The 55,516-nt window shown below is 62.4% G+C and carries 55 protein-coding genes, 2 tRNA genes and 1 riboswitch (2 of these 58 running past the window's edge); of the genes, 24 read left to right on the top strand and 33 right to left on the bottom strand.

Annotation, left to right across the window (positions count from 1 at the left end; genetic code table 11):
• The 4 genes from NKT35_RS02850 to flgA all read right to left on the bottom strand — a co-directional run.
• Positions 1–615, bottom strand: partial view of a CobD/CbiB family protein gene (locus NKT35_RS02850; RefSeq protein WP_254298671.1) — the 5' portion only. It extends 306 nt beyond the left edge of the window; 615 of the gene's 921 nt are visible here — the first part of the coding sequence; its start codon is at positions 613–615; the stop codon falls past the left edge of the window.
• Positions 616–753: 138 nt separating this feature from the next.
• On the bottom strand, positions 754–1,218 hold the full coding sequence (locus tag NKT35_RS02855; protein WP_254298672.1) for a flagella synthesis protein FlgN: 465 nt from the start codon (positions 1,216–1,218) through the stop codon (positions 754–756).
• 37 nt (positions 1,219–1,255) lie between these two features.
• Positions 1,256–1,552, bottom strand: coding sequence for a flagellar biosynthesis anti-sigma factor FlgM (gene flgM, locus NKT35_RS02860; protein WP_254298674.1), 297 nt, complete (start codon positions 1,550–1,552; stop codon positions 1,256–1,258).
• A gap of 86 nt (positions 1,553–1,638) precedes the next feature.
• The gene (gene flgA, locus NKT35_RS02865) at positions 1,639–2,304 is read right to left on the bottom strand and encodes a flagellar basal body P-ring formation chaperone FlgA (RefSeq protein ID WP_254298678.1); all 666 of its coding nucleotides are present in this window, start codon (positions 2,302–2,304) and stop codon (positions 1,639–1,641) included.
• Positions 2,305–2,458: 154 nt separating this feature from the next.
• On the opposite strand from flgA, the gene NKT35_RS02870 reads away from it, so the two are divergent.
• Entirely contained in the window at positions 2,459–4,606 is a 2,148-nt protein-coding gene (locus NKT35_RS02870; protein ID WP_254298680.1) for an autotransporter outer membrane beta-barrel domain-containing protein, read from the top strand.
• Between the two features lie 96 nt (positions 4,607–4,702).
• On the opposite strand, the gene thrC is transcribed toward NKT35_RS02870, so the two are convergent.
• The 4 genes from thrC to NKT35_RS02890 form a co-directional block, all read right to left on the bottom strand.
• Positions 4,703–6,112, bottom strand: a complete 1,410-nt coding sequence (thrC, locus tag NKT35_RS02875) for a threonine synthase (protein WP_254298681.1) — start codon at positions 6,110–6,112, stop codon at positions 4,703–4,705.
• Positions 6,109–6,444, bottom strand: a complete 336-nt coding sequence (locus NKT35_RS02880) for a hypothetical protein (RefSeq protein ID WP_254298682.1) — start codon at positions 6,442–6,444, stop codon at positions 6,109–6,111. Before NKT35_RS02880 ends, thrC begins: the two co-directional genes overlap by 4 nt.
• Entirely contained in the window at positions 6,437–7,747 is a 1,311-nt protein-coding gene (locus tag NKT35_RS02885) for a homoserine dehydrogenase (protein WP_254298683.1), read from the bottom strand. Before NKT35_RS02885 ends, NKT35_RS02880 begins: the two co-directional genes overlap by 8 nt.
• A 126-nt stretch (positions 7,748–7,873) precedes the next feature.
• On the bottom strand, positions 7,874–9,106 hold the full coding sequence (locus NKT35_RS02890) for a pyridoxal phosphate-dependent aminotransferase (protein ID WP_254301336.1): 1,233 nt from the start codon (positions 9,104–9,106) through the stop codon (positions 7,874–7,876).
• 237 nt (positions 9,107–9,343) lie between these two features.
• Between NKT35_RS02890 and NKT35_RS02895 the strand changes: the two genes are divergently transcribed.
• Positions 9,344–9,712: an Mth938-like domain-containing protein gene (locus NKT35_RS02895; protein WP_254298686.1), complete on the top strand. Its 369-nt coding sequence runs from the start codon at positions 9,344–9,346 to the stop codon at positions 9,710–9,712.
• Here NKT35_RS02895 and NKT35_RS02900 read toward each other — a convergent pair.
• The 9 genes from NKT35_RS02900 to queA all read right to left on the bottom strand — a co-directional run bounded on the left by NKT35_RS02900 (position 9,709) and on the right by queA (position 17,959).
• A complete protein-coding gene (locus NKT35_RS02900; protein WP_254298688.1) occupies positions 9,709–11,016 on the bottom strand; it encodes an MFS transporter in 1,308 nt (435 codons plus the stop codon). The genes NKT35_RS02895 and NKT35_RS02900 overlap by 4 nt on opposite strands.
• A gap of 172 nt (positions 11,017–11,188) precedes the next feature.
• Positions 11,189–12,505: an NAD(P)/FAD-dependent oxidoreductase gene (locus NKT35_RS02905; protein WP_254298690.1), complete on the bottom strand. Its 1,317-nt coding sequence runs from the start codon at positions 12,503–12,505 to the stop codon at positions 11,189–11,191.
• A 392-nt stretch (positions 12,506–12,897) separates the two neighbouring features.
• The gene (gene ubiB / locus NKT35_RS02910; RefSeq protein WP_254298692.1) at positions 12,898–14,424 is read right to left on the bottom strand and encodes a ubiquinone biosynthesis regulatory protein kinase UbiB; all 1,527 of its coding nucleotides are present in this window, start codon (positions 14,422–14,424) and stop codon (positions 12,898–12,900) included.
• 13 nt (positions 14,425–14,437) lie between these two features.
• Positions 14,438–15,019: a ubiquinone biosynthesis accessory factor UbiJ gene (locus NKT35_RS02915; RefSeq protein WP_254298693.1), complete on the bottom strand. Its 582-nt coding sequence runs from the start codon at positions 15,017–15,019 to the stop codon at positions 14,438–14,440.
• Between the two features lie 13 nt (positions 15,020–15,032).
• Positions 15,033–15,548 carry a M15 family metallopeptidase gene (locus NKT35_RS02920; RefSeq protein ID WP_254298695.1) on the bottom strand — a complete coding sequence of 172 codons (516 nt, stop codon included), beginning with the start codon at positions 15,546–15,548 and terminating at the stop codon, positions 15,033–15,035.
• Positions 15,548–16,282, bottom strand: a complete 735-nt coding sequence (gene ubiE / locus NKT35_RS02925; RefSeq protein ID WP_254298697.1) for a bifunctional demethylmenaquinone methyltransferase/2-methoxy-6-polyprenyl-1,4-benzoquinol methylase UbiE — start codon at positions 16,280–16,282, stop codon at positions 15,548–15,550. The genes NKT35_RS02920 and ubiE overlap by 1 nt, the downstream gene beginning before the upstream one ends.
• Positions 16,283–16,284: 2 nt before the next feature.
• The gene (locus NKT35_RS02930; protein WP_254298699.1) at positions 16,285–16,656 is read right to left on the bottom strand and encodes a gamma-butyrobetaine hydroxylase family protein; all 372 of its coding nucleotides are present in this window, start codon (positions 16,654–16,656) and stop codon (positions 16,285–16,287) included.
• Between the two features lie 35 nt (positions 16,657–16,691).
• The gene (locus tag NKT35_RS02935) at positions 16,692–16,931 is read right to left on the bottom strand and encodes a hypothetical protein (protein ID WP_254298701.1); all 240 of its coding nucleotides are present in this window, start codon (positions 16,929–16,931) and stop codon (positions 16,692–16,694) included.
• 5 nt (positions 16,932–16,936) lie between these two features.
• Positions 16,937–17,959 carry a tRNA preQ1(34) S-adenosylmethionine ribosyltransferase-isomerase QueA gene (gene queA / locus NKT35_RS02940; protein WP_254301337.1) on the bottom strand — a complete coding sequence of 341 codons (1,023 nt, stop codon included), beginning with the start codon at positions 17,957–17,959 and terminating at the stop codon, positions 16,937–16,939.
• 272 nt (positions 17,960–18,231) lie between these two features.
• Between queA and aroQ the strand changes: the two genes are divergently transcribed.
• From aroQ to NKT35_RS02965, 5 genes are all read left to right on the top strand, one after another.
• Positions 18,232–18,702: a type II 3-dehydroquinate dehydratase gene (aroQ, locus tag NKT35_RS02945; RefSeq protein WP_254301338.1), complete on the top strand. Its 471-nt coding sequence runs from the start codon at positions 18,232–18,234 to the stop codon at positions 18,700–18,702.
• Between the two features lie 34 nt (positions 18,703–18,736).
• Positions 18,737–19,195, top strand: coding sequence for an acetyl-CoA carboxylase biotin carboxyl carrier protein (gene accB / locus NKT35_RS02950; RefSeq protein ID WP_254298703.1), 459 nt, complete (start codon positions 18,737–18,739; stop codon positions 19,193–19,195).
• Positions 19,196–19,319: 124 nt separating this feature from the next.
• Positions 19,320–20,678: an acetyl-CoA carboxylase biotin carboxylase subunit gene (gene accC, locus NKT35_RS02955; protein ID WP_254298705.1), complete on the top strand. Its 1,359-nt coding sequence runs from the start codon at positions 19,320–19,322 to the stop codon at positions 20,676–20,678.
• Positions 20,678–21,574, top strand: coding sequence for a 50S ribosomal protein L11 methyltransferase (prmA, locus tag NKT35_RS02960; RefSeq protein ID WP_254298707.1), 897 nt, complete (start codon positions 20,678–20,680; stop codon positions 21,572–21,574). The genes accC and prmA overlap by 1 nt, the downstream gene beginning before the upstream one ends.
• On the top strand, positions 21,571–22,698 hold the full coding sequence (locus NKT35_RS02965; RefSeq protein WP_254298710.1) for a DUF3426 domain-containing protein: 1,128 nt from the start codon (positions 21,571–21,573) through the stop codon (positions 22,696–22,698). Before prmA ends, NKT35_RS02965 begins: the two co-directional genes overlap by 4 nt.
• A gap of 45 nt (positions 22,699–22,743) precedes the next feature.
• Here NKT35_RS02965 and NKT35_RS02970 read toward each other — a convergent pair whose 3' ends face one another.
• Both NKT35_RS02970 and NKT35_RS02975 read right to left on the bottom strand, forming a co-directional pair.
• Positions 22,744–23,067 (bottom strand): hypothetical protein, encoded by a 324-nt coding sequence (locus NKT35_RS02970; RefSeq protein WP_254298713.1) that lies wholly within the window; start codon positions 23,065–23,067, stop codon positions 22,744–22,746.
• A gap of 108 nt (positions 23,068–23,175) precedes the next feature.
• Positions 23,176–24,084 (bottom strand): LysR family transcriptional regulator, encoded by a 909-nt coding sequence (locus tag NKT35_RS02975; RefSeq protein ID WP_254298715.1) that lies wholly within the window; start codon positions 24,082–24,084, stop codon positions 23,176–23,178.
• 104 nt (positions 24,085–24,188) lie between these two features.
• Between NKT35_RS02975 and NKT35_RS02980 the strand changes: the two genes are divergently transcribed.
• The 4 genes from NKT35_RS02980 (at position 24,189) to ptsG (ending at position 29,632) form a co-directional block, all read left to right on the top strand.
• A complete protein-coding gene (locus NKT35_RS02980; RefSeq protein ID WP_254298716.1) occupies positions 24,189–24,581 on the top strand; it encodes a DoxX family protein in 393 nt (130 codons plus the stop codon).
• Positions 24,581–24,955: a hypothetical protein gene (locus NKT35_RS02985; protein WP_254298717.1), complete on the top strand. Its 375-nt coding sequence runs from the start codon at positions 24,581–24,583 to the stop codon at positions 24,953–24,955. The genes NKT35_RS02980 and NKT35_RS02985 overlap by 1 nt, the downstream gene beginning before the upstream one ends.
• Positions 24,956–25,170: 215 nt before the next feature.
• Positions 25,171–27,684 (top strand): phosphoenolpyruvate--protein phosphotransferase, encoded by a 2,514-nt coding sequence (gene ptsP / locus NKT35_RS02990; protein ID WP_256493435.1) that lies wholly within the window; start codon positions 25,171–25,173, stop codon positions 27,682–27,684.
• 175 nt (positions 27,685–27,859) lie between these two features.
• The gene (gene ptsG / locus NKT35_RS02995; protein ID WP_254298719.1) at positions 27,860–29,632 is read left to right on the top strand and encodes a PTS glucose transporter subunit IIBC; all 1,773 of its coding nucleotides are present in this window, start codon (positions 27,860–27,862) and stop codon (positions 29,630–29,632) included.
• Between the two features lie 65 nt (positions 29,633–29,697).
• Here the strand turns inward: ptsG and NKT35_RS03000 are convergent, their stop codons facing one another.
• Entirely contained in the window at positions 29,698–30,501 is an 804-nt protein-coding gene (locus NKT35_RS03000; protein ID WP_254298720.1) for a Cof-type HAD-IIB family hydrolase, read from the bottom strand.
• A 158-nt stretch (positions 30,502–30,659) separates the two neighbouring features.
• Here NKT35_RS03000 and NKT35_RS03005 point away from each other — a divergent pair, with 158 nt between their 5' ends.
• Positions 30,660–31,874 carry an MFS transporter gene (locus NKT35_RS03005; RefSeq protein WP_254298723.1) on the top strand — a complete coding sequence of 405 codons (1,215 nt, stop codon included), beginning with the start codon at positions 30,660–30,662 and terminating at the stop codon, positions 31,872–31,874.
• Between the two features lie 197 nt (positions 31,875–32,071).
• Entirely contained in the window at positions 32,072–32,266 is a 195-nt protein-coding gene (locus tag NKT35_RS03010; protein WP_254298725.1) for a hypothetical protein, read from the top strand.
• A 73-nt stretch (positions 32,267–32,339) separates the two neighbouring features.
• Here the strand turns inward: NKT35_RS03010 and NKT35_RS03015 are convergent.
• The 6 genes from NKT35_RS03015 to hppD form a co-directional block, all read right to left on the bottom strand.
• Positions 32,340–32,415, bottom strand: a tRNA-Phe gene (locus tag NKT35_RS03015).
• Between the two features lie 9 nt (positions 32,416–32,424).
• Positions 32,425–32,500 (bottom strand) — tRNA-Phe (locus NKT35_RS03020).
• A gap of 136 nt (positions 32,501–32,636) precedes the next feature.
• Positions 32,637–33,281 (bottom strand): maleylacetoacetate isomerase, encoded by a 645-nt coding sequence (gene maiA / locus NKT35_RS03025; RefSeq protein ID WP_254298726.1) that lies wholly within the window; start codon positions 33,279–33,281, stop codon positions 32,637–32,639.
• Positions 33,274–34,251 (bottom strand): fumarylacetoacetate hydrolase family protein, encoded by a 978-nt coding sequence (locus tag NKT35_RS03030; protein ID WP_254298728.1) that lies wholly within the window; start codon positions 34,249–34,251, stop codon positions 33,274–33,276. The genes maiA and NKT35_RS03030 overlap by 8 nt, the downstream gene beginning before the upstream one ends.
• Before the next feature lie 170 nt (positions 34,252–34,421).
• Positions 34,422–35,555, bottom strand: a complete 1,134-nt coding sequence (locus NKT35_RS03035; RefSeq protein ID WP_254298730.1) for a homogentisate 1,2-dioxygenase — start codon at positions 35,553–35,555, stop codon at positions 34,422–34,424.
• Between the two features lie 109 nt (positions 35,556–35,664).
• Positions 35,665–36,741, bottom strand: a complete 1,077-nt coding sequence (gene hppD, locus NKT35_RS03040; protein WP_254298732.1) for a 4-hydroxyphenylpyruvate dioxygenase — start codon at positions 36,739–36,741, stop codon at positions 35,665–35,667.
• Between the two features lie 419 nt (positions 36,742–37,160).
• On the opposite strand from hppD, the gene NKT35_RS03045 reads away from it, so the two are divergent.
• Together NKT35_RS03045 and NKT35_RS03050 are read left to right on the top strand one after the other, a co-directional pair.
• Complete coding sequence (locus NKT35_RS03045; RefSeq protein ID WP_254298734.1) at positions 37,161–37,646, top strand: Lrp/AsnC family transcriptional regulator; 486 nt, start codon at positions 37,161–37,163, stop codon at positions 37,644–37,646.
• A gap of 291 nt (positions 37,647–37,937) precedes the next feature.
• Complete coding sequence (locus NKT35_RS03050) at positions 37,938–40,658, top strand: ferritin-like domain-containing protein (RefSeq protein WP_254298736.1); 2,721 nt, start codon at positions 37,938–37,940, stop codon at positions 40,656–40,658.
• A 44-nt stretch (positions 40,659–40,702) separates the two neighbouring features.
• Here the strand turns inward: NKT35_RS03050 and NKT35_RS03055 are convergent, their stop codons facing one another.
• From NKT35_RS03055 to ahcY, 3 genes are all read right to left on the bottom strand, one after another.
• Positions 40,703–41,248 carry a TIGR00645 family protein gene (locus NKT35_RS03055; protein WP_254298738.1) on the bottom strand — a complete coding sequence of 182 codons (546 nt, stop codon included), beginning with the start codon at positions 41,246–41,248 and terminating at the stop codon, positions 40,703–40,705.
• Positions 41,249–41,299: 51 nt separating this feature from the next.
• Complete coding sequence (gene metF, locus NKT35_RS03060; RefSeq protein WP_254298740.1) at positions 41,300–42,136, bottom strand: methylenetetrahydrofolate reductase [NAD(P)H]; 837 nt, start codon at positions 42,134–42,136, stop codon at positions 41,300–41,302.
• A 125-nt stretch (positions 42,137–42,261) separates the two neighbouring features.
• Entirely contained in the window at positions 42,262–43,662 is a 1,401-nt protein-coding gene (gene ahcY, locus NKT35_RS03065; protein ID WP_254298742.1) for an adenosylhomocysteinase, read from the bottom strand.
• A 73-nt stretch (positions 43,663–43,735) separates the two neighbouring features.
• Positions 43,736–43,822: riboswitch (S-adenosyl-L-homocysteine riboswitch) on the bottom strand.
• A gap of 90 nt (positions 43,823–43,912) precedes the next feature.
• On the opposite strand from ahcY, the gene NKT35_RS03070 reads away from it, so the two are divergent.
• From NKT35_RS03070 to NKT35_RS03085, 4 genes are all read left to right on the top strand, one after another.
• On the top strand, positions 43,913–45,517 hold the full coding sequence (locus NKT35_RS03070; protein ID WP_254298744.1) for a histidine kinase N-terminal 7TM domain-containing diguanylate cyclase: 1,605 nt from the start codon (positions 43,913–43,915) through the stop codon (positions 45,515–45,517).
• Between the two features lie 66 nt (positions 45,518–45,583).
• Entirely contained in the window at positions 45,584–46,999 is a 1,416-nt protein-coding gene (locus tag NKT35_RS03075) for an alpha/beta hydrolase (RefSeq protein ID WP_254298746.1), read from the top strand.
• Positions 46,996–47,766 carry an ABC transporter ATP-binding protein gene (locus NKT35_RS03080; protein ID WP_254298748.1) on the top strand — a complete coding sequence of 257 codons (771 nt, stop codon included), beginning with the start codon at positions 46,996–46,998 and terminating at the stop codon, positions 47,764–47,766. Before NKT35_RS03075 ends, NKT35_RS03080 begins: the two co-directional genes overlap by 4 nt.
• Positions 47,763–48,917: an ABC transporter permease gene (locus NKT35_RS03085; protein ID WP_254298750.1), complete on the top strand. Its 1,155-nt coding sequence runs from the start codon at positions 47,763–47,765 to the stop codon at positions 48,915–48,917. Before NKT35_RS03080 ends, NKT35_RS03085 begins: the two co-directional genes overlap by 4 nt.
• 71 nt (positions 48,918–48,988) lie before the next feature.
• On the opposite strand, the gene metK is transcribed toward NKT35_RS03085, so the two are convergent.
• Positions 48,989–50,158, bottom strand: coding sequence for a methionine adenosyltransferase (gene metK / locus NKT35_RS03090; protein ID WP_254298752.1), 1,170 nt, complete (start codon positions 50,156–50,158; stop codon positions 48,989–48,991).
• A gap of 78 nt (positions 50,159–50,236) precedes the next feature.
• On the opposite strand from metK, the gene NKT35_RS03095 reads away from it, so the two are divergent.
• The 5 genes from NKT35_RS03095 to NKT35_RS03115 all read left to right on the top strand — a co-directional run bounded on the left by NKT35_RS03095 (position 50,237) and on the right by NKT35_RS03115 (position 53,838).
• Positions 50,237–51,133: a lysophospholipid acyltransferase family protein gene (locus tag NKT35_RS03095; RefSeq protein WP_254298754.1), complete on the top strand. Its 897-nt coding sequence runs from the start codon at positions 50,237–50,239 to the stop codon at positions 51,131–51,133.
• Positions 51,130–51,996, top strand: a complete 867-nt coding sequence (locus tag NKT35_RS03100) for a lipid A biosynthesis lauroyl acyltransferase (protein WP_254298756.1) — start codon at positions 51,130–51,132, stop codon at positions 51,994–51,996. Before NKT35_RS03095 ends, NKT35_RS03100 begins: the two co-directional genes overlap by 4 nt.
• A 106-nt stretch (positions 51,997–52,102) precedes the next feature.
• A complete protein-coding gene (locus tag NKT35_RS03105) occupies positions 52,103–52,780 on the top strand; it encodes a CsgG/HfaB family protein (RefSeq protein ID WP_254298758.1) in 678 nt (225 codons plus the stop codon).
• Positions 52,781–52,805: 25 nt separating this feature from the next.
• Positions 52,806–53,171 (top strand): DUF4810 domain-containing protein, encoded by a 366-nt coding sequence (locus NKT35_RS03110; protein WP_254298760.1) that lies wholly within the window; start codon positions 52,806–52,808, stop codon positions 53,169–53,171.
• Positions 53,172–53,181: 10 nt separating this feature from the next.
• Positions 53,182–53,838, top strand: a complete 657-nt coding sequence (locus NKT35_RS03115; protein WP_254298762.1) for a DUF799 domain-containing protein — start codon at positions 53,182–53,184, stop codon at positions 53,836–53,838.
• A 58-nt stretch (positions 53,839–53,896) separates the two neighbouring features.
• On the opposite strand, the gene NKT35_RS03120 is transcribed toward NKT35_RS03115, so the two are convergent.
• The 3 genes from NKT35_RS03120 to nuoN all read right to left on the bottom strand — a co-directional run.
• Entirely contained in the window at positions 53,897–54,634 is a 738-nt protein-coding gene (locus tag NKT35_RS03120; RefSeq protein WP_254298764.1) for a ribonuclease T2 family protein, read from the bottom strand.
• A 202-nt stretch (positions 54,635–54,836) separates the two neighbouring features.
• Positions 54,837–55,130: a DUF2818 family protein gene (locus tag NKT35_RS03125; protein ID WP_254298766.1), complete on the bottom strand. Its 294-nt coding sequence runs from the start codon at positions 55,128–55,130 to the stop codon at positions 54,837–54,839.
• Positions 55,131–55,153: 23 nt separating this feature from the next.
• Positions 55,154–55,516, bottom strand: partial view of an NADH-quinone oxidoreductase subunit NuoN gene (gene nuoN, locus NKT35_RS03130; RefSeq protein WP_254298768.1) — the 3' end only. It continues 1,092 nt past the right edge of the window; only the last 363 of its 1,455 coding nucleotides appear in the window; its start codon lies off the right edge, out of view; it ends in the stop codon at positions 55,154–55,156.

Below are 55,516 nucleotides of genomic sequence, written 5' to 3' on the forward strand. Positions count from 1 at the left end.
GCGCACCGGAATCCAATCCAGCCAGGCAGCCATTCTGGAGGCGAACAAGCCAAAGGGATCCTCCTCCCCGCTTCTATTGCCCCACTTCTGGTTGAGCATGCTGCCCAGGCGATAGAGCAAGGCGCCCGAAGGGCCCGGCAACACGGCGAACCAGAACATGGTTCCGAATACATGGCGATAGCTGTCCAGAATGCCTTGCTCGATCGCCAGCCGGGAAATCTCCCCTACCGACAATTCCGCCGTCGGCTGTCCAGTCCAGTTCGCCAGCGCGATCCGGGCATCCAGATCGCGGCCTTCGGCCAAGGCTTGCGAAATCTCGGAATAGGCGCTGGAAAAATGGCGGAAGCCCATCGTCAGATACAACACCAACACATTCAGCGCCAAAGCCAACACCGGGCTCGCCGCCTTCAGCGAGTAAAACAGCAGCAGGCTGAGCAGCAGCACCGGGGCAATCGCCGCGAACCAAGCCAACACGCCATGGCGCTCGGCGCCGGCGTTCAGATTGCGTTCCAACTGATTGGCATAGCGGGTGAACAGCAGCCACACCCGGTTGCGATTGCCAAGCGGCCGCAATTGTTCCAACGCCAAGGCTAAGATCAAGGAAATCAGGGTCATGGATTCTGGATGCGTTTTTCGGGAATCGCAGGGGAAGATACCATAAAGGCAGGTCCGCGCCCACTTGTGCCGCAGCCCTGCCCAGAGAAAAGACCACACCGCCCCCGCCGTTTCACGGGAACAAACCCGAACGGCGGGTCAGGCCGAGCCCAGAAAACGCCGCCCGGTCACCAGCTCCGGACGCTCGCCGTCGCGCCCATAGCCCAGCGTGGCGGAGGCCGCCTCGCGCAGCACCGTCAGCGACTCTTCGACGCGCTCCAGCTTCTGATGGACGAACTGGCCATTGAGCAGATTGATGCTCTGGGCGCGGCTGACCTGATCCTCCAACTGCATCCAGGCCTCGCAAGCCGCCGGCTTGTCGGCAAGCCAGATATACAGCGTATCGCGGTCTTGCACGCCGAAAGATCGCATCAGTTCGCCGCGCTTGGCCGACTGCGCGGCCAGCAGATCCAGCACTTCGCTCTTGCTGTCCGCCAAAGGCGCGAGTTTGAGGTCATCGCCCTGGATCAAGAACTGTTGTTCCTGCTCCAGAAGCGCAATCAGCCGAGACACGAGTTCGGACTCGGCCCGGCATAGGGAGGAAAATTCTTCTACGACTGGCATGGGCTCACTTCTACCTGCCCGGCGCCAAGCGCCGCGCTCAACTGTTCAGCAATTCCTGGGCCGATGAGATCAGCCCGTCCGCTATCTTATCCGCATTGATGCTGAAAGTGCCATTGGCGATGGCCGACTTGATCGACTCCACCTTGGCCGCATCGAACGACGGTTGCTGGTTGCCCGGATCATTTCCGATGGCGCTGAGCTTGCTGGCCAGGGAATTGATCTGGACGCTGTCGCTGGAGGCGGCGCTGCTGGACGAGCTGGACGGCGCACGGGCGGAGGTCTTGCTTGGCGCGCTGTAGGTTCCCGACAGCTTGCCCGAATTGTCAATTTTCATGGCCTGACTTCCCGTTGCTTAACTCGACTGATCCTATTATCGGTCGAAAAAACAGTCCCTTGAATATTTTTTATCGCTGATGCGAACTAAAAAACCACGACTACGCTGCCATCGGCTTGCACGGTGCCGCGCACCACCCGGCCATTGGCCAATCTGACGGTGATTTGGTCGCCCAATACGCCATTGCCCAGAGCCTGCCCCTCGGCCTCGGCAGAAAAACCGTCTCCTTGAGCCAACACCTTCACTTGCTGGTTGCTGCGCACCAGATAGGGCGCGCGCACCATGAAGTTGCGCACCCAGGCGCCGGCCGGCGCGCCGGTGCGCATCACCTGCCCCACCGCTTGGCTGGCGTCGGCTAGCACATTGCCCGCCAAGGCGGGATTGGCGATATCGACCATGCGGACATCGCCCGCGCCGACGGTTTCGCCCGGCGCCATGGCGCGGCTCAGCACAACCCCCATCCTCTTCTCATTGATGGTTGCGGCAATCCGCAACGACCACCCCAGCGCGGGGCAGGAGAGCGCCACAGCCGTCGTTCCCGTCGTCACCGCCGGGTTGGCCCAGTCGGCTTTGGGCGCGTCGCAGCTGGGCACCGCCAGCCGTCTGTCTAGCTTGCCTAGTTTCCAGGTGGCGGAGCGCATCGACAGCTCGCGCTGCAGAAACTGGCTCGCCAGCGTTTCCAGCTGCGACAAATCCTGCACGCCCCCTGCCCAGGCAGGCAACGCCAGCATGGCGCATAACAAATACGTCACTCGCGTCTTCATCGCTTCATTTTAACGCAAGCGCGCGCGGATGAGGCATGGATTGACAAGGAGGAACAATATTCGAATAATCGTTTGAATAGAGCTTAGACTCTGAAACCTAAATAATACATTAACATACTCGTAATCAAACGAGGAGGAATCGATGCGCAACCGCTTCAAAGCCCTTGCCCTGGCCACCGCTCTGGCCCTGCCCGCAGCAGCCCATGCCTATAGCAATATCTACTACTTTGGCGACAGTCTGTCCGATATCGGCGCCTTTGGCGGCCTGAACTCGCAATACGGCACACTGCCGAAAGGCGCCCATTGGACCAGCGGCTATGCGCCCAACTGGACCTCCATCCTCTCCACCCACTATGGTTTGACTTCGGTAGCCAATAATCCGAGCAATCCGAACAACACTTCCAGCAATGGCAACAACTTCGCCCAAGGCGGCGCCATCGCGCTCCCCTACGCACAGGCCATCGGGCTGATGAGCCAGCTGGGCATTTCATCGCCGTCGATTGAGCAATACGGCGTGGATGCCAGCTCGAACACCCAGATTCTGGAATCCAGCGATCAAGTCGCCAACTATCTGAAGGCAACCGGCGGCAAAGCCGATCCGAACGCGGTGTACTCCGTCTGGATAGGCGGCAATGATATCGCCGCCGCCGCCGCCACCGCTTCCGTGGATAAAACCAATACGGCCGCCATCACCTTCACCACCGCGTCAGCCAATGCGGCGGCCGCGCAAGTGCAGGCGCTGGTCAATGCCGGCGCGAAAACCGTCATTGTGCCCAATGTGCCGAATCTGAGCAGCACCTCGGCGCTGTTGTACCAAATCGTAGCCACAACCGCTCAGACCCTGGCGACAGCCAATCCTGCCCTGTTGAACGGCTTGACGCCCACCCAATACATCCAGAAGGCCGTCGGCGCGGCTTGGTTGACGATTAGCAACGCGAATCTGAATCAAAGCAACCAGACCACCGTCGTCGCAGCCGCCATCCAGCAAGCCAATGCAGCCATGGGCGTAAGCGACGCCATCAGTTCGCTGAGCAGCAACTACAGCGCCTCGACTAGCGGCGCCCAACAGCTGACCACGCTATTCAATAGCCAGGTTGATAACCTATTGGTCAGCAATGGTTCGCAGCATAATATCGTCCGCGCGAATGTAGCTGGGCTCTTGACGGAAATCGCCGCCAATCCAGGCAAGTACGGCTTCAGCAATATCTTCGGCTCCATCTGCGCCGACAGCGCCATCAATCCGCAGTGCGTGCCCTCCGCCTACAACAATGGCCAGACCTATATCTTCAGCGATGGCCTGCACCCCTCGCCTCAAGCCAGCCAGATCATCGGCGACTACGTCTACGGCCTGCTGCAAGCCCCCTACTACGCCGCCGCCATGCCGGATTCGGCGCTGAACAACGCCCGCCAGCTGGGCGGCGCGCTGGATGCCCGCTACCAGGCCATCCGCTCCCAACAGCGCGCGGTCGGCACGGTCAGCGCCTTTGTCGATGGCGCCTTCAATCAGGACAAGGTCGGCTTCAACGGCCTGGCCGCCAAACCCAAGGGCCAGCTCTACACGGTCGGCATCGACTTCCAGGCCACGCCGGCGCTGAGCATCGGCGTATCCATGTCCCAACAGCAGGGCAAGACCGATGTCGCCAGCTCCGGCACCCCGGGCACGCTGAACGACCGCTCCACCCTGATGGCCGGCCTGATCAGCTACAACCAGGACAAATTCTGGGTGGATGGCGACTTCCACGTCGGCTCCGGCGATGTGGACACCAGCCGCGTCACCACGCTGGGTCCGACCACGGTCAGCAATAACGGCACCACCCGCCAGACCCAGTATGGCCTGCGCATCGGCGCCGGCTACAAGCTGCAATACGGCAACATCACCACCGGTCCGGTGGCTGGCCTGGATCTGGCCCACGTGCGCGTGAACGGTTTCGCCGAACAAAGCGGCAACAGCAGCAGCATGATCTTCGGCAGCCAGAACCTGAGCTCCATGGTCGGCCGCGTCGGCTGGCAGCTGGATGCCACCGTCGGCCAATACAGCCCCTACGCCAAGGTGAGCTACGCGCACGAGTTCGACCAGAACGACCGCACCGTGACCGCTGGCCTGACCAGCACCGTAGGCGACTGGACCACCAATCTGGGCAAGCCGGGCAGCAACTGGATGGAATGGACTGCCGGCGTCAGCGCCAACTTCAGCAAAAGCGTGACCGCCTACGGCCAGCTGACCGCCACCAGCGGCCGCAATGGCGGCAATCAGACCGGCGGCAATATCGGCGTCGCCGTGTCGTTCTGATCCGCTTGCGTCAAATGAAACAGGCTCCGCATGCGGAGCCTGTTTTCTTTCACTCTATCCAAACGCCATCAGCGCGGCCGTCACCGCAACTCAGGCTCAAGCCAGCGCCTTCTCCACCAGCGCCTTGACCTGCTCGACATCGGCCGGCAAAGTCACCACGCGCTGCGGCAACGATTCCAGCGCCTCAAAACCGGCCGGCCGCGGCGGATCGCGGTCCAGCGCCTCGCGTATGGTTTCGGCGAACTTGGCCGGCAGCGCAGTTTCCAGACACACCAGGTTTTCGCCTTCGCGGCGCAGCTCGCGCGCCACCTTGATGCCGTCGGCGGTGTGGGTGTCCACCACCACGCCGTCCTCGGCGTCCACCCGTCGTATCGTCGCGATGCGATCCGCGTGCGCGCTGGCGCCGGAGACAAAGCCGAACTCCTCGCTCACCCGCCGCATCGTCTCCTCGCCCAGCTCAAAGCCCCAGCCGGCATCCACCGCCGACCACAGGCGCTTCACCTCTTCGGCGTCGCGTCCGATCAGATCGAACACGAAGCGCTCGAAATTGGACGCTTTGGAAATATCCATCGACGGACTGGAGGTGACATAGGTGCGATCGCTGCCGCGCGGCGCGTAACGGCCGGTGCGGAAGAATTCGTCCAGCACGTCGTTTTCATTGGTGGCGACGATCAGGCGCTCGATCGGCAAGCCCATCTGCCGCGCCACGTGGCCGGCGCAGACATTGCCGAAGTTGCCGGACGGCACGCAGAAGCTGACGGTTTCGTCATTGCTTTGCGTCGCGCGGAAATAGCCGTTGAAGTAGTACACCACCTGGGCGACGACGCGCGCCCAGTTGATCGAGTTGACCGTGCCTATCTTGTGGCGGGCCTTGAAGCCATGATCGTTCTGCACCGCCTTCACGATGTCCTGGCAATCGTCGAACATGCCCTGGATGGCGATGTTATGGATGTTTTCGTCTTGCAGGCTGTACATCTGCGCGCGCTGGAAGGCGCTCATCTTGCCGTCCGGGCTCAGCATGAATACATTGATGCTGCGTTTGCCGCGCATCGCGTATTCGGCGGCGGAGCCGGTATCGCCGGAGGTGGCGCCCAGGATATTCAGCGTCTCGCCGCGCTGGTCCAGCACATACTCGAACAACTGGCCGAGAAACTGCATCGCCATGTCCTTGAAGGCCAGCGTCGGGCCGTTGGACAGCTCCAGAATGGCCAAGCCGTCGCGCAGGCGCTTGATCGGCGTGATGGCCTCGCTGCCGAACACTTCGGCGCGATAGGCCCGCTCGACGATGCCCTTGAGGTCGGCCTCCGGAATATCGTCGGCGAACAGGCGGATGATCTCGAAAGCCAGCTCGGCATAGCTCAGGCCGCGCCAGGCGTCCAGGGCGGCGCGGTCTATCCTGGGATAGCTGGCCGGCAGCAGCAAGCCGCCGTCGGGGGCCAAGCCCATCAATACGGTTTCGCAAAACGGCAGCGGCGCCATGCCGCCGCGGGTACTGACATAGTTCATTGCTGTGTTTCCAGATATTGGGCGCAGGCGGCCGAAGCCTCCTTCAAGCGCTTCTTGCCGCGCGGATCGTCTTTCTTGATCTGGCCGGTCAGCACGCCCATCACCTCTTCCGCGCTGAAGGTGTTGGCCAGTTTCTCGCTGGCGCACTGGCAATAACGCTGCACCTGCTCATTGCCGGGCTGCCCCGCCCCGTCCGAAGCCGGCGTCCGCTTGACACAGCCGCGCATCAGGAAGCCTTGCAGCAATTGATGCTGGCCTGGGCTCAAGGGCGTGGCGGCGGCCATTCCGGAGAGCAGCGCGGCGTACAAGCCGGCTTGCAGCGATTTAGTCATTCAATTCTTCCATGCGCAAGCGCACCACCTTGCCGGCCACGCTGTCCAGCGCCTCGATGCCGGCGATGGCGCGCTTGATCGCCTTCTCCTGCACCCGATGGGTCAGAATCACCACTTCGGCGGTGCCGTCGGACACCGAGCCCTTCTGGATCAAGGCCTCGATCGAGATGCCGTTCTCGGCCAGCAGCCGGGTGATATTGGCCAGCACGCCGGCGCGGTCGATGGCGCCGATGCGCAGATAATACGAGCTGACCACTTCATCGATAGGCAGAATCGGCAGATCTTGCAACTGATCCGGCTGGAAAGCCAGATGCGGCACCCGGTGTTCCGGGTCCGATGTCAGCAGGCGGGTGACGTCGACGATGTCCGCCACCACGGCGGAGGCGGTCGGCAAAGCGCCGGCGCCGGCGCCGTAGTACAGCGTCGGGCCCAGCGCGTCGCCCTTGACCAGCACCGCGTTCATCACGCCGTTGACGTTGGCGATCAGGCGGCTTTCCGGAATCAGCGTCGGGTGCACGCGCAGCTCCACGCCGGCGTCGGTGCGGCGGGTCAGGCCCAGCAGCTTGACGCGGTAGCCCAGCTCTTCGGCATAGCGGATGTCGCGGCCGTCCAGCTTGCTGATGCCCTCCAGATAGCACTGGTCGAACTGCATCGGGATGCCGAAGGCCAGCGCCGCCATGATGGTCAGCTTGTGGCCGGCGTCATGGCCTTCGATGTCGAAAGTCGGGTCGGCCTCGGCATAGCCCAGCTTTTGCGCCTCGGCCAGCACGTCGGCGAAGCTGGCGCCCTTGTCGCGCATCTCGGTCAGGATGAAGTTGGAGGTGCCGTTGATGATGCCGGCGATCCATTCGATGCGGTTGGCCGCCAGGCCTTCGCGCAGCGTCTTGATGATGGGGATGCCGCCGGCCACGGCCGCCTCGAAGGCCACCATCACGCCCTTCTCCTGGGCGCGGGCGAAAATTTCGGTGCCGTGCAGCGCCAGCAGCTTCTTGTTGGCGGTCACCACGTGCTTGCCGTTTTCAATGGCCTTCAGCACCAGCTCCTTGGCGATGGTGTCGCCGCCGATCAACTCGACCACGATGTCCACTTCGGGGTTGTTGACGATCTGCAGCGCGTCGTCCACCACCGGCACATCCGGACCCAAGGCCGCCTTGGCCTTGGCCACATCGCGGTTGGCCGCCTGGATCAGGCGGATCTCGCGGCCGGCGCGGCGGGTGATCTCGCCGGCGTTCCGTTTCAACACAGTGGCGGTGCCGCCGCCGACGGTGCCGACGCCCATCAGGCCGATATTGATCGGTTTCATGCTACATCTCCATTTAGTCCCTGGTTTTTATTCCGGCCGAAGGCCGTCTGGACAGGCGCTTCCTGTCCGGGCGGTCCTCGGAACCTGCCGGCGGCGGCGGAGTGTCCCCCGCCGCCGCATTCAAACTTACTCTGCGCTGCCGTGACGCTTGCGGTAGCTTTCCAGGAAGCGCGCGATGCGGCCGATGGCCTCGATCAGATCATCCGAGTTGGGAAGGAATACCACGCGGAAGTGATCGGGCGCAATCCAGTTGAAGCCCGAGCCCTGCACCAGCAGCACTTTCTCCTGCTGCAGCAGCTCCAGGATGAACTGCTGGTCGTCGGCGACCGGATAGATCTTGGGATCAAGCTTGGGGAACAAATACAGCGCGCCCTGCGGCTTGACGCAGCTGACGCCGGGAATCTCGGTCAACAGCTTGTGGGCCAGATCGCGCTGGCGCGCCAGGCGGCCGCTCGGCGCCACCAGGTCTTCTATGCTCTGGTAGCCGCCCAAGGCGGTCTGGATGGCGAATTGCGAGGGCACGTTGGCGCACAAGCGCATCGAGGCCAGCATGTTCAGGCCTTCGATATAGTCCTTGGCGTGCTTTTTTTCTCCGGACAGGATCATCCAGCCGGCGCGGTAGCCGCAGGCGCGGTAATTTTTGGACAGGCCGTTCAGCGTCACCACGAACAAGTCCGCCGCCAAGGAGGCGATGGAAGTGTGCTTGACCTCGTCGTACAACACCTTGTCGTAGATTTCGTCGGCGTAGATGATCAGCTGGTGCTCGCGCGCCACGTCGACGATCTGCTTCAGCAGCTCGGGCGGATACACCGCGCCGGTCGGATTGTTCGGGTTGATGATGACGATGGCGCGCGTGGTCGGCGTGATCTTTGCGCGGATGTCGGCGATGCTGGGGAACCAGCCCTGCTCTTCGTCGCAGACATAATGCACCGCCTTGCCGCCGGCCAGGCTCACCGCCGCGGTCCACAGCGGATAATCCGGCGCCGGCACCAACACCTCGTCGCCGTTGTCCAGCAGCGCCTGCATCGCCATCACGATCAGCTCGGACACGCCGTTGCCGATGATGATGTCGTCCATCGCCACATTGGGCAGATGCTTTTGCTGCGCGTAGTGCATGATGGCCTTGCGCGCGGCGAACAGGCCCTTGGAGTCCGAATAGCCCGAAGCCGCCGGCAGGTTTACGATCACGTCCTCGATGATCTCGTCCGGGGCGAAGAAACCGAACGGCGCCGGGTTGCCGATGTTCAGCTTGATGATGCGGTGCCCCTCGTCTTCCATCTTCTTGGCGTGCTCGAGCACCGGGCCGCGGATGTCGTAACAGACGTTGGCGAGTTTCTGCGATTTATGGACTGGCTGCATGGCGGCGGCGGCTTCCGTTTCTGGCCGCCCGCCGGAGGCGACGGCGTTGCGTTGGCGGTGTGGTTGTTTCATGTGATCTCTTGTCGTTGCCGGCCGGCGCGTCAAACCACGCTCACGTGAGGGTCGCGCCGGTCCGGGGTCTGGGTATAATCCTATCCCAATATTTGGTACGCTGCACGAGGGCCGCCCAGCGCCCGCGCAGACGCCTCACACCGCCGCTTTTTGGAGTCATCCCGAATGAAAATGCATCAAGCTTCCGGGCAAGGCAAAAACCTGTTCACCGGCTATGGTCCCGGCCATGTGCTGATCAATGGCCAGCGCCACGACGGCAACCTGATCGTCAGCTCCGACGCCATCCAATCCTGGGCGGCCGCGGATATCGCCAGCCTGGGCGCGGAACATTTCGACGCGCTGCTGGCCCTGCAGCCGGAAGTGGTGCTGTTCGGCTCCGGCCTGAACCAGCGCTTCGTGCATCCCAAGCTATACGCCGCGCTGACCCAGGCCGGCATCGGCTTCGAATGCATGGACACCCAGGCCGCCTGCCGCACCTTCAACATCCTGCTGGCAGAAGACCGCCGCGTCGTCGCCGCCCTGCTGGCCATCTAAGCCCCGGTTTGCTCCCCGGCCTGGCGATACGCCCAGGCCAGGGCCGCCAGCAGCACCGCCAGCGAAACCAGGGCGCAGGACAAGGCCGCGGCGTTCCAGCCCGCGCCTATCGCCGCGCCGCCCAGGCTGGGACCCAGCACCGAACCGATGCGGCCTATGCCCAAACTCCAGCCCACGCCGGTCGCCCTTAAATTGGTAGGGTAGGCGCCGGCCGCCAAGGTATTGAGCGCCGGCTGCGCGCCGATGATGAAATAACCGGCGCAGAACAACACCACGAACAGCCAGGGCGCCTGGTCCTCAATCATGCCCAGCTGCCAGAAACTGAGCGCCGCGCCGAGAAAACACACTGTCAGTATGCCCTCGAAACCGCGGCGGTCCATCCAGTATCCCAGCTCGAAAGTCCCCGCCACGCCGCCCAGTTGCAGCATGCTGCTGGCCAGCAAGGCATAGTGCAGGGATAAGCCTTGGGTATGCAGCAGCAAAGGCATCCAGCTGGTCAGAAAATACAGAACGATCAAATTGATGAAGCTGAGCAGCCACAGCATGATGGTTCGCCGCGCCCGGCCGTTTTGGAACAAGGCGCGCACCGCGCCTCTTGGCTCCGGCCGCTCTTCCTGCGCCCATTCCACATCGGCCGGCAGCTTGGGCTCCATCCGCCGCAGCCAATGCGCCGCCGCCTCAGCCCGCCCCCGCAGCAGCAACCACTTGGCCGACTCGGGCAGCTCGCGCAACATCCATGCCCACAGCAGCAAGGGCAGCACGCCGCCCACGCAAAACACCCAGCGCCAGCCGTATGCCGGAATCAGCCAGGCCGACAGCAAGCCGCCCAACAGGCCGCCCACGGTAAAACATCCGGAAATCAGCATGGTCAGACTGGCTCGCCGCCGCGCCGGGCTGTACTCGCCCACCAGCGCCACCGCGTTCGGCAACACCCCGCCCAGCCCCAGCCCCGTCGCCAAACGCCAGCCCAGCAACTGCCACAAAGAATCCGCTCTGGCGCAGCAAAGCATTCCGCCGGCAAACAGCAGCGTGGAACACAGCAATACCGGACGACGGCCGATGCGGTCCGACAGCGCGCCGGACAGCAAAGCCCCCAGCAGCAGCCCCAACAAACCCGCGCTCAGCATCGGCCCCAAGGCCTCGCTCTCCAGATGCCACAGTTGCCGCAAAGACGGCGCCGCATAGGCCATTGCCTGCAGATCGAAGCCATCCAGAATGGCGCATAGCCCGCACATCAGCGACAGCCGAATCTGAAAGCCGCCCAAAGGCCTTTCATCCAACCATCGCCCCAACTCCACCTTCATCGCCGTCCGCTCCGATTGCCAGGGCTGCCAGCATCAAAGAAAGCGCGCCCGGGGTCAAGCTGGGACAAAGCATTGCTCATGCCATTTGCTTGTTTTATTTTCACAAACATGCCAAAAAAACGGCCATCGCGCGCAAGGCGGATGGCCGTCATTCCATGTCTGCGGTCTAAGCCTAATGCAGCTTCAGCGCCGGCCTCGCGGCGCGGCGCAGCTTGTCGCCGATGAACAGCAGCACCGCCAGCACCCAGCCATGCACCGCCGCCTGATGCATGCGGTACAGCGAGGCGTAGATCAACTTGGCGCCGCGGCCTTCCACGTGATAATCGCGCTTGGGTCCCACCACCGCCGCCAGACTACCCACCGCGGTATGCTTGCCCAGCGACACCATCATGCCCTGCGGCTTGAACACAAAGGGCCTTGCCGGCTTGTCATCCAGGCGGCGCGCCAGCTCGTCAGCCAGATAACGCGCCTGCTGGTGCGCCACCTGGGCGGTGGCCGCCAGCATGCGGCCGCTGTCGCCGTCCGGCGCGGCGGCGCAATCGCCCATCGCGTAGACGCAGTCGCCGCCGGCGCAATGCAGGCGAGTGTCCACCACCAGCTGGTTGACGCGGTTGGTTTCCAGGCCATCCAGCCCCGCCAGCCAGCCCGGCGCTTTGACGCCGGCCGCCCAGACGGTGATGTCTGCGTCCACCTTGCGGCCGTCTTTCAGCATCACGCCGTCGGCCGTCACCTCCGCCACCAGGCTCTTGGTCAGCACATTGATGCGCTTGCCGGCCAGTTGCTCCTCGGCATAAGCCGACAGCGTCGGCGGCGCGGCGGCCAGAATGCGCTCAGCGCCCTCGATCACGCTGATCTTCACCCGCTCCGGCTGCAAACGCGCGCCGTAATGGTGCAGCTCGCACATGGTGTGATTCAGCTCCGCCGCCAATTCCACGCCGGTGGCGCCGCCGCCGACAATGGCGATGGACAGCGCGCGCGCCGGCTCTTCGCCGCTGCTGGCGCGGAAGGCCTGCTCCAGCACGCGATGGCGCAGCTTCTCGGCGTCATTGGGCGTGTTCAGGAACATCGCGTGCTCCGCCACGCCGGGCGTGCCGAAATCATTGGCCTCGGCCCCGACGGCGATCACCAGCCAATCGTAAGCGATCTCGCGCGCCGGGCTCAGCGGCAGGCCGTCGCGGCCCAGAATGGCCGACAATCGGATGGTGCGGCGCTTCTGGTCCAGGCCCTGCATATAGCCGAACTCGAAGTCATAGCCGTTGCGATAGCCATGGGCAAAGTAGTTCACCTCGTCCTCGCCGGTATTCAAGGCTCCGGTGGCCACCTCATGCAGCAACGGTTTCCAGATATGGGTGGGCGAACCATCCACCAGCACGATCTGCGCTCGATGGCGCGCCCCCAGCGTGCGTCCCAGCCGAGTGGCCAGTTCCAGGCCCCCTGCCCCGCCCCCGACGATCACGATCCGCGGCACCGCCGCGTTGCGGCTTAACATAAGCTGCTCCTTATTAGTGGTATTTTTCGCCAAGATTACCGCATTTTCGCCGCCACAAGACGCGCTTGCCGATAATTAGCACCATGCCATGGCCAAAACATGTCAATCGCCTGATTCCAAAATCATTTTCCGCCACAGGTGCCGACTTTCCCTCCCCTACCCAAGCCCCTCCATGCGCATGCCATGGCACGCCTTTGCCATCATTCTGGCCGTGGGGCGGAAGCCGATTTCCCGCCGCGAAACGCAAGAAAAAAGCCGCTCGAAAGGAGCGGCCAGGGGCATAGCTGAAACAAATGGCGGATCGCCCCGCGCAAACAAAAGCCGCCCGGCGGGGGCGGCTTGCGGCGTGGACAACACGCACGGCGGATCGCCCGCCAGCGGCGGCATCCGCCCTACAGCAGGGTTTTGGCCAGCAGCGCGGCCAGCAAGATGGCGATGAGCAAGAGCAGGAAGTTCTGCCGCTTCTGCTCGCGCATCAGGTGGATATAGCCCTCCACCAGCAGATCCGTCTTGGCCGAGTTCAGCGTGTCGTGCAGCTTGCGCGGCAGCGTCGGCAGCGTGGTGGCCCATTGCGGCGCTTCGTTCTTCAGCGTGCGCAACATGCCGCGCCAACCGATCTGCTCATTCATCCACTTGGTCAGGAAAGGCTTGGCGGTGTCCCACAGGTCCAGCTCCGGGTCCAGCTGGCGGCCCAGCCCTTCGATATTGAGCAAGGTCTTCTGCAGCAACACCAGCTGCGGCTGGATTTCCACATTGAAGCGGCGGCTGGTTTCGAACAGGCGCAGCAGCACCATGCCGAACGAGATCTGGCTCAGCGGCTTCTCGAAGATGGGCTCGCACACGGTGCGCACCGCAGCCTCCAGCTCCTCGGCGCGGGTATCCTTGGGCACCCAGCCGGACTCGATGTGGGCGGTGGCCACGCGGTGGTAGTCGCGATTGAAGAAGGCCAGGAAGTTGACGGCCAGATAATGCTTGTCGGTCTCGGTGAGGCTGCCGACTATGCCGAAATCCAGCGCGATATAGCGGCCGTCGGCGGCGACGAAGATATTGCCCGGGTGCATGTCGGCATGGAAGAAGCCGTGGCGGAACACCTGGGTGAAGAAGATCTCCACGCCGAAACGGCTCAGCTTCTTCAAATCCACGCCCGCCTCGCGCAGCCGGTTTATCTGCCCCACCGGGATGCCGTGCATCCACTCCAGCGTCAGCACTTCGCGGCTGGAATAATCGTAGAACACCTCGGGCACGATCAGCATGTCCGAGCCCTTGAAGTTGCGGCGCAGCTGCGAGGCGTTGGCCGCCTCATGCATCATGTCCAGCTCATCGTGCAGATATTTGTCGAACTCGGCCACCACCTCGCGCGGCTTCAGGCGCTTGCCGTCGGCGAACAGTCTCTCCACCCAGCCGGCCAGCGTGCGCATCAAGGACAGATCCTGTTCGATCACCGGCTGGATGCCGGGACGCAATACCTTGACCGCCACCTCGCGACCGCGGCTGCCATCCGGCTGCCGCAGCCAGGCCTTGTGCACCTGGGCGACCGAGGCGCTGGCCACCGGCTTCAGATCGAAATCGACGAACAGCTCGCCCACCTTGCGGCCCAGGCTGCGCTCCACCACGTCGCGGGCGATTTCGCCGTCGAAAGGCGGCACCCTATCCTGCAGCAAAGCCAGCTCTTCGGCGTACTCCGGCGGCAGCAGGTCGCGGCGGGTGGACAACACCTGGCCGAACTTGACGAAGATCGGCCCCAGGCTCTCCAGCGCCAAGCGCACCCGCTGCGGCAGCGGCGCCGAGGTGTCGCGGCGGACCGGGCACAGGCCGAACAGGCGGTGCAGGAAGGCGAGCTTGGAATGCCCTTGCAGGAAATCGTCCAGACCGTAACGGTACAGGGTGGCAACTATCTTCAGCGAACGCGATATCGACATAAGTCCGTCAGGTTTAGGAGTTCTGTTTATTGTTGAGAGCGGCTTCCAGCCGCGCCAGCCGCTTTTCCAGCCGGCCGGCGTCGTCGCGCAGGCTATCCACGCCGGCGACGAAGCCATGCACCTGATTGCGGCCCGCCAGCAAGGGGGCCTCCTCGCGCAGGTGCTCGATCCAGCCGTCGGCCAGACGGAACGCCAGCTGGCCCTTGAAGCCGAACAGGCCGCGCGCCAAGGTTTCCATGCGCTGCGCCGCCACGTCGCCGAACACCCGCGACAGGTCTTCGCTGGCATGCCATTGCAACTGGCCGACGATGCGGCCCAGCGCAGACGCGAGCTCGCTGTCGCCTTCCAGGGCGATGTCCGACATCTGCAAGTCCTGGCCGGACAAATGCGCCAGCACCGCGCCGTGGCGCAGCTTGAGCCGCGCCTCCGGCTCGCCTTCGCAGGCGGCCAGCCAGCCTTCCTCGGTAATCACGCCGGCCACATGCAAGGGCGGCAGCGCGATGGCCACGCGGCGGCCGACATGAAGCGCCAGCTCGGCGCGGCGCGCCGGATGCTGGTTCAAAAGATGGTTGAAGGCGGCGATGGTCAGCGCCATGTGTTTCCTCCCGCTATGCCCGCCAGCGCCAATGCCAGGGCTCGTACAGATAGCCGCTGGCATTGCCGCGCGGATAGCTCAGATGAAAGCCGAAAGCCGCGGCGCGGCGGTTCAGCCAGGCGAAGGCGGCGGTGGTTTCAAACGCTTCTTCCAGCGGCTCCGATCCCGGCGCGCCGATATCGACGGCGCAGCCGCTGTGGTGCTCGCTGAAGCCCGGCGCGGCGCTGACCTGCAGAATCTGCTCCAGGCTCAGGCCGCGCGCCAGCTTGGCGGCGACGATCTCATGCTGCCGCGCCACGCTGCGGAAAGCGGACAACAGGAAAATCTCCACGCCCTCTTCCTCCGCGGCGCGCCGCATCGCCGTCCAGGCCGCCGCCGCCGCGGGCGTGAGCAGAAACTCGCGCCCCTCGGCATTGGTTTCCGCCACCGCCAGCTCGGCCGGCTCGGCATGGACCTCCAGCCCGCGCGCTTGCAGGATGGCGGGATCGATGCCCAGTTCGGCCAAACGCGCCGCCAGCTCGGCTGGCATCAGAACTTGACGCCCTTGTGCAGCGCAACAACGCCGCCGGAGAGATTATGGTAGTCCACCTTGCCGAAACCCGCGTCCAGCATCATCTGCTTCAGGGTTTCCTGATCCGGATGCATGCGGATGGATTCGGCCAGGTATTGGTAGCTGTCGGCGTCGTTCGCCACCAGCTTGCCCATGACCGGCAGTGCCTTGAAGGAATAGAAATCGTAGATGGGCGACAGCGGCTTCCACACCTTGGAGAATTCCAGCACGAACAGTTTGCCGCCCGGCTTCAGCACCCGACACATTTCCTTCAGCGCCGCGTCCTTGTGCGTCATATTGCGCAGGCCGAAGGCCACCGACACCGCGTCGAAATAATTGTCCGGGAAGGGCAGCTTCTCGGCGTCGGCCAGCGACACCGGCAGGATCACGCCTTCGTCCAGCAGGCGGTCGCGGCCCACGGTCAGCATGGAGCTATTGATGTCGGTCAGCCACACTTCGCCGCTCTTGCCGACGCGCTTGGCCCAGCCGCGCGACAGGTCGCCGGTGCCGCCGGCGATATCCAGCACCTTGTCGCCGGCGCGCACGCCGGAGGTGGTCAGCGTGAAATGCTTCCACACCCGGTGCAGGCCGCCGGACATCAGGTCGTTCATCACATCGTACTTGCTGGCCACCGAGTGGAAGACTTCGGCCACTTTGCCGGCCTTCTCGCCCTCCGCCACGGTCTTGTAACCGAAATGCGTGCTCTTTTCCATGCTCACTCCCTGCTCGCGCCGGCGGCGGCGAGCTTGTCCAGATATTGCTGCCAATACTGGTCGCGCTTGGCGCCCAGCTCGTATAGATAGGTCCAGCTGTAAAGGCCGCTGTCGTGGCCGTCGTCGAAAGTGATCTTCAAGGCGTAATGGCCAACCGGCTCCAGCGCGGTGATGCCGACGTGCTGCTTGCCGGTCTGCAGCCTCTCCTGGCCCACGCCATGGCCGCGCACTTCCGCCGACGGGGAGTAGACGCGCAGGTATTCGCAGGACAGCTCGAAGCGGGCGCCGTCGTCGAAAGCGATTTCCAGCAGTTTGGATACTTGGTGCAGCTGGATTTCCACCGGCTGCGCGGAAGGCAAAGACTGTCCTGACATGACCATCCTTCTCGTAAAATTCAATAACCGTCAGCTCACCCCATGATAACTGTGGGAAACTGCAAAACAGTCCCAATCACAATCAGGGATATCGCCAGCCATTGCTTATGCAACATGCGCCGGTTACTTCTCTTGAGTTCGTTTAACAGTGAGTCATTCATAAGCGCACTAGGCGCATAACCGCTTGGACTTCCCCGCCACAGCAGCACTGTCCCAACGCCTACCAAACACATGCCCAAGATCGTCATCACCTTAAACAGCACTTGGTAGGCCATGGGTATCAGTCCTTTTTCTCCAGCAGCATGGCGTCGCCATAGCTGAAGAAGCGGTATTCGTTTTCCACCGCATGGCGGTAAGCGTTGCGGATTTCCTCGTAACCGGCGAAGGCCGACACCAGCATCAGCAGCGTGGACTTGGGCAGGTGGAAATTGGTCAGCAGGCCTTCGACCACGCGGAAACGATAACCTGGCGTGATGAAGATGTCGGTTTCGCCGCGGCCGGCCGCCAGCTCGCCGCCGCGCGCGGCGGACTCCAAGGCGCGCACGCTGGTGGTGCCGATGGCGATCACGCGGCCGCCGCGGGCGCGGGCGGCCGCGATGGCGTCAACCGTGGCTTGCGGGATGTCGTAGATCTCGCTGTGCATCTTGTGCTCGGCCACATTATCCACCTTCACCGGCTGGAAGGTGCCGGCGCCGACATGCAAGGTGACGAAGGCGGTTTCCACGCCCTGCGCTTTCAGCTTGGCCAGCATCTCATCAGTGAAGTGCAGGCCGGCGGTGGGCGCGGCCACCGCGCCCTGCTCGCGGGCATAGACCGTCTGGTAACGCTCGTCGTCGTCGTTCTCGGCGCTGCGCTCTATATAGGGTGGCAGCGGCAGCTTGCCGGAAGCCTCCAGGATGTCGAACACGTTTTCTTCGGCCAGGAAGCGCAGTTTGAACAGCGAATCGTGGCGCTCCACCATCTCCGCCTCCCAGCGGCCGGCGAAAATCAGCCGGCTGCCCGGCTTGGGCGCTTTGGAGGCGCGCACATGCGCCAGCGCGGTGTGGTCGTCCAGAACCCGCTCGATCAAGGCTTCCACCTTGCCGCCGCTGGCTTTTTCGCCGAACAGGCGGGCGCGGATCACGCGGGTGTCGTTGAACACCAACAAATCGCCCGGCTGCATCCTGGCGGGAAAGTCGGCGAAAGTCAGATCGGACAGCGCCATGCCGTCCACGTGCAGCAGGCGGCTGGCGCCGCGCACCTCCGGCGGATGCTGGGCGATCAGGGCTTCGGGCAGGTGGTAGTCGAAATCGGAGAGCTGCATTGTGGAATCTATCATTCAGAATCGGCGAATTATACTCGCGCGCGGCGGACGGGCACAGTGGAGGAATGAAAGGAAGCGCCCGTAAAACGCTTGCCGACGCAAATATACTCATGACATATTGCAAACAAGCAACAGACAAATTTCTCAGCAAAATCTAGGGCTTTCACTCTAGTCCATGCTCGAAATCACTATAGTCCGCACTTGAACGGGTGTTTTAATTTCGGTAATTGCTGGACACTTTGCGGCGAATTGCGGCAAACTCGCGGCCAATGATGAAAAACAGGAGTCTGGCCTTGAGCCGATCCATCCTCGTGCTGCACGGCCCCAACCTCAACCTTTTGGGCGTGAGGGAGCCTCAACACTATGGTAGCGATACTCTGGACGACATCAACCAGCGCCTGTCGCGACAGGCCAAGGCGGCAGGTTACGCCTTGTCGGCATTGCAAAGCAACGCCGAGCACATTCTGATAGAACGCATACACCAATGCCTGGATGACGGCACCGCCTTCATCCTGATCAATCCGGCGGCTTTCACCCACACCAGCGTCGCTCTGCGCGACGCGCTGGCGGCGGTGAAAGTGCCGTTCATTGAAATTCATCTATCCAACGTCCACGCCCGCGAACCCTTCCGCCAGCATTCGTATTTTTCCGATCTGGCGGTCGGCGTGATTTGCGGCTTGGGCGCCCATGGTTACGAGCTGGCCCTGGCGCACGCGCTGCGTCGCCTGGAAGCGACAGCCTGACCACTCTCACAGAACACCATTCGAAGGATCGACAATGGACCTGCGTAAACTGAAAAAACTGATCGACTTGGTCGAAGAGTCCGGCATCGCCGAACTGGAAGTGACCGAGGGCGAAGAAAAAGTCCGCATCACCCGCGTCTCCTCGGCGCCGCAAGCCGCGTTCGCCCAGCCGATGGCCCAGATGTACGCCGCCCCGACGGCAGCGCCGGCCGCCGCTCCGGCCGCCGCCGCTCCTGCCGCCGCGCCGGCCGCCGACACCCAGAACGCGATGAAGTCGCCGATGGTCGGCACCTTCTACCGTTCGCCGAGCCCGGGCTCCAAGTCTTTCATCGAAGTGGGCCAGAGCGTGGCCGCCGGCGATACGCTGTGCATCATCGAAGCGATGAAGCTGATGAACGAGATCGAAGCCGATCGTTCCGGCGTGGTCAAGGCCATCCTGGTGGAAGACGGCCAGCCGGTGGAATACGGCGAACCGCTGTTCGTGATCGAGTAAGCCTCGAACGACATCGCGAGATTCAGGGCACGGCCAAGGTCTGTGCCCTTGTCGTTTGACGTGACAGCATTGGCCCCCGGCCCAGGCCCTAGCCCTGACCGGGATCAGCCAGCGGAGAAAATCCATGTTCGAAAAAATACTGATCGCCAACCGTGGTGAAATCGCACTGCGCATCCAGCGCGCCTGCCGCGAGATGGGCATCAAGACCGTGGTGGTGCATTCCGAGGCCGACCGCGACGCCAAATACGTGAAACTGGCCGACGAATCGGTGTGCATCGGCCCGGCCCCGTCGGCCAAGAGCTACCTCAACGTGCCGGCGCTGATCGCCGCCGCCGAGGTGACCGACGCCCAGGCCATCCACCCCGGCTACGGCTTCCTGTCGGAAAACGCCGACTTCGCCGAGCGCGTGGAGCAATCCGGCTTCGTCTTCATCGGCCCGCGCCCGGAAACCATCCGCACCATGGGCGACAAAGTGTCGGCCAAGCACGCGATGATCGCGGCCGGCGTGCCTTGCGTGCCCGGTTCGGACGGCGCGTTGCCGGATGATCCGGTGGAAATCACCAAGATCGCCAAGAAAATCGGCTATCCGGTCATCATCAAGGCTTCCGGCGGCGGCGGCGGTCGCGGCATGCGCGTAGTGCATTCCGAAGGCGCGCTGATCAATGCGGTGCAGATGACCCGCACCGAAGCGGGCGCGGCGTTCGGCAATCCGACCGTCTACATGGAAAAATTCCTGGAGCAGCCGCGCCACATCGAGATCCAGGTGCTGGCCGACGAATACGGCAACGCCATCTATCTGGGCGAACGCGACTGCTCGATGCAGCGCCGCCACCAGAAGATCATCGAAGAGGCGCCGGCCCCCGGCATCACCGACAAGCAACGCCAGAAAATCGGCGAAGCCTGCGCCGAAGCCTGCCGCCGCATCGGCTATCGCGGCGCCGGCACTTTCGAATTCCTGTACGAAAACGGCGAGTTCTACTTCATCGAGATGAACACCCGCGTGCAGGTGGAGCATCCGGTGACCGAAATGATCACCGGCGTGGACATCGTGCAGGAGCAGATCCGCATCGCCGCCGGCGAGAAACTGCGCTATAAGCAAAAAGACATCGTGATCGCCGGCCATGCCATGGAATGCCGCATCAATGCCGAGGACCCGTTCACCTTCGTGCCGTCTCCCGGCAAGATCGAGAGCTACCACCCGGCCGGCGGCCCCGGCATCCGCATCGACTCGCACATCTACCAAGGCTATGTGGTGCCTTCGCACTACGACTCCATGGTGGGCAAGCTGATCTCCTACGGCGACACCCGCGAGCAGGCGATGGCGCGGATGCGCGTGGCGCTGAGCGAAATGGCCATCTCCGGCATCAAGACCAATATTCCGCTGCACCAGGAACTGTTCCTGGATGCGGCCTTCCAGCGCGGCGGCACCAGCATTCACTACCTGGAGCACCGCCTGGCGCAACAGAAAAAAGGGAGCATCTGATGGCATGGTTGCAAGCCACCATTGATTCCGATTCCGCCGTGGCGGAAAAACTGGCCGACGCGCTGATGGACGCCGGCGCCCTGTCCACCGCCATCGAAGACGCATGGGCCGGCACCGACAAGGAACAACCCATCTTCGGCGAACCGGGCGAGCCGGTGGACCAGCTGTGGAGCCAAAGCCGCATCATCACGCTGTTCGACGAAGAGTCCGATCCGGCGCTGTTGATCGCCGCCGCCGCCAACGCCTGCCAGCTGGCCATGCCGAGCTACAAGATCGAACGCGTGGAAGAGCAGGACTGGGTGCGTCTGACGCAATCTCAGTTCGAGCCCATCCGCATTTCCGACCGGCTGTGGATCACCCCGACCTGGCACGACGCGCCGTCGCCGGACGCGGTGAATCTGCAGCTGGACCCGGGCCTGGCCTTCGGCACCGGCAGCCACCCCACCACGCGGCTATGCCTGCAGTGGCTGGACAAGCAGCTGCAAGGCAATGAAAGCGTGCTCGACTACGGCTGCGGCTCCGGCATCCTGGCCATCGCCGCGCTGAAGCTAGGCGCCGCCTCCGCCGTCGGCATCGACATCGACCAGCAGGCCGTTCGCGCCAGTAAGGACAATGCCGAGCAGAACAATGTGCAGGCGGACTTCTTCCTGCCGGACGCGAATCCGCAAGCCCAGTACGACGTGGTGCTGGCCAATATTCTGGCCAATCCGCTCCGCATGTTGGGCGACTTGCTGGCAAGCCATGTGAAAACCGGTGGTAGAATCGTGCTTTCCGGCATCCTCGCCGAACAAGCCGACGAATTGTCCGCCATCTACAGCCAGTGGTTCGAGATGGACGCGCCGGTGTTCGACGAAGGGTGGACACGATTGACAGGAACCCGACGCGCCCAGGTATGACGTATACGACTCAGTGCCCCAACTGCCAGACCCGCTTCAAGGTCAATGATGCCCAGTTAGCAGCCGCCAATGGACTGGTGCGCTGCGGGCGCTGTTCGCACGTATTCCAGGCGCCGGATCATTTCGTCGTCACCCAGCCGGCTCTCGAGCCGGCCCCCCTTCCCACTTTCGCCGCGCCGCCGCAAGCGCCCGCTCAGCCGGAGCCGCAAGCGGAACGCGATCCCATGGACGATTTCGAGCTGGAAGTGCCGGCCGATTTCGACCCGCAGCACAGCGCCGACGTCGCCCTCCTTCCGCCCGACGAGCCTTTGCTGGAGCCGCCAGCCGCCATCCGCCATGAAGCCGCGGCGACAGCCACGCCGGCGGAGCCCGCTCCTCGGCAAGAGGACATGGAAGAATTCCAGCGCGCGCTGGCCGAGGCGATGCAGAATCGCCATGCCACCGCGCCGATAGGCAATCCCTTCGACGACGCCCATCCCGCGCCCGCCGTGGAAGCGCCGGCTGAGCCTGAGGTGTACGGCAGCCGCCGCCGCGCCGATACGCCGCCGCCGGAAAATCTGCGCCCGGTTCCGCAGCCGGAACCCTTGTTCACCGACGCGGACGCGGAGGAAGAGGAAGAGGCCCGCCATCAGAAAAACCCGGCGGCCTGGGTCAACGCCTTGCTGGCCGTGCTGGCCACGGTGGGCATCCTGGCCCTGGCCGCGCAACTGGTGTACATCAACCGCACCCGCATCGCCGCTGAAGTGCCGGAATCGCGCCCGGCGCTGGAAAGCCTGTGCCGCGCGCTGGATTGCCAGGTGCCCTGGCCGACCGATATCGCCTATATCCGTACCGAATGGTCCGAGCTGGCCTTCGTGCCGGACTATCCCAATCTGATCCAGCTGTCGGCGACGCTGAAAAACCACGCTCAATACGCGCAGGCGTATCCGATGCTGGAAGTCACGCTGAAGGACAGCGATGATCAAGTGCTGATCCGCAAGGTATTCACGCCCAAGGAATATCTAAAGCCGGACGATCTGAAGCTGGGACGCTTCAACCCCAACTCCGAAGCGAAGATCACCATGCGGCTGGATGCCGGCAAGGTGCATGCGATGGGCTACAGCCTGTACTGGTTCTACCCCTGAGACACTGAAGAATCGGGCGCTGCCTGCCATCGGCGCCCCAGCGCTTCAGCGCGCGTCTTCCGGCACGAACTCAAAGTCCTGGCTCAAGCTGCGATTGGCTGGACATTGATACTCGCGCAAGGCGTTTTTGATCGCCACGCGAAAACTGCTGCGGTACTCCGGCGGCACATGGTCATAGTCTATGCGCTGCACATCGCTGTAACGCCCATCCGCCCCGGTAGTGAAAGTCACATGCACCACGCCGCCTACATCATCCCTCAAAGCTTGCAATGGATAACGCGGCGCCGCCGTTTGCCCGCACGTGGCGGCCCAAGCAGGCGCAGCAGCGCTCAGCGCCAATACGCATGCCCATGCAGATAGCTTGCCCATGTCTTTCTCCCTAAACAAATGAATAAACGGCGCGCCGCAAGCGGCCGCCGTTTTCGTTATAGGGACAGGAAGAATGTTTTTTATTAGAACAATATCAAATAGATACACCTATCTGCCGCTTGATCCGCCTCCGGCGGAAAAGCGCTCTTCCAGATATTCGACAAACGCCCTGACTTTGCCCGGCACATGGCGGCGCACCGGATACACCACCGACAAGTCCAGACAATGCCAGTCATAGTCCGGCAGAATCGCCACCAGGCTGCCGTCGGCCAAGGCTTTCTCCAGCAGAAAGCGCGGCTGCAGCACAATGCCGATGCCATTCACCGCCGCATCGGTCAGCACATCGCCGTTATTGGCCCTGAGCGGGCCTTTTACCCTCACCTTGTCCTGGCTGCCGTCCGGCGCGCGGTAATCCCAGACATTCGGCTGAGAAGTCAGCGCGTACAACAAACACTGATGCTCGGCCAATTCGGCCGGATGGCGCGGCTCGCCATGCTTGGCCAGATAATCCGGAGAAGCGGCCACCAGATCACGGATCTGCGCCAGGCGTTTCGCCACCAGCGTGGAGTCGGCCATATTGGATACCCGCAAGGCCAGGTCAAAGCCCTCCTCCACCAAGTCCACCCGCCGGTCGTTCAGGCTCAGCTCCACCTCGATGCGCGGATGGATCTGATGAAAGCCGCCGACGATGCCTCCCAGATAGCGCATGCCGAAGGAAACCGGCGCCGATACCCTCAAGCGCCCCACCGGCTCGCTAGCCCCATGCGACAGGCGGGCATCCAGCTCGTCCAGCTCCGCCAGCAAGCTGCCGGCCTCCGCGAGATAAGTCTCTCCCGCTTCGGTCAAGGACAGCTTGCGAGTGGTGCGATGCATCAGGCGCGCGCCGAGACGGTTTTCCAGCGCCGCCACCAGCTTGGTCACCATCGCCCGCGACAACTCCAGCCTATCCGCCGCCGCGACGAAGCTGCCTAGTTCAGCCACCGCGACGAAGGCGCGTATTTCCGAGAAACGGTCCATTTTATTTCTTAAAAGTAAACAATAATTTTAAAAAACAGATGTTTATTGAATATAACGCCAATGGTTAAATAGCGCCATACTCATCGACACCAAGGAATGCCCACATGAACCGCCTGCAAAACCCCTATCTTGCCGCCCTGACGCTGCGCCTGGCCCTCGGCCTGATGTACCTGTCCCATGGCGCGCTGAAGCTGTTTGTTTTCGGCCCAGCCGGCACCGCCGCTTACTTCTCCAGCCTGGGTCTGCCCGGCTTCATGGGCTACTTCGCCATTCTGATCGAGATCGGCGGCGGCCTGCTGATCCTGGCCGGCATCCAGGCGCGCTGGGTGGCCTTGCTGTTGATACCGCAACTATTGGGCGCCATCGTTCTGGTGCACGCCGCCAATGGCTGGATGTTCGCCAATGCCGGCGGCGGCTGGGAATACCCGGCCTTCCTGATCGCCGCCTCGCTGGCCTTGTTCCTGCAAGGACAACCGGAACGGCAAGCCAGCCGCTGATGACGCTACGCCCCGCCACGCGGGGCGTTCATTTTTCCGCCATGCCGAACGCGCCGAAGCCCCGACTCAGCCACGGCAAGCACACCGCGCCGCCCTCAAAAAGAGGACCAAGCAGAATCAGGCGCTTTGCCTGCGGCGCCATGCCGCTGCGCCGCGCTTTTAAGCGCCCGCCCAGCCTTGACTTATCCTCTGTTCCCGCCCCGGCGACTCGCGCTCTCGACGCAATCACCAAAATGCAACAGCCATGTTTCACGCATCCCGGCTATCAATCCGAAGCGACGTTCCACGCCCGCCATTCATTGCTGCGGCGCAACATCCAATCAAAACAATTTCAACTTGCACATTTTCTTGATTGCCATCAAGCTGCTGCGTAATTTGCATGTAGTTTAACTACAAAGTTGGCAAGATATAGACAAGCCCGGTCGCGCTGGCAGACAGGCCTGAGTCTGCTTATTATTGTCGCATCCTGTCAGGACAAGTCGCACTGCTAGGTGTACCCTAACGGTCCGCTTGCCGCGGTATAAAATAACAGCTTAATTGACGCTCGTAATAAAACGACTGGAATTATCCACGAATTGAGGAGTTTCGCATGGGCACCCCCGCACCAAGACTCGACGTCCTGGCCCCCCTTTCCGGGTGGCTCGTTCCCTTGGACAGCGTTCCGGACCCGGTATTCGCCGGCAAAATGGTTGGCGACGGCGTTTCGCTCGACCCCACCTCCGGCAGCCTGTTGGCGCCGGTCAGCGGCGTGGTCAGCAACCTGCACTCCGCGCATCACGCGCTCACCATCACCACCGCCGAAGGCGTGGAAGTGATGGTGCACATCGGCATCGACACCGTGATGCTGAAAGGCCAAGGCTTCTTCCCGCTGGTGGAACAAGGCCAGCAAGTGAAAGCCGGCCAAGCCGTCATCGATTTCGACATCGACCTGGTCGGCCGCAGCGCCGCCAGCTTGCTCACCCAGATCATCATCACCAATGGCGAAGCCGTCGCGCAGATGAAGCCCGCCAGCGGCATGGTCAACGCCGGCCGCGACGTGGTGCTGTCGCTGCAGTTGGCCAATGGCAAGGATGTGCTGCAAAGCCAACTGGGCGAGCCGCAACTGTCGTCCGACATCACCATCGGCAACCCGGCCGGCCTGCATGCCCGTCCCGCCGCGGTGTTCGCCAGCAAGGCCAAAGCCTTCTCCTCCGACATCCAGCTGTTGCTGGACGGCAAATCCGCCAACGCCAAATCGGTGGTCGCCATCATGGGCCTGGCCACCAAGCTGGGCGATGTGGTGCGCATTCAGGCTCAGGGCGGCGACGCCGTGCTGGCCATCGCCGAACTGACCCAGTTGCTGCTGGACCGCTGCGGCGAAAAGCCGGGCGAAGCGCCGCAAGCGCCGGCCGAAGCCGCCGCCTCGGCTCAACAGGAAGACAGTGCCACCCAATTGGCCGGCGTCGGCGCTTCGCCGGGCCTGGCCATCGGCCGCATTGTCCACCATCGCCTGCAAGAATTCGACGTGCCCGAGCAAGGCAAAGGCGCCAATATCGAGCAGCAGAACTTCGCTCGCTCCACCGAAGAGGCCGCGGCGCAGATCGAACTGGTCAAGGTGCAACTGACCGACCCGGCCAAGCAAGCCATCCTGTCCATGCACCAGGAACTGCTGCAAGACCCGGACCTGCTGGCGCAAACCTACGCCGGCCTCGCCGACGGCAAGTCCGCCGCCTGGTCCTGGCGCGCGGCCTTCAGCGCCTATTCCGCCCGCCTGGAAGCGCAGGACAACGCCTTGCTGCGCGAACGCGCCAATGACATCCGCGACGTGGGCCGCCGCGTGCTGGCCTTGCTGGCCGGCGTGAAGCAGGCCTCGCTGGATCTGCCGGCCGGCTCCATCCTGATCGCCGAAGACCTGGCCCCGTCCGACACCGCCTCGCTGGATCCGTCCAAGGTGATGGGTTTCTGTACCCGCACCGGCGGCGCCACCAGCCACGTCGCCATTCTGGCCCGCTCGCTGGGCATCCCGGCCATCTGCGGCATCTCCCAGGCCGCGCTGAAGCTGCCGGAAGGCCTGCAAGTGATTCTGAACGGCAATGAAGGCACGCTGGCCATCGCCCCGACGGCGGAAGACCTGGCTGCCGCCGAGCAAGACATCGCCCGCCTGGCCGAGCGCCGCGCGGCAGAAGCCAAGCTGTCCATGCAGCCGGCCCTGACCAGCGACGGCGTGCGCATCGACGTGGTGGCCAATATCCGCAACGCCGCCGACGCGCGCGAAGCGGTGGCCAAGGGCGCCGAAGGCGTGGGCCTGCTGCGTTCGGAATTCCTGTTCGACAACCGCGACACCGCCCCGTCGGAACGCGAACAAGCGGCCGAATACTGCGCGGTGGCTGAAGCGCTGGGCAAGAACCGCCCGCTGGTGGTGCGCACGCTGGACGTGGGCGGCGACAAGCCGCTGTCCTACCTGCCGCTGCCCAAGGAAGACAACCCCTTCCTCGGCCTGCGCGGCATCCGCGTGAGCCTGGACCGTCCGGATCTGCTGCGCACCCAGTTGCGCGCCATTCTGCAAGCCGCGCCGCTGACCCAGCTGCACATCATGTTCCCTATGGTGGCCTCGCTGGAGGAGCTGCGCGCCGCCAAGGCCATCCTGGCGGAAGAGCAAGCCTCCACCGGCGTGACCGACGTCAAGGTCGGCATCATGGTGGAAGTGCCTTCCGCCGCCGTGCTGGCCGCGCGCTTCGCGCCGGAAGTGGACTTCTTCTCCATCGGCACCAATGACCTGACCCAATACGTACTGGCGATGGACCGCGGCCATCCGCAACTGGCCAAGCAAGCCGACGCGCTGCACCCGGCGGTGCTGGCGATGATCGCGCTGACCTGCGAAGGCGCCCGCGCTCACGGCAAGTGGGTGGGCGTGTGCGGCGGCCTGGCCTCGGACGAACGCGCCGCGCCGGTGCTGGTCGGCATAGGCGTGACCGAGCTGTCGGTCAGCACCCCGGCCGTCGCTTCGGTCAAGGCCACGCTGGCGCGCTGGAGTCTGGCGGAATGCCAGCAACTGGCCCAAGACGCGCTGGCGCTGTCCACCGCCGCCGATGTGCGCCATTACCTGAATCAACACGCTCGTTAATAAGGATAAGTCCCGGCGCGGGCCGGGTTCGCGGCGCTGGATGGGGAGACCTTCGGGGCAATCCGATGCCATCCGGCGCCACTCAAGCGAGCCAGGCGGGCGATGGGGCTTTATAGAGGGGACGGCGTCACAGCCGCTCGACATTCCATAAGCATGTCAAAGCAGGATAATAATCATGTTTAGTCAATCATTCGCTTTTCTGCAGAAGATAGGCAAATCGCTGATGCTGCCGGTGTCAGTTTTGCCGGTCGCCGGTCTGCTGCTGGGCATCGGCGCCACCGATTTCCACACCACGAATAGCATCGCCCTGGCGATTCTGTCCTTGATGAAGAACTCCGGCGACGTGATCTTCGGCAACCTGCCGCTGATCTTCGCCGTAGGCGTGGCGCTCGGCTTCACCGAAAACGACGGCGTGGCTGCCATCGCCGCCGTGATCGGCCACCTGGTCACCACCGTGACCCTGGGCGTCATGGCCACGCTGATGGGCATCAAGCCCGACACCATCATGGGCCTGCCGTCGATCCAGACCGGCGTGTTCGGCGGCATTCTCGCCGGCTGCCTGGCGGCCTATATGTTCAACCGCTTCTACCGGATCAAGCTGCCCGAATACCTGGGCTTCTTCGCCGGCAAGCGCTTCGTGCCCATCATCACCGCCATCAGCGCCATCGTGCTGGGCGTCGTGCTGTCCTTTGTTTGGCCCCCGATCGGCAACGCCATCAAGTCGTTCTCGCAATGGGCCGCCGTAAGCGATCCGCGCACCGCCGCCACCGTGTACGGTTTCTTCGAGCGCATGCTGATCCCGTTCGGCCTGCACCACATCTGGAACGTGCCGTTCTTCTTTGAAATCGGCAACTTCCCGGATCCGACCACCGGCAAGATCATCCACGGCGACATCAACCGCTTCTTCGCGGGCGACCCGACCGCCGGCATCCTGTCCGGCGCCTTCCTGTTCAAGATGTTCGGCCTGCCGGCCGCCGCCATCGCCATCTGGCATTCGGCCAAACCGGAAAACCGCGCCAAGGTAGGCGGCATCATGATCTCGGCCGCGCTGACCTCCTTCCTGACCGGCATCACCGAACCGATCGAGTTCTCCTTCCTGTTCGTCGCTCCGGTGCTGTACCTGATCCACGCCGTGCTGGCCGCTTCCACCCAATTCGTGGCCAATACGCTGGACATGCACATGGGCTTTACCTTCTCGCAGGGCGGCATCGACTTTCTGATGTTCAACCTGATCGGCGACAAGGCCAAGCACGCGACCTATGTCTTCATCCTCGGCCCGATCTACGCCGTGATCTACTACAGCGTGTTCCGCTTCGTGATCGCCAAGTTCAACCTGAAGACCCCGGGCCGCGAAGATGAAAGCGTGGAAACCGTCGGCCCTGTCAGCGAAGACCAGCGCGCCCGCGAACTGGTGCTGGCCTTCGGCGGCCGCTCCAACATCCGCAGCCTGGACGCTTGCATCACCCGTCTGCGCATCGCGGTGCAAGACACCGCCAAGGTTGACCAAGCCAAGCTGAAAGCCTTGGGCGCCTCTGGCGTGGTAGTGGTCGGCAGCGGCATCCAGGCCATTTTCGGACCGCTGTCCGAAAACATGAAGACCGATATGGAAATCTACCTGCGCAGCGCCGGCAGCGACGCCGAACTGTCCGCCGCCCCGGCAGCCGCCAAACCGGCTCCGGCAGCAGCCGCGCCGGCAGCAAGCGCAGCCGCGGCGCCGCAAGCCAATGTATCCGCGCTGAAGCAAGCGCTGGGCGGCGCGGCCAATCTGGCCAAGGTGGAAGCCATCGCCCACACCCGCCTGCGCGTGGAACTGAAGGATGCGGCCAGCTTCAATGAAGAAGCCGCCCGCGCCGCCGGCGTAGTAGCAGTGATGCAAGTGTCTCCAGGCACGCTGCATTTGATCGTCGGCGAACAAGCCGCCGCGCTCGCTTCGGCATTGCAAGCCTGATCGCAGCCTTAAGCGCAAAAAACGCCAGCAGGTTTCTGCTGGCGTTTTTCATTTCACTTCGCGCATCAATCAGCCAAGGCGAACGCTTCGCGCAAATGCCGCGCCATGCCGGAATCGGCATGGTGATAGATTTGCTCGGCATCGGGCAGCGCGCCGCGCAATCGGGCATGCGCGTTGCCCATCAGCCGCGGATGGCCGGCGGTGCGCAGCAGCTCGACATCGTTCTGGCCGTCGCCGAAGGCGATGCAGGTTTCGGCTGCCAGCCCCAGCTTATCCAACACCAGCTTCAAGGCTTCGCCCTTGGACACGCCCGCAGCCATGACCTCCAGGCAGAAATCCAGCGAGAAGGTGATGTACAGCCTGTCGCCGTAACGCTCGCGCAGCACGCGCTCCAGGCCAAGCAAATGTTCATGCGGCGCGACGTACAGCACCTTGTAGACGCCCTCCCCGCCATGGCCTTGCAGATCGGCCACGGCATAAGGCGGCTCCTCCTCCCGGATCAGCGCGTCCAGCAAAGGCGAGCGGCGATTGGCCAGCCAGTTCTCATCCATGAAGTAGTGCATGGCGACATCGCCTGAAAACTCCGGCGCGGAAATCTCCCTTACCAGCTCGGCCTCGATATCAATGCCGAAGATCAGCTCGTCCTCCTCGCCATGCACGCGCGCGCCGTTGGAGCTGATCAGGTAGGCCGGCACGCCCAAGGCCTCGCGCACCGCGCGGACATCGCGATAATGCCGTCCCGTGGCCAGCACCAGCGCCACGCCTCGCGCGCGCAAAGCCTGCAAAGTAGCCGCGGTCAGCGGCGTGACGGCATGATGCTGGTCCAGCAAAGTGCCGTCCAGGTCGGTGGCGATCAGGCGGTAGGGCATGACGAGTCTCCAGAGAAAAACCGATTATAACGGGGACAATTATCCAAGAGCAGCCTTTCACTACCACATTGCTGCGATGCAATAATGTTTGACATTGGGATTTTTTGAAAATAGATTTTCATAACTATCTCAAAAAATAAAATTTCCTATTACACGACATGCGCAATCCTTACTTCGCTCTACTCCAAACGCCTGGCGCGCTCTCGCTGGCGGCAGCCGGCCAGTTCGCCAAATTGCCCTCGGCCATGGTCGGCATCGCGGTGATCACCATGCTGGCGCAATCTCGCTACAGTTATGGCGAGGTCGGCGCCATCGCCGCGACGCTGACGCTGTCCTGCGCCTTTCTCGGGCCGCAAATCGCCCGCCTGGCCGACCGTTTCGGCCAAAGCCGCGCCCTGCCGCCGGCCGTCGCCCTCAGCGTGCTGGCGCTGGCCTCGCTGACCGCCGCCAGCCATTTCCACGCGCCGTCTTGGCTGCTTTGCCTGCTCGCGGCAGTCGCAGGCTGTCTGCCCAACATCACGGCGATGACGCGCGCCCGCTGGCCCAATCTGCTGCAGGACAAATCGCTGCTGCCCACCGCCTTCGCGTTGGAAAGCGTCTGCACCGAAATCGCCTTCGTCGTCGGCCCGCCCATCGCCATCGGCTTGAGCTTGTCCTGGTTTCCCGAAGCCGGCCCCATGCTGGCCATCGCGCTGCTCATCGCAGGCATCGCCGCCTTGCTGAAGCAGAAACATACCGAACCACCCGCGCACGCGGTAAAAGGCGACGGCAAGTCCGCCTTGCGGCATAGGGCGGTGCTGCTGCTCGCCAGCCTGATGGCGGCCATGGGCGTCATCGCCGGCACGGTGGACGTTTCCATTGTGGCTTACGCGCGCGAGATCGGCTGGCCGGGCGGCGCCAGCCTGGTGCTGTCCGCTTACGCCCTTGGCTCCTGTATCGGCGGCCTGCTGTTCGGCGCCGTCCGTCCGAACAAGCCGCCACTGCAACTGCTGTTCTATTGCAGCGCCGGCACCGCGCTGTCCACCCTGCCCATCGCCTGGGCCGGCGGCATCGCCTCGCTGGCGTTCTCCATGCTGTTGTCCGGCTTCTTTTTCGCGCCCAGCATCATCCTGGCGCTGCAGCTGGTGGAAAACGCGCTGCCGCGCCACAAAATCACCGAAGGCATGACCTGGCTGGCAACCGGCGTGTATCTCGGCGTGGCGGGCGGCGCGTCGCTGTCGGGCCAAATCATCGACGCCGCCAGCCCCAGGCAAGGCTTTTTGCTGACCCTGGCCGCGGGTTGCTGCGTACTGTCGATTTCCTGGCTATGCGGAAAGCGGCTGGCCGACACGGCGCTGCGCGATGCGGCGGCGGAGTTGGCGGAAGCGAAGTGATAAGGGAAATGCAAAAAGCCGAACGGGGAAGTTCGGCTTTTTTGATCGCGCGCGAAAAGATATCCAAACCGTCTGATCAAGCCGCGAAACAATTCCAAATGAATTTCAATTTGCACCATATAGTCAATATAAATACAATGACAATTGGATGCAAGTCCACTGCTGATTAATTCAAATATTCAATCGAAGGATGCAAAATGCAGCAAAGCGAACAAGGCAAGGCAATGGTTCAGACCATGATGGAATTGAGCGAGACCGAGCTGGAGTTGACCGTCGGCGGCAGCGGCCCGCGTTCTTCCGCAGCCGAGCAAGAATGGAGCTTGTGGGACAGCGTGACCAATTACTTCACCGGCTGGAGCCGTTTCGACCACTTTATCCACAACACGCCGTAAACGCATAGCGCAGCGGACGACAAATCCGGCGCAATGCAAAACGCCCAGCAACAAGTTGCTGGGCGTCGAATTCTGGTGGCCAGTCGCGGAATCGAACCACGGACACGCGGATTTTCAATCCGCTGCTCTACCAACTGAGCTAACTGGCCTTTAGGCTGTGGTGGCCAGTCGCGGAATCGAACCACGGACACGCGGATTTTCAATCCGCTGCTCTACCAACTGAGCTAACTGGCCACTTATCCTCCAGCGCTTGCGCGCCGTCAGAGCCATGCATTTAATCAGAGCCGCCCTTTTGCGTCAAGCGATAATTGCGAAAAGAGCGAAAAAAATGGCCGAAAAATCCGGCCATCTCGAAAAAACAAATGCTTGCCTACACGGCATCCGGCTGTCGGGATGGATGCGCATCGGCAAAAGCCGGTATCGCTTCCAAGGCATCCGCGATCCGAACGATGTTCGGATACGGCGCCAAGTCCACGCCAAAGCGGCGCGCGCTGAATACCTGCGGCAGCAGGCAGATGTCCGCCAAGCTGATGGCATCGCCCACTGCGTAGCGGCTGGGCTGCTCAGCCAGCTGTTGTTCCAGCGCGTCGAAGCCGGTGCGGATCCAATGCCGGGTCCACTCCGTTTTTCCCTCTTCGTCAGCGCCGAAGGTCATCTGCAAGTGCTTGCCCACGCGCGGGTTCTGCAAGGGATGGATGTCGGCGGCGATGGCGAGCGCGATGCTGCGCGCCCGCGCCCGCGTGGCCGGGTCGGCGGGCAGCAGCTTGACGCCGTCCGGATACGCCTCGTCCAGATACTCGCAGATGGCCAAGGACTGGGCGACCTTCACCCCGCCATCATCCAGCAGCGGCACCAGGCCATGCGGATTGATCGCCAGATACTCAGGACTCTTTTGCTCGCCCTTGAGCAGATTCACCGCGCGATACTGATAGGCCAAGCCTTTCAGATTCAGCGCGATGCGCACCCGATAAGCCGCGCTGGAACGGTAGTAGCCGTACAGGACGCGCTCAGCCATGCTTCACCACGGTCTGGGCGATGGCGCCGAAAATGCTCTGTCCGGCCGCATTCTTCATCTCGATGCGCACGCTGTCACCCACCTTCATGAACGGGGTTTTGGCCGCGCCCTGCTCGATGGTTTCGATCATGCGCTGCTCGGCCAGGCAGCAGGAGCCCACCGAGCGGTCCTTGTTCGAGATGGTGCCGGAGCCGACGATGGAGCCGGCAGCCAGTTCGCGCGTCTTGGACACATGCGCCACCAGCTGCGGGAAATTGAACTGCATTTCCACGCCGCAATTGGGCTTGCCGTAGAAAGCGCCGTTGTAGTCCACCAGCAGCGGCAGGTTCACCTTGCCGCCCTGCCAGGCATCGCCCAGCTCATCGGGGGTAACAGCGACCGGCGAGAAGGCGGTGGCCGGCTTGCTCTGGAAGAAGCCGAAGCCCTTGGCCAGCTCGCCCGGGATCAGGTTGCGCAGCGTGACGTCGTTCACCAGCATCAACAGACGGATGTGCTTTTCATCGGCCGGCGCGCCCAGCGGCACATCGCCGGTGATGATCGCCACTTCGCCTTCGAAATCCAGACCCCAGGCTTCGTCGCGCAGCGGGATGTCGGCCGTCGGCGCCAGGAAGGCGTCGGAACCGCCCTGGTACATCAGCGGATCGGTGTAGAAGCTTTCCGGCACTTCCGCGCCACGCGCCTTGCGCACCAGCTCCACATGGTTCAGATAGGCGCTGCCGTCGGCCCATTGATAAGCGCGCGGCAGCGGGCTCAGGCAACGCGCGGCGTCGAAGGACACCTCGTCCGGCACCTGGCCTTGATTCAAGGCGGCGTACACTTCCTGCAGCCGCGGCGCGGCATGCGCCCAGTTGTCCAAGGCGGCTTGCAAGGTGGCGGCGATGGCGGGCACCGCCACGGCGCGGCTCAGGTCGCGGCTGACGACCATCAATTGGCCGTCGCGGGTGTGATTGTGATAAGTGGCTAATTTCATCTTGATGTTCTTTCTGCTTGCGGCCGCTGCGGGCCGCTCCTCTATATCGATTTTTCAGCTTGGCAGGCGCGCGATCGCGCCGCGAGCCGAGCTTGGTGGGTAAAGCTCACGGTGCGCATCCCACCGCGAGCAATACAGCGCCGGGATCGGCTCGCGCAGCCGCAATGGCGTCAGGCCTGTTTGGGCTTCCAGCTGTCCACATAGCCCTGCCACTCCACGCGATCCAGCCCTGGCCCCTGCTCCAGCGCGTCGCGGGTGTCTATCATCACCGCCACCTCGTCGGTGAACTTCTTCGGCTCGGTCATCGCCTTGGCGAAAGCCTTCGGATGCGGGCCATGGGTGAAGCCGGCCGGGTGGAAGGTCAGCATGCCAGGTTTGATGTTGTCGCGGCTGAAAAAGTCGCCGGCATGATAGAAGATCACTTCATCGTAATCGTCATTGTTGTGATAGAACGGCACCTTCAGCGCGCCCGGATCGGACTCTATCGGCCGCGGCACAAAGGTGCATACCACGAAGCCGTCAGCGACGAAGGTGGTGTGAGCTGACGGCGGCAAGTGGTAGCGATGGCTCATCAACGGCCGGATGTCGCGCCAGTTGATCCGCGCCACGCTGTTGTTGCCGTGCCAGCCGATGGCGTCGAGCGGGTTGAAGGGGTAGGTGACGATGGACAAGGTGCCGCGGCGCTTGATCACCACTTGCCACTCGTCTTCGGTTTGCTGCGCCTTGAAAGCGTCGTCGATGGCCGGCACGTCCAGCATCGCCTCGTCGAAGATGGCGTGCGGGCCCACCAGGCCTTTTTCGGGCAATTGATACGCGCCGTTGCTGGTTTCGATCAGCAGCATGGTGGTGGGGCTGGCCGGCTCGATGCGCCAGCTGGTGGAGCGCGGCACCAGGATGTAGTCGCCGTCGCGATAGCTCAGGTGGCCGTAATCGCAGAACAGCTCGCCGCTGCCGCCGTGGATGAACAGCAGATCGTCGCCGTCGGCATTGCGGAACAGCTGGGTCATCGCCTTGTCGCAGCGCCACAGGCGCAGCTTGCACTGGGCATTGTGCAACACCAGCGGCGCGTCCCAGGGCGCGGCCGCGTCGTGCGGCAGCTCGTTCAGGTCGAAGGCGCGCGGACGCAGCGGGCCTTCCCAGGCGCTCCAGCCGGTGGGCGCGTGCTTGTGGTGCATATGGGTGGCCGGGCCGAAGAAGCCGCTGCGGCCCACTTCGCGCTCGTAAATGCCTTCAGCCGGCAGATCGACGTGCGCCTGGCGCGAGATGATCCCCTCGCGGTGCGGGAAACTGATCCATTTACGCATTTTGGAATGTCCTGTCGCGCGGCCATCCAAGAACAGCCGCGCCTTGCATGTCTTCACGGCGAAAGACCGCGCCGCGCCCACGCCGGGACGCGGCGGCGGCCAGGAGCGATCAGTCTGCCTTCAACACGCCGCGGCGGATCTGGTCTTCTTCGATGGACTCGAACAAGGCCTTGAAGTTGCCTTCGCCGAAGCCCTGGTTGCCCTTGCGCTGGATGATCTCGAAGAAGATCGGCCCGATGACGGTTTCGGTGAAGATCTGCAACAGGATGCCTTCCACCGGCGCGCCGTCGATCAGGATGCTGTTCTTCTTCAGGCGGGCGACGTCCTCGCCGTGATTCGGCACGCGGACATCCACTTTTTCATAATACGTGTCCGGGGTATCCAGGAAGCGGGTGCCCTGCGCCTTCAGCGTTTCCACCGTGGCGTAGATGTCTTCGGTGGTCAGCGCGATGTGCTGGATGCCCTCGCCCTTGTATTCGCGCAGGAATTCCTCGATCTGGCTCTTGTCGTCGGACGATTCGTTGATCGGGATGCGGATCTTGCCGCAAGGGCTGGTCATGGCCTTGGACACCAGGCCGGTCAGCTTGCCTTCGATGTCGAAGTAGCGGATTTCGCGGAAGTTGGCGATGCCGGTGTAGAAATCGGCCCAGGTAGCCATATGGCCGCGCGCCACATTGTGGGTCAGGTGGTCGATTTCGGTCAGGCCGACGCCGTAGGGATGCTGATCCACGCCGTCCAGCGGCACGAAGTCGATCTCGTAGATGTCCTTGTCTTTGCCGTAGCGATCGACGAAGTACAGCGCCGAGCCGCCGATGCCTTCCACGGCCGGAATGTTCAGCTCCATCGCGCCCACCGGGCGCTGATAGGGCTTGGCGCCGTGCGCAAGCGCGTATTCATACGCCTTGGCGGCATCCTTGACGCGCCAGGCCATCGCACAAGCGGACGGGCCGTGCGCCTGGGCGAACTCGCTGGCCGGCTGGCTGCGCTCGGCGTTCAGGATGAAGTTGATGTCGCCCTGGCGGAACAGGCAGACGTCCTTGCTGCGATGGCGGGCGATCTCGGTAAAGCCCAGCGACACGAACAGCTTGCGCAGCTTTTCCACACCCTCCGCGTCCGGGGCGGTGTACTCCACGAACTCGAATCCGTCGGTGGCTAGCGGATTTTGCAGCATGGCTTCCATTTTCATCAGTTTCTCCTCTGTTTGTGATGGCCCGCGGGACAAAACCGCGCGGGTAGAACAAGTTTGAGCACAACTTGTAAACGTCCTCAGGCGAACCGCGTTATGTAAGCAGGCCGCCCTTCTCCCTCTGTAGCGGGGAGTTGGCAATACCAAGGGTGGACAGGAGCGGAGTCAAGAGAAGGCGGCATGCGGCAAACTCATGCGGCAGGCGCCGGAAGCCGGTGGCAGCGCGGCGAACTCTCCTCTGAACAACCGTTTTATCTGTTTCACACTCGTTCGACATGCGTCGGCAGTCTTTGCTGCCGTTTGCTGAATTTAGGCTTTTTATTCTATGGAAAGCGCGTGGCAATTATCTTGCTAAATAGCTTAGCCTAGTCGATATTGAAGAATAAAATGTCTCAACATACCGATATACAGGAGAAAATATGCCAAGTCTCACATTAGACAAGACAGACTTGCGTATTCTGGCCGAATTACAGCATGACGGCCGACTAACCAACGTCGAGCTGGCCGAACGCGTCGCCCTATCGCCTTCGCCTTGTCTGCGCCGGCTGAAACAGTTGGAAGAGTCGGGCGTGATTCGCCAATACGTCGCCCTGCTCGACCCTGCCCATATCGGTCTGGGGCTGCAGGCCTGGGTGCGTGTCACGCTGGAAAAGCGCGGCAACCTGCATCTGCAAAGCTTCATCGATGCGGTGCAAAACTGGCCGGAAGTCATCAATTGCTTCGCGATGACCGGAGAAATGGACTACCTGCTGCAGGTGTACTTCGAAGACATGGAGCACTTCTCGCGCTTCGTGATGGACGAGTTGCTGCAGCACCCTGGCGTGGAAGACGTGAAGTCGAGTTTCGTGCTGAAAGAAATCAAACGCACCACGGCCCTGCCGCTGGGCCAGATGCGCAGCATTTGATGATTGTCAGACAAAAAATGGCCCTGCGGGGCCATTTTTCATTTCAGAACGCCTGCCCAAGGCGACAAACAGCCCGGACAAGCAAACCGCTCGGTGCAAACTCTCTTTATCATCAATTTAACAACACTTTTCAACTGGACTTTATACATCGCCGTCCCGCCCGGATTATCAATCAACCATCTTGCGCGCAAAACTCCATCGGACTATCCATTTGAATTAAAAATAACAAAAGCATCACGCCCTGCCCGGTAAGACAAGAAGTGTCCGTTCTTCAATCCAGAAAGGCGCGCCATGAGCTATCTCAGTCTTCCCCGCTTAGTCTTCGCCGGCCAGTTCCAGGCCGACCCCTCCACGGTCAACAATGACCCCGAGCATTTCGACGACCGCCATTTCCAATCCAGCTACCAACTGCTGGGAAATGATTCCAACTTTAGCAATAACGGCTGGTGGAACCCTGCCGGGACCGGCTCCTGGCGGTTGCGGCACTGCCAAGTCACCAGTGTTTGCTATCAGGATGGCAGCCAGTCCGTCGACCCGAACTACGATCCGGTCATCGGCCTGCCCTTGACCGATGCCGACAATCGCGTCGCAGGCAAGATCGTGGATCTGGACCCGGAACAACAGATGGTTTCTCAACTGTGGGGCTTTTCGGTCACTCTGGGGCCCGCCGGTTCGCCGATTCGCTTTCGCGGCGACTTCGCCGTCGCGCCGTTTGCCGACATCTGGTGCATCGTCAACCATTCCGGCTTCAGCAACAGCACCGCCGCCGCGTATTACCAATCCGTGCTGGAAAACCTGAATTGGTTCTCTACCGATGCCGCTCAGTCGGGCTCTCGTTTCTTGCGGGAACTGTTCCAGCATGCCGCCGGCGCGCCGGCGCGGCTAAGCATCAAGTTCAACATCGATGGCTATGACGACGAACCCGACAGCGCCGGCTTCACCTTCGGCCGCATCGTCGGCTGTATAGGCTTGAGCCTAGACGGCGAGCCTCGCCACTTCGTCCCCGGCCGCCGGCTGTTTGCCGTGAGCAACCCGTCTCCAGCGGCCAGCCTCAATGACGCCATCGCGGTCATTGAGCAGAATCGGCTGACGCTAGATCTGGGCAACAGCCTGCCCACCGCCAGTTCTGGCGGCCCCCGAAGCGACAATGGCCCGCTGGCGCTGGTATCGCAGCCCGGCGTCAACGGCGAGCCTTATCTGCTCTTGGGAGAAATCGATTACCGCGCGCCCGGCTGGCATGAGCGCACCGCCGGGATTGTTTCCTTTCCGCTGACTCAGCAAACGGCTGACCGCATTGCGGCGCAACCTTTGGCCTTGCAACAACTCTCAACGCAGCTCGACATTCTGCAAGAGAATGCCAATGGCCAGTGGGTGCGCGCCGATCAGTTCGTCTACCGGATGAGCCCGAACGACGCGGCGGAAGTCAAATTCTACGCCAGCCAGTTCGGCCAGCCGCTGCCCCAGGCCCAGATCAGTCTGACGCTGGACCCCAGCGCCTTGCAGGGACAGCAGCAACAAGGCCCTATTCCCGGCCCCACGCCCGGCATGCCGACGCAGGCAATGGAGTTTGCCAAGAGCCTCACCACCAATGCCAGCGGCCAGGCCACGCTGCGGCTGCATGCCGGCGATCCAGGCAATCCGCGCGGCTATATCGACGGACAGGTGTACTGCATAGGCTACCAACTAGGCCCTCAAGCGCCGCAGATAGGCAGCCAGAGCAATTACGCCTTTCAGATCAGCGCGCTGATCTTCGACGCTTACGTCCAACCCGCCACGCCGGATTGGATGCATGATGTGCGGCCCATCCTGCAGCAATACGCAGACCTGTATCCGATCATGCGCAAGATCGTCGATCTATCCAACTACGCCAGCCTGCTCCGCAATATTTACGCGCTGAAAAACGTATTCAGCGCGCCCGAGCATGACCCCAATTACATGCCCGTCACCCGAGACTTGTCGCCGGCCAAACGCAAGATGCTGCTCGCCTGGCTGGACCATCCGGTCTACATGCGTATGGACTCGGTCGAGGAGTTGAAAGAAGCGCTGCAACTGGCGATAGAGCTGGAGCATGCGACGCTGCCGCCTTATTTGACCGCGCTGTTCAGCATCAAGCCGGGCTGCAACACCGAGGTGGCCGCGCTGATCCGCAGCGTGGCGATGGAAGAAATGCTGCACATGGCCTTGATGTCCAATCTGCTGATCGCCATCGGCGGCAAACCGCGCTTCAACCACGCCCGCTTCATTCCCGACTATCCAGGCTCGCTGCCGGGCGGATTGCGCGCCGATCTGCAGGTGCGGCTGCGCAAGTGCTCGATCGAACAGCTGCGCGCCTTCATGTCAATCGAGCAGCCCGCTGCCATGGCGGAGCCCGTGAGCGGCCAAATCACGTCAGCCGACCCGCTCATTCCTTCCGACAACACCATCGCCTGGTTCTATGACAAGATCACTCAATCGCTGACAACCTTGAGTCAGCAGGGCAAGATCCGCTTTGGCCATCCTGAGCGGCAGGTCACCGACTGGCCCGGCGCCGGCCAGCTCTATCTGATCGACAGCCTGGAGACCGCGCTGCAGGCCATACGCGAAATCCAAAGCCAGGGCGAAGGCAATAGCCCGGATGACCCTTGCGATGTCGATCACGAGCTGGCGCACTATTACAAGTTCGCGCAGATCGTGAATGGCAAGCGGCTGGTCAAGACGACGCAGGGCTATGAATACAGCGGTCCGGAGGTGCCCTTCGATCCGCAAGGAGTGTGGCCGATGCAGGATGATCCCATGCTCAGCAGCTTTCCGCCGGGCTCGCGCGCCAGATTGCTGGCAACACAGTTCAATCACAGCTACCACGCCATGCTCAACGCGCTGCATGAGGCGTTCAATGGCGAGCCGACGACGCTTGGGCAAGCGGTCAGCCTGATGCGCAGCCTGCAACTATCGGTGCAGCAACTGGTGCAGACGCCATCCGGCCGCGATGACGGCCTCAATGCGGGTCCGACTTTTAGTCGACCAGCCCGCTAAGTCCCGGTAGGGCTATCCGCCTGGCGGATAGCCCTGCCGCTTGCTCAATGCGAAGCGTGCTGAGCGGTGGCGCCGGCCAGCAGCTTATCGGTGTAAGCGATGGCCGCCGCCGACAACAAAAAGGCCAGATGCAGGAACAGTTGCCACTTGATGGTGTGCTCGTCGATGCGGCTGGCGTTGATGAAAGTTTGCAGCAAGTGGATGGAGGAGATACTGATGATGGCCATCGACAGCTTCACCTTCAACACTGAGGCGTTGACATGGTCCAGCCACTCCGGCTGGTCCGGATGGCTGTCGATGCGCAGCCGCGACACAAAGGTTTCGTAGCCGCCCACCGTCACCATCACCAGCAGGTTGGCGATCATCACCACGTCTATCAGCCCCAGCACCGCCAGCATGATGTCGGTTTCGGTCAGGTGGTTCAGCCCTTCCAGAAGCTCCCACAGCTGCGCGAGAAACTTCCAGGCGTATACGCCCTGCACCACGATCAGGCCCAGATAGATGGGCAGTTGCAGCCAGCGGCTGCTGAAAATCACCTGCCCCAGCAGCGATTTTCGGACTTCAGGTTGTTGGGTGGTTTGGTCTTGCATTGGCTTGTCCCGTGTGTATTGCCGACGGCCGCGCCAGGCGGCCGCCGCGCGTCACAGGCCCAGCCTCTGCCAGATGGTGGAGACCAGGCCCGCCTGATTCAAGGTATAGAAATGCAGCCCCGGCGCGCCGCCTTGCAACAGGCGGTCGCACAGCTCGGTCACCACATCCAGGCCCAGCGCGCGGATGGACGCGGTGTCGTCGTAATAGGCTTGCATCCGCAATCTCAGCCAGCGCGGCACTTCCGCTCCGCACATATCGGAAAAGCGACAGAGTTGGCCGAAATTGGAGATCGGCATGATACCGGGCACGATGGGGATGTCCACCCCTCTCGCGCGCGCCTCATCGACGAAGCGGAAATAGCTGTCGGCGTTGAAGAAGTATTGCGTCATCGCCGAGTTCGCGCCGGCCCGCACCTTGCGCACGAAATTGTTCAGATCGTCCTCGGCCGAGCGCGCTTGCGGATGGAACTCCGGATACGCCGCCACCTCGATGTGGAAGTGGTCGCCATGCTCGGCGCGGATGAACTCCACCAGCTCGTTGGCGTAGCGGAACTCGCCGGCCGCCACCATGCCGGACGGGATGTCGCCGCGCAAGGCCACCAGATGGCGGATGCCGTTGTTGCGGTACTCGTTCAGGATGGCGGCGATATTCTCGCGGGTGGAGCCGATGCAGGACAAGTGCGGCGCAGCCGCCTGCCCCTCGCTGCGGATTTCCAGCACGGTAGACAAGGTGCCGTCGCGAGTGGTTCCGCCGGCGCCGAAGGTCACCGAGAAGAATTGCGGTTTGAACTGGGCCAGTTGCTGGCGCGTGGTGCGCAGCTTGGCGATGCCTTCCGGCGTCTTGGGCGGGAAAAACTCGAAGCTGAAGGTGCGTGGCGTCTGTGTCATGGTGATCCTCTCTATCGCTGTCCTGGCTAGCCTGCCGGTCTGCCGCCGGCTATGGTTTCGTTTCCGCCTAAAAAAACGGACAGCTCCATTCTAGGGTCGCTGTCCGTTTCGCCTTGGTTCAAAAATCAATAACGATAGTGGTCCGGCTTATAAGGCCCTTGCTTGGGCACGCTGATATAGGCCGATTGCAGGTCGGACAACTCGGTCAGGCGTGCGCCGATGCGGGCCAGGTGCAGGCGCGCCACTTTCTCGTCCAAATGCTTGGGCAGCACATACACTTTCTTGTCGTACTTATTGCCATTGGCGAACAGCTCGATCTGCGCCAGCACCTGATTGGTGAAGCTGTTGGACATCACGAAGCTCGGATGGCCAGTGGCGCAGCCCAGATTCACCAGGCGGCCTTCGGCCAGCAGGATCACGCGCTTGCCGTCCGGGAAGATGATGTGATCGACCTGCGGCTTGATGTTGTCCCATTGATACTGGCGCAAGGACGCGACTTCGATCTCGCTGTCGAAGTGGCCGATATTGCAGATGATGGCGTTGTTGCGCATCTTCTTCATGTGCTCGTGGGTGATCACGCCGACGTTGCCGGTGGCGGTGACGAAGATGTCGGCCTGATCGGCCACCTCGTCCATGCGCACCACGCGGTAGCCTTCCATCGCCGCCTGCAGCGCGCAGATCGGGTCGATCTCGGTCACCCACACGGTGGCGCCCAGGCCGCGCAAGCTTTGCGCGCAACCCTTGCCCACATCGCCGTAGCCCAGCACCACCGCCACTTTGCCGGCCACCATCACGTCGGTGGCGCGCTTGATGCCGTCCACCAGCGATTCGCGGCAGCCGTACAGATTGTCGAACTTGGACTTGGTGACCGAGTCGTTGACGTTGATCGCCGGGAAGGGCAGATGGCCATCCTTTTCCAGCTGATACAGTCGGTGCACGCCGGTGGTGGTTTCCTCGGTCACGCCCTGGATATGCTCAAGACGCTTGGAATACCAGTGCGGATCCACGGCCAGATGGCGCTTGATCGAGGCGAACAGCGCGGTTTCTTCTTCATTGGTCGGGTGGGCGATCACGCCGATGTCCTTCTCCGCCTTGCTGCCCAGCATCAGCAGCAAGGTGGCGTCGCCGCCGTCGTCCAGGATCATATTGGCCGGCTGGCCTTCGGGCCATTCGAAGATCTTGTGGCTGAAGTCCCAGTACTCGTCCAGGCTCTCGCCCTTGAAGGCGAATACCGGGATTTCGGCTGCGGCGATGGCGGCGGCGGCGTGGTCCTGAGTGGAGAAGATATTGCACGAAGCCCAGCGCACTTCCGCGCCCAGCGCGGTCAGCGTTTCGATCAGCACCGCGGTCTGCACCGTCATGTGCAGGCTGCCGGCGATGCGCGCGCCGCGCAGCGGCTGGCTGGCGCGGTACTCGTCGCGCGTAGCCATCAGGCCCGGCATTTCGGTTTCGGCGATGTTCAGCTCCTTGCGGCCCCAGGCGGCAAGGCTGATGTCAGCAACGTGAAAATCGGAAAAATCAGCCATCGTGAGCAATCCTTGTTCACGCAGCCGGAAGGGATGGGGCTCACCCGTCATCCCGTACCCGCTACGGTAATGAGTCAGGTGAGCGTCGTTGACTGGCGCTGAGCGCCATCCGCGATTCCCGAGCCTGGGGCGGTTTCGCCTCGCAACGCTCCTCGGGATGTTCCGTGATTATACCTAGCCATTCAAGAAATGATAGGAGTTGTCATGTCAAAGCGATAAACTATTCCAAACGTATATTTCCAGTCGGCCCATGCACTTCGTTTTCACACCTCTGGCGGCACTTTCAGGTCTGGCGGCGCTGATTTCCGCAGCCATCTGCATCATGGCCTGGAACCGCCGACGCTTCGCCGGGGTGGGCGGCCTGGCCTTGCTGATGGCGTCGGTGGCATTCTGGTCGGCCGGCGCGATGTGCGAATTGTCCGTCACCAGCATAGCCGCCAAGGTGTGGTGGTCCAAGATCGAATACATCGGCACGCTCAGCACGCCGGTGCTGTTTTTCCTGCTGGCGCTCGATTACAACCATATCTATCTGCTGCGCAGCCGCCGCTGGCTGTGCGTGCTGTTCGCGGTGCCCCTGCTCTGCCTGCTGCTGGCCTGCACCAATGAATGGCATCAGCTGATCTGGACCAGCTATCGCTACAGCCCATCGGGCTACAATCTGTTGATTTACGGCCATGGCCCCGTGTTCTGGCTGGGCGTGGCCGGCTATTCCTATCTGATGATGCTGCTGGGCAGCTTGCTGATGATCCGGGCCATGCACTATTACCCGGCGCACTTTCGCGGCCAGTCCATCATCCTGTTGCTCAGCGCCACCGCCCCCTGGTTTGGCAATGTACTCTACCTGACCGGCACCTTCCCCCTGCATGGACTGGACCCGACGCCGCACTCCTTCGCCATCACCGGCATCGTCTTCGCCATCGATCTGCTCTACCTGCGCCAGCTTTACCTCGTGCCGGTGGCGCGCGCCCGCGCCTTCGAGGCCATGGGCGACGGCATCGTGGTGGTGGACCATCAGTTGCGCATCCTCGATCTCAACCCAGCCGGCGCCCACATGCTGGGCAGGCCGCTGGACGCGCTGCAAGGCGGCACGCTGCCCGCGCCCTGGCTGGACATCCGCATGCTGGATGAGGATGGCAGGCATCTGGAGTTGATGTCGCCGGAGGGCGGCAAGATTCTGGACATCCGCGCTTACGCGGTGGATCAAGGCAACAGCGCCGCGCACACGCGCATGCTGGTGATGCGCGACATCACGCTGCGGCGCGAAGCGGAAGATGCGCTGAAAAACGCCAATCAGCAATTGATCGAACGATTGGCGGAAATCGAACAACTGCAAACCGCGCTGCGCGAACAGGCCTTGCGCGACCCGCTCACCGGGCTGTTCAACCGCCGTTATCTGGACGAAACCTTCGAGCGCGAGAAAAACCGCGCCGAGCGCGAACGCCACCCCATCGCGGTGGCGATGATAGACCTGGACAATTTCAAGCGCATCAACGATCAGCATGGCCACCAGATGGGCGACCAGGTGCTGCGCTCGCTGGCCGGACTCTTGCAAAGGGAAAGCCGCGCCGCCGACATTGTCTGCCGCCTGGGCGGAGAAGAGTTCCTGGTGCTGCTGCCGGGCAGCGACGCCGAACAAGCCCGCCAAAGAGTGGAGCACTGGCGATGCCTGTTCGCCGCCATGCTGCATGTCAGCCAACGCCAAAGCTTCCACACCAGCTTTTCCTGCGGCATCGCCGCCCTGCCCGACCACGGCGCGGACTTGCATCAACTGTATCAACGAGCCGATCAGGCCCTGTACCAGGCCAAGGCGGCGGGTAAAAACCGCAGCTGCCTGGCTGGCGAATCGGCAAACTGATTGGCAGGAATCATTGCCAAATCCAATCATCCATGTCATTAATTGCATTTTTTAAATACCAATGGCATGAAACATATCGCATGGATTCTGGCTTTGGCGCTCCCCGCAGCCCAAGCCGCGCCCGAGCTGAATTGCTACATTCCCGGCAAAGGCAAGCCCGCTCATTGCGGCGAACTGCGGCGGCCGTTGAACCCGCAGCGGGCCGACGGACCCGGCATCTCCATCCGCTACATCGTGATTCCGACCAAGGCCCCACATCCCGGCCATCCCGTCTTTTTCCTGGCAGGCGGCCCCGGGCAAAGCGCCAGCCGTTTTGCCGGCGCGCTGGCTCAGCTCTTGAAAGAAACCAGCCGCAAGCACGATCTGGTCTTTGTCGATCAGCGCGGCACCGGCCAATCCGCCCCCTTGCCCTGCCCGGAAGATAGCCGGCAGGGCAGCGATCCCGCGCGCTACGCTGGCGAATGCCTGCAGCGCCTAGCCAAGACGCCATGGGGCCAACCGCAATTCTTCACCACCTCGATAGCCGCCCAAGACATGGAGGCCGTTCGCCGCCACCTGGGCTATGGCAAAGCGGACCTGCTGGGCGTGTCCTATGGCACGCGGCTGGCGCTGGAGTGGCAGCGCCAGTACCCCGACAGCATAGACCGCCAATTGCTCGATAGCGTCGTTCCGCCGGACATCAACCTGCCCTTGAGCGCCGCCGTCGACGCCGACCGCGCGCTGAGGCAATTGCTGCAACGCTGCGCGGAAGACCAAGACTGCAAGCGGCGCTATCCGCAATTAAGCCAGCGGGTGGCGGATTTGTTGAACCATTTGCCGCCGACAATCAAACTGCCGCGCCTGAGCGGCGGCATCCACGAACAGGCTGTGCCTCGCGAGCAGATTCTGGATTGGATACGCCAGCCTTTGTACGCTCCGGCCAGCAGCCGCGCCCTGCCCGCCGCCCTGTACGCCGCCAGCCAGGGCAATTGGCTGCCGCTCTCCGGCCTGGGGCAACAAGGCGGTCGCCAATTAGCCTACGATCCGCTCGCCATCAGCCTGGGCATGCACTTGTCCGCGGTCTGCGCCGAAGACATGCCGCTTTACCGCCCGGCAGCCGCGCCAGCCGGGCTGTTCGGCGACGGCTTGGCCAAGCGTTACCGCCAAATGTGCGCGCAATGGCCGGTTAGCCCGGCGCCCGCCGCGTTTTATCAGCTGACACCCAGCGCCGGCGCCGTCTGGATGCTGGCCGGCAGCGCCGACCCCATCACTCCGCCTCGGCACGCGCAGCGTCTGGCCGGGGTCCTGGGACGCAACGCGCGCGTCAGCGTCATTCCCAATGCCGGCCACAATGTCATCGGCCTGGCCTGCCTGCCCCAAGCCGCCGCCGAATTTTTCGACGCGCCGGATTCCGCCGCCGCGCTGAAAGTCGATATCCATTGCGCAGACAAGCTCCCCGCCGCCCGCGCCTTCGTTCCGCCCAGCGTGGAGAACCCGTCATGATACAGATCGAAAACCTGAGCAAGACCTTTCCGGCGCGCCGCGAAGGCTGGAAACGACGACCGCCGGTCGTGGCCGTAAACGGCCTGAACTTCCGCGCCGAGCGCGGCCGCATCACCGGCTTGCTGGGCCCGAACGGCGCGGGCAAAACCACCACGCTGCGCATTCTGGCCGGACTGATGCAGGCCGACCAAGGCGTGGCGACCGTAGATGGGCTGGATGCCCGCGCCCAGCCGCTGGCGGTGCGCGCGCGCATCGGCGTGCTCAGCGATGGCCGCGGCCTGTATCCGCGGCTCAGCGCGCGAATGAATCTGGCTTATTTCGGCCGTCTGCAAAGCCTCAGCGAGACTCGCATCGCCGAGCGCATCGAGGAACTGTCGGCCTTGCTGGACCTGACGCCCTTGCTGGACAGACGCTGCGCCGGTTTCAGCACGGGAGAGTCCATGCGCATCGCGCTCGCCCGCGCCATGCTGCATCAACCGGACTATCTGATCCTGGATGAGCCGACCAATGGCCTGGACGTGCAGGCCACCCGCCATCTGCGCGACATTCTCCGGCATCTGAAAACCGCCGAGGGCGGCAGTTGCGGCATCGTCTTGGCCACCCACATCATGCAAGAAGTGGAAAGACTGTGCGACGACGTGACGCTGATCGTCGCCGGCCGCCACCGCAATCAGGGCAGCGTGGCGGAACTGAACCAACAAGCCGGTTGCGACAATTTCGAGGATAGCTTCGTCCGGCTGGCCTTTGAACAAGGGAGCGCGCGATGATGCGGACCTGGTTCGCCATTGTGGCGAAAGAATTGGTAGACGCGCTGCGCGACCGCAAAACGCTGTGGCTGATCCTGGCGCTGCCGCTATTGAACGGCACCGTGATGATAGGCATGGCCAGCTTCATGGTCCAGGAAGCGGAAAGCCAACAGCAAGAGAAACAACTGCTGCTGGATCACCGGGAATACGCCCCGGCCTTGAGCAACTACCTGGAGCGGCAAGGCTTCCAGCTGCAGCCGGCGCCCGCCGATTACAGGCAGCGCATCAGCAAAGGCGAACTCAAGCAAGCCGTGCTGGCGGTGCCGCGCGGTTTCGACGCCAGCGTGGCCGCCGGCGAAGCGCCGCAACTGGACATTGTCAGCGACAACAATAACCGGCTCTCCAGCGGCAATGCCGATCAGCTGGAAAAACTGCTGGAGGGCTACCGCCGGGAAGTCGTCAGCCTCAGCCTGGCATGGCATGGCCTGCCCGATGCGCTGCAACGCCCCTTCACCCAGGAGTATCAGGAGCTGAGCAATCCCAACGGCTCGATGATGGGGCCGATGATCAGCATGGTCTTGCTGTTGACGCTGAGTTCCATCGCCATGCTGGGCGTGCTGGACAGCACCGCTGGCGAACGCGAACGCGGTTCGCTGTTTCCCTTGATGCTGAATCCCGTCTCCGGCCGCACCCTGGTGTATGGGAAATGGTTTGCCGTCTTGTTGCAGTGCTGCATCGTCGTGGTGCTGCAATTGGTCAGCATGAAGGCCGCTCTGGCTTTCAGCCCAGGCAGCGTGCAGCAAATGATGGGATTTGGCTGGCTGCAGGCATGGCAAGGCCTGGGACTGCTGCTGCCGCTGGCGGCGCTGCTCGCCGCGATGTTCATGGCGCTGGCCAGCCAAGCCAACTCTTATAAAGAAGGGCAGGCCAAATGCAATGTGCCGCTCATGCTCATCTCCTTCATGCCTGCGGCGCAGATGCTCAACACCACCGGCCGCGACATTCTGTGGCAGCAATTGGTGCCGGGCCTGGCGCAATCCAAGCAACTGACAGCCTTGCTGCAAGGCCGTCCCCTGGATAGCGGCCTGCTGCTGGAAAGCGCCGTCATCACCTTGGCCCTGGCCGCGCTGGCGCTGGAGCAGGCGCGCCGCACCTTGACGCGCGCCGCCTGAAGAAGCGGGTTCTAGACGTAAAAAAACCGCCGAATCGATTCGGCGGTTTTTCTTTTCCTGCTCGCGGAGAATTACAGACCGGCGTCGGCGCGCAGCGCTTCCACCTTGTCGGTGCGTTCCCAAGTGAATTCCGGCTCTTCGCGGCCGAAGTGGCCGTAAGCCGCGGTCTTGCCGTAGATCGGACGCAACAGGTCCAGCATCTGGATGATGCCCTTCGGACGCAGATCGAAGTGCTTCTTCACCAGTTCCACGATCTTTTCGTTCGGAATATTGTTGGTGCCGAAGGTATCCACGGCGATCGAGGTCGGCTCGGCCACGCCGATGGCGTAGGAAACCTGGATCTGGCACTGGCGCGCCAGGCCGGCGGCGACGATGTTCTTCGCCACGTAGCGGCCGGCGTAAGCCGCCGAACGGTCCACCTTGGACGGATCCTTGCCCGAGAAAGCGCCGCCGCCGTGCGGCGCCGCGCCGCCATAGGTGTCGACGATGATCTTGCGGCCGGTCAGGCCGCAATCGCCCATCGGGCCGCCGATGACGAAACGGCCGGTCGGGTTGATCAGGAACTTGGTTTCTTCGGTGATCATCTCCGGCGGCAGCACCGGCTTGATGATGTCTTCGATCACCGCCTCGGTCAGCGTCTTGTGGTCGATGTCCGGGCTGTGCTGAGTGGACAGCACCACGGTGTCGATGCGCTTGGGCAGGCCGGTGGCGGCGTCGTACACGCAGGTGATCTGGCTCTTGGCGTCCGGACGCAGCCACGGCAGGCGGCCGTCCTTGCGCAATTCAGCCTGGCGCTGCACCAGACGGTGCGCGTAGTAGATCGGGAACGGCATCAGCGTCGGCGTTTCGTCGCAGGCGTAGCCGAACATCAGGCCCTGGTCGCCGGCGCCCTGGTTCAGGTCCAAGCCCTCGCCTTCGTTCACGCCCTGGGCGATGTCCGGCGATTGCTTGTCGTAGCAGGCCATCACCGCGCAGCCGCGGTAATCGAAGCCCAGCTCGGAGTCGTCGTAACCGATGCGCTTGATGGTTTCGCGCGCGATCTTGATGTAATCGATGTTGGCGGTGGTGGTGATCTCGCCCGCCAGCACGACCAGACCGGTATTCACCAGCGTTTCGGCAGCCACGCGAGCGTGCTTGTCTTCGCGCAGGATGGCGTCCAGAATCGCGTCGGAAATCTGGTCGGCGACTTTGTCCGGATGGCCTTCGGATACCGATTCAGAGGTAAACAGGTATTCACTCATTTATTATGCGTTCCCAAAAAAATACAAAACCTTGTGATGGTAAAATAGGCCGCTTTCAGACCAAGACTGCTCAGATCCATGTCCAAGCTAGTCCAATTATTGCTGTCTGTCCTGGCGCACCTCCCCTTATCCTGGCTACAAGGTTTGGGTGCCGCTCTGGGGCGACTGACTTATCACGCCTCCCCCCGCTTCGCCGCGAGGCTGCGAGAGAATCTAAGTTCTAGTAAAATCTACGAAAATTATCAGGTTTTACCAGCAAAAGTCAATCAATGCGCCGCCGAGACCGGCAAGGGCGCGCTGGAGTTGTCCATCGCCTGGTGCCGCAGCCCGGAAGACATCGCGGCCATGGTTCAATCCTGCCAAGGTTGGGAGCATGTGGATGAGGCTCTGGCTCGCGGTGACGGTATTATATTCGTAACTCCGCACTTAGGCAGCTATGATATCGCCGGACGTTATATCAGTTCCCGCCTGCCCTTCCCCTTGACTGCCATGTACCGCCCGCCCAAGCTGCAATGGCTGGAACCGGTGATGCAGGCCGGCCGCGCCCGCGGCAAGGGCAAGACCGCACCCGCCACCGCCGCCGGCGTGCGCGTATTGATGAAAGCGTTGAAATCCGGCGAAGCCACCATCATCCTGCCCGATCAGGTGCCCGGCAACGGCGAAGGCGTCTGGGCGCCGTTTTTCGATCAGCCGGCCTACACCATGACCCTGGTGCCGCGGCTGGCGCAAATGAGCGGCGTGACCACGCTGTTCTTCGTCGGCGAGCGTTTGCCGCGCGGCCAGGGCTTCGTCGTGCATATCCAGCCCTTGACCCAGCCCTTCAGCGGCGACAAGGAGGCCGACTGCGCCTTGATGAACGCGCAAGTAGAAAACCTGATTCGCCGCTTCCCCAGCCAGTATCTGTGGAGCTATAACCGCTACAAGTGCCCGGCCGGCGTCAGCCGTCCGGAGACAGAACAACAAGGACACGCATGAAATTCGCTTTCGCCCTGTTATGGCTGATCCGCCTGTTGCCGATGCGGACCATCGGCCTGATTGCCGCCGGCATGGGCAATATCGCCTATTTGCTGGCTGGCGGCCGCCGCCGCGTCGGCCTGATCAATCTCAGGCTGTGCTTCCCCGATATGCCGCTGGCCGAGCGCAGACGGCTGATCCGCAAAAACTGCCAGCACATGATGCGCATGGTGCTGGAATACGGCGTGTGCTGGTGGAGCTCCGCCAAGCGCATCGACAGCCTGGTCGACATCAAGAACCTGCACTACGTCACCGAACTGCGCGAGCAGGGCGAGGACGTGATCCTGTTCTACCCGCACTTCGTCGGTTTCGAGATGTGCGTTTACGCGCTCAATCAATACATTCCGCTGGTCAGCGTTTATTCGCACCAGAAGAACGACACCTTGGACCGCCAGATCTACGCCGGCCGCCAACGCTATGACAACGCCTACATCGTGTCGCGCCAGGAGGGTCTGCGACCGATCATCAAGGCGATGCGCAAGGACCACGCCCCCTTCCTGTACCTGCCCGATCAGGACTTCGGCGTGCGCGATTCACTATTCGTCGATTTCTTCGGCGTCAAGGCCGCCACCATCACCGGCATGTCGCGCATCACCAAGCTGGCCCGCGCCAAAGTGGTGCCGGCCATCGCCCGCCGCGTCGGCGACCGTTTCGAACTGGAGTTCTACCCGGCTTGGGATGATTATCCGAGCGAGGATATCGAAGCCGATACCCGCCGCATGAACGCCTTTCTGGAAGAGCGCATCCGCGAAATCCCGGACCAATACTTCTGGCTGCACAAGCGATTCAAGAGCCGTCCGCAAGGCGAAGCGCGTTTCTACTGAGCCGAGTCAATGCCAATTCAATAAGCGTTACATCCCCCGGCCTACTTGAGTTATATTATTAAGCTTTCTTAAGTTTTTTCTTATAATTATCAAGGCTCAATAATAAATGTTGAAACGATCCATTGTAACTCTCGCCCTGGCCGGCACCGCGGCAACCCTGGTGGCCGGTTGCGCCACCGAAAGCTCTCAAGCACTCGCAGTTCAACAAGTCGCCAGCGCCGGCACGCCATACAACGGCCCGCGCTCGCCGATCTCGGTCGGCAAGTTCGACAACCGCTCCAGCTATATGCGCGGCATCTTCTCGGACGGCACCGACCATCTGGGCAACCAAGCCAAGACCATCCTGATCACCCATCTGCAGCAAAGCAACCGCTTCAATGTGCTGGATCGGGCCAATATGGAAGAGATCAAGCAGGAAGCCGGCCTGAAGAAGCAAGCGCAGACGCTTAAGGGCGCGGATTATGTGGTAACCGGCGATGTCACCGAGTTCGGCCGCAAAGAAGTGGGCGATCAGCAACTGTTCGGCATCCTGGGCCGCGGCAAAGAGCAAGTCGCCTACGCCAAGGTGAATCTGAACATCGTCAACACCCTGACCTCGGAAGTCGTCTACTCCGCGCAAGGCGCCGGCGAATACAAGCTGTCCAACCGCGAAATCATCGGTTTCGGCGGCACAGCCAACTACGACTCCACGCTGAACGGCAAGGTGCTGGACCTGGCGATCCGCGAAGCGGTCAACAACCTGGTGAAGGGTGTCGATTCCGGCGCATGGCAACCCGCTAAATAATCTCGCGACAACAATAAATCAGACAATGAAAACGAAGAAAACCCTGAGCAGCGCAGCTGCCGCTTTCGCTTGCGCTGCGCTGCTGTCCGCCTGCGCCGGCGGTCCGCCCACGCTGTACCAATGGGAAGGCTATCAGCCTCATGTTTACGCCTATCTGAAGGGCGAGGCGCAAGACCCGCAGAAGCAGATCGCCGAAATGGAAGAAGGCCTGCACAAGATCCGCTCCTCCGGCAGGCATGAACCCCCGGGCTACCACGCCCATATGGGGCTGCTGTACGCCTCGGCCGGCCAACTGGACAAGATGAACGACGAATTCCAGACCGAGAAGAAACTGTTCCCGGAGTCGTCCGCCTATATCGACTTCCTGCTCGCCAAACAGAAGCAATCCTAAGGAGCCCGCCATGCTGAAACTCTTCGCGAAAATGGCGTGCATCGCCGCCGTGGCCATGCTTGCCACCGGCTGCGCCAGCTCGGTCAAGCGCGACTACACCGCCTACAAGCAAAGCCGTCCGCGCACGATTCTGATTCTGCCGCCGCTGAACGAGTCGCCCGATGTCAATGCCACCAATGGCGTTCTGGCGCAAATGACCTATCCGCTCGCCGAGGCTGGTTACTATGTGTTGCCGGTGACGCTGGTCAATGAAACCTTCAAACAGAATGGTCTGACCGTCGCCGGTGAAATCCACAACGTGCCGCCAGCCAAGTTGCGCGAAATCTTCGGCGCCGATGCCGCGCTTTACACCACCGTGAAACGCTATGGCGTCCACTACTCGGTGCTGGACAGCGTAGCCGAAGTGTCGGTGACCGCGAAACTGGTGGATCTGAAAACCGGCCAGGAATTGTGGGAAGGCAGCGCTGCCGCGAACAATGGCGGCAGCAACAACTCCGGCGGCGGCCTGATCGGCGCGCTGGTCAATGCCGCCATCAAGCAGATCGTCAACAATGTCACCGACGCCACCTACCCGGTGGCAGGCGTAACCAGCAATATGCTGCTGACCGCCGGCCATCCCAACAGTGTGCTCTACGGCCCGCGTTCGCCGATGTTCGGCACCGACTGAGCGTCTGACCGATGAAGCAGCCGCCCGCCCTTCTGGCCGGGCGGCTTTTTTTCGTCTGTTACCAAGCCTGCAAGATAAACGGCTGCGCGCAGCTGTCCTCGTACTCGCCGTCCGGCGTATCGACGAACGATTCCTTGGCCGGGAACGATGCCAATTGGTCGGCTTTCAAGGTAAACCAGAACTGCGTCAGCACATTGCGGCCCTGCTTGTCCTTGCCGCACTGCAGTTGCAGCGAGCGGCGCTGATCGGTGCCGAAAGACTGGGAGAAGGCGTCTTCCAGCGCTTTGCGCGTGCGCGTCTGGCCGGCTTGCTCCAAAAGATAGTCGCCGAATTTGCTGTCCACCACCGCCTGGCGCATCGTCATCGCGGTTTCGAAAAACTGCGCGGCTGGAAAACCAAAACACTGCGCATGTTTGACGTACTCATGCAACTGCAGATCATCCTGCAGTTGCGGCATAACCTGCTTCAACTCCTGCTGCGTTTGCGGCGGCAGCGCCGGCACCGCATGGATGTGCGGGAAGAAGGCGCAGCCCTTGGCCCACCATTGCTGCACCGGCACTTTTTGATCGATCAGGCTTTGCGGCTCCGACGCCCACAGGCCATGCAGGCCGATCAAAACCTCATTCGACTGTTCCGGCAGACAGCCCGCGCCAGTGGCGCAAAAGCCCGGCTGCCAGGTCAAGGCATAGGTGTAACGCGGAAAGTCAGTATGCTGGGCCGGTTTCAGGGGTTCGGCATGCGCAATCGCGCCAGCCAGCGCCAGGGCGGAAATCAGACAACGGATCATAGTTTTCATAATGCCTCGCAGAAATGAATAGCCCGATTTTGAATCAGGCGCGTCGCGACATGCAAATGTCAATTCTTTCCGCCCGCGGCGCAAGCCCTAAAAAACAATTTAACAAACTAGATCGCCTCGCGAGATGCGGCATCGGCCTTAAGCGCGGGCAAACAAAAAGCGCTGCCGAGGCAGCGCTTTCGCGGATAAGGGCTTTGGCCTATCAGCCCGGCTTGCGCCAAAAGTAGCGGTAGACGAAGCCTGGAAAGGCCGCCACCAGAAACAGCGCCAGCGTGGTGACGTAGAACTGCCAATGCTGTTCATGCACCGGCATTTCCCTCGCCTCCAGCAAGCGGGCCAAGCCGCCCATCAGGCCGAACAGCACCGCCAATTCCAGCGCCTGCCAGCCGAAATGCTTGTTCGCCACCCGCACGAAGCCCGCCACTTTAGTCGTGACGAAAGGCAGGTTGGCGGCCAGCGCGGCCAACAGAAGCAGAATGGTGATGCTGGACGGCATGATGTTTCCCTTTTCCCTTTACATTACAGCGCGGTCAGCGATTGACGCATCGCCTGCACGCACAGTTCCACCACCGACTCCGGCAAGATGCCCACCACCAGCAAGGCCAGCGCATTGATGGACAGCACCAGCTTCATGTCGGCGCGAACCACGATGGGCGACTTGTCTTCGGCTTCGTCGAAGTAAATGGTCTTCACTACGCGCAGGTAGTAATAAGCACCGATCACCGACATCAGCACCGAGAACACGGCCAGCTTGACCATGCCGAGGCTGAGGATGGACTTGATCACCACGAACTTGGCGTAGAAGCCCACCAGCGGCGGGATGCCGGCCATCGAGAACATGGCCAGCGTCATCAGGATGGCGTACCAGCTGTTGCGGCTGTT

This window comes from Chromobacterium sp. IIBBL 290-4 (assembly GCF_024207115.1).
In the GTDB taxonomy this organism is placed as follows: Bacteria; Pseudomonadota; Gammaproteobacteria; order Burkholderiales; family Chromobacteriaceae; genus Chromobacterium.

Bases quoted from the DNA above. Each gene is read 5' to 3' on its own strand.
- NKT35_RS02965 (WP_254298710.1), top strand. From the start codon at position 21,571: ATGACGTATACGACTCAGTGCCCCAACTGCCAGACCCGCTTCAAGGTC.
- ubiE (WP_254298697.1), bottom strand. From the start codon at position 16,282: ATGGAAAAGAGCACGCATTTCGGTTACAAGACCGTGGCGGAGGGCGAG.
- NKT35_RS03045 (WP_254298734.1), top strand. From the start codon at position 37,161: ATGCCAAGTCTCACATTAGACAAGACAGACTTGCGTATTCTGGCCGAA.
- NKT35_RS03055 (WP_254298738.1), bottom strand. From the start codon at position 41,248: ATGCAAGACCAAACCACCCAACAACCTGAAGTCCGAAAATCGCTGCTG.
- metK (WP_254298752.1), bottom strand. From the start codon at position 50,158: ATGAGTGAATACCTGTTTACCTCTGAATCGGTATCCGAAGGCCATCCG.
- maiA (WP_254298726.1), bottom strand. From the start codon at position 33,281: ATGGCTGAGCGCGTCCTGTACGGCTACTACCGTTCCAGCGCGGCTTAT.
- NKT35_RS03105 (WP_254298758.1), top strand. From the start codon at position 52,103: ATGTTGAAACGATCCATTGTAACTCTCGCCCTGGCCGGCACCGCGGCA.
- NKT35_RS02975 (WP_254298715.1), bottom strand. From the start codon at position 24,084: ATGGACCGTTTCTCGGAAATACGCGCCTTCGTCGCGGTGGCTGAACTA.
- ahcY (WP_254298742.1), bottom strand. From the start codon at position 43,662: ATGGCTGATTTTTCCGATTTTCACGTTGCTGACATCAGCCTTGCCGCC.
- NKT35_RS02870 (WP_254298680.1), top strand. From the start codon at position 2,459: ATGCGCAACCGCTTCAAAGCCCTTGCCCTGGCCACCGCTCTGGCCCTG.
- NKT35_RS03005 (WP_254298723.1), top strand. From the start codon at position 30,660: ATGCGCAATCCTTACTTCGCTCTACTCCAAACGCCTGGCGCGCTCTCG.
- NKT35_RS02895 (WP_254298686.1), top strand. From the start codon at position 9,344: ATGAAAATGCATCAAGCTTCCGGGCAAGGCAAAAACCTGTTCACCGGC.
- NKT35_RS03035 (WP_254298730.1), bottom strand. From the start codon at position 35,555: ATGCGTAAATGGATCAGTTTCCCGCACCGCGAGGGGATCATCTCGCGC.
- NKT35_RS03100 (WP_254298756.1), top strand. From the start codon at position 51,130: ATGAAATTCGCTTTCGCCCTGTTATGGCTGATCCGCCTGTTGCCGATG.
- NKT35_RS02985 (WP_254298717.1), top strand. From the start codon at position 24,581: ATGACGCTACGCCCCGCCACGCGGGGCGTTCATTTTTCCGCCATGCCG.
- aroQ (WP_254301338.1), top strand. From the start codon at position 18,232: ATGAAAAACAGGAGTCTGGCCTTGAGCCGATCCATCCTCGTGCTGCAC.
- NKT35_RS03125 (WP_254298766.1), bottom strand. From the start codon at position 55,130: ATGCCGTCCAGCATCACCATTCTGCTTCTGTTGGCCGCGCTGGCCGCC.
- NKT35_RS03110 (WP_254298760.1), top strand. From the start codon at position 52,806: ATGAAAACGAAGAAAACCCTGAGCAGCGCAGCTGCCGCTTTCGCTTGC.
- hppD (WP_254298732.1), bottom strand. From the start codon at position 36,741: ATGAAAATGGAAGCCATGCTGCAAAATCCGCTAGCCACCGACGGATTC.
- NKT35_RS03120 (WP_254298764.1), bottom strand. From the start codon at position 54,634: ATGAAAACTATGATCCGTTGTCTGATTTCCGCCCTGGCGCTGGCTGGC.
- NKT35_RS03085 (WP_254298750.1), top strand. From the start codon at position 47,763: ATGATGCGGACCTGGTTCGCCATTGTGGCGAAAGAATTGGTAGACGCG.
- accB (WP_254298703.1), top strand. From the start codon at position 18,737: ATGGACCTGCGTAAACTGAAAAAACTGATCGACTTGGTCGAAGAGTCC.
- NKT35_RS02880 (WP_254298682.1), bottom strand. From the start codon at position 6,444: ATGACTAAATCGCTGCAAGCCGGCTTGTACGCCGCGCTGCTCTCCGGA.
- ptsG (WP_254298719.1), top strand. From the start codon at position 27,860: ATGTTTAGTCAATCATTCGCTTTTCTGCAGAAGATAGGCAAATCGCTG.
- queA (WP_254301337.1), bottom strand. From the start codon at position 17,959: ATGCAGCTCTCCGATTTCGACTACCACCTGCCCGAAGCCCTGATCGCC.
- NKT35_RS02915 (WP_254298693.1), bottom strand. From the start codon at position 15,019: ATGGCGCTGACCATCGCCGCCTTCAACCATCTTTTGAACCAGCATCCG.
- NKT35_RS03075 (WP_254298746.1), top strand. From the start codon at position 45,584: ATGAAACATATCGCATGGATTCTGGCTTTGGCGCTCCCCGCAGCCCAA.
- NKT35_RS03050 (WP_254298736.1), top strand. From the start codon at position 37,938: ATGAGCTATCTCAGTCTTCCCCGCTTAGTCTTCGCCGGCCAGTTCCAG.
- NKT35_RS02935 (WP_254298701.1), bottom strand. From the start codon at position 16,931: ATGGCCTACCAAGTGCTGTTTAAGGTGATGACGATCTTGGGCATGTGT.
- accC (WP_254298705.1), top strand. From the start codon at position 19,320: ATGTTCGAAAAAATACTGATCGCCAACCGTGGTGAAATCGCACTGCGC.
- NKT35_RS02905 (WP_254298690.1), bottom strand. From the start codon at position 12,505: ATGTTAAGCCGCAACGCGGCGGTGCCGCGGATCGTGATCGTCGGGGGC.
- NKT35_RS02920 (WP_254298695.1), bottom strand. From the start codon at position 15,548: ATGCCAGCCGAGCTGGCGGCGCGTTTGGCCGAACTGGGCATCGATCCC.
- NKT35_RS02970 (WP_254298713.1), bottom strand. From the start codon at position 23,067: ATGGGCAAGCTATCTGCATGGGCATGCGTATTGGCGCTGAGCGCTGCT.
- NKT35_RS03030 (WP_254298728.1), bottom strand. From the start codon at position 34,251: ATGAAATTAGCCACTTATCACAATCACACCCGCGACGGCCAATTGATG.
- NKT35_RS03080 (WP_254298748.1), top strand. From the start codon at position 46,996: ATGATACAGATCGAAAACCTGAGCAAGACCTTTCCGGCGCGCCGCGAA.
- thrC (WP_254298681.1), bottom strand. From the start codon at position 6,112: ATGAACTATGTCAGTACCCGCGGCGGCATGGCGCCGCTGCCGTTTTGC.
- NKT35_RS03000 (WP_254298720.1), bottom strand. From the start codon at position 30,501: ATGCCCTACCGCCTGATCGCCACCGACCTGGACGGCACTTTGCTGGAC.
- NKT35_RS02930 (WP_254298699.1), bottom strand. From the start codon at position 16,656: ATGTCAGGACAGTCTTTGCCTTCCGCGCAGCCGGTGGAAATCCAGCTG.
- NKT35_RS02980 (WP_254298716.1), top strand. From the start codon at position 24,189: ATGAACCGCCTGCAAAACCCCTATCTTGCCGCCCTGACGCTGCGCCTG.
- NKT35_RS03010 (WP_254298725.1), top strand. From the start codon at position 32,072: ATGCAGCAAAGCGAACAAGGCAAGGCAATGGTTCAGACCATGATGGAA.
- ubiB (WP_254298692.1), bottom strand. From the start codon at position 14,424: ATGTCGATATCGCGTTCGCTGAAGATAGTTGCCACCCTGTACCGTTAC.
- flgM (WP_254298674.1), bottom strand. From the start codon at position 1,552: ATGAAAATTGACAATTCGGGCAAGCTGTCGGGAACCTACAGCGCGCCA.
- ptsP (WP_256493435.1), top strand. From the start codon at position 25,171: ATGGGCACCCCCGCACCAAGACTCGACGTCCTGGCCCCCCTTTCCGGG.
- NKT35_RS03095 (WP_254298754.1), top strand. From the start codon at position 50,237: ATGTCCAAGCTAGTCCAATTATTGCTGTCTGTCCTGGCGCACCTCCCC.
- NKT35_RS03070 (WP_254298744.1), top strand. From the start codon at position 43,913: ATGCACTTCGTTTTCACACCTCTGGCGGCACTTTCAGGTCTGGCGGCG.
- prmA (WP_254298707.1), top strand. From the start codon at position 20,678: ATGGCATGGTTGCAAGCCACCATTGATTCCGATTCCGCCGTGGCGGAA.
- NKT35_RS03115 (WP_254298762.1), top strand. From the start codon at position 53,182: ATGCTGAAACTCTTCGCGAAAATGGCGTGCATCGCCGCCGTGGCCATG.
- NKT35_RS02900 (WP_254298688.1), bottom strand. From the start codon at position 11,016: ATGAAGGTGGAGTTGGGGCGATGGTTGGATGAAAGGCCTTTGGGCGGC.
- NKT35_RS02890 (WP_254301336.1), bottom strand. From the start codon at position 9,106: ATGCAGCCAGTCCATAAATCGCAGAAACTCGCCAACGTCTGTTACGAC.
- NKT35_RS02885 (WP_254298683.1), bottom strand. From the start codon at position 7,747: ATGAAACCGATCAATATCGGCCTGATGGGCGTCGGCACCGTCGGCGGC.
- metF (WP_254298740.1), bottom strand. From the start codon at position 42,136: ATGACACAGACGCCACGCACCTTCAGCTTCGAGTTTTTCCCGCCCAAG.
- NKT35_RS02855 (WP_254298672.1), bottom strand. From the start codon at position 1,218: ATGCCAGTCGTAGAAGAATTTTCCTCCCTATGCCGGGCCGAGTCCGAA.